The organism is Pseudoalteromonas sp. GABNS16E, from assembly GCF_028598715.1.
GTDB classification, from domain to species: domain Bacteria; phylum Pseudomonadota; class Gammaproteobacteria; order Enterobacterales; family Alteromonadaceae; genus Pseudoalteromonas; species Pseudoalteromonas atlantica.
The window spans coordinates 1-57,671 of record NZ_JAQREZ010000027.1 but is presented as its reverse complement, the minus strand read 5'-3'; the positions used below and the strand labels follow the sequence as shown (position 1 = coordinate 57,671).

The 57,671-nt window shown below is 41.7% G+C and carries 53 protein-coding genes and 2 pseudogenes (1 of these 55 running past the window's edge); 15 read left to right on the top strand and 40 right to left on the bottom strand.

The window, feature by feature from the left end; genetic code table 11:
- From PSI06_RS12220 to PSI06_RS12140, 17 genes are all read right to left on the bottom strand, one after another.
- Positions 1 to 433, bottom strand: the start of a protein-coding gene (locus PSI06_RS12220) for a DNA-directed RNA polymerase subunit alpha (RefSeq protein WP_004589198.1). It extends 554 nt beyond the left edge of the window; the window shows 433 of its 987 coding nt (coding positions 1–433); the start codon lies at positions 431 to 433; its stop codon lies off the left edge, out of view.
- A gap of 24 nt (positions 434 to 457) precedes the next feature.
- Positions 458 to 1,078 (bottom strand): 30S ribosomal protein S4, encoded by a 621-nt coding sequence (gene rpsD / locus PSI06_RS12215; protein WP_004589199.1) that lies wholly within the window; start codon positions 1,076 to 1,078, stop codon positions 458 to 460.
- A gap of 21 nt (positions 1,079 to 1,099) precedes the next feature.
- A complete protein-coding gene (rpsK, locus tag PSI06_RS12210; RefSeq protein WP_002959471.1) occupies positions 1,100 to 1,486 on the bottom strand; it encodes a 30S ribosomal protein S11 in 387 nt (128 codons plus the stop codon).
- 12 nt (positions 1,487 to 1,498) lie between these two features.
- Entirely contained in the window at positions 1,499 to 1,855 is a 357-nt protein-coding gene (gene rpsM / locus PSI06_RS12205) for a 30S ribosomal protein S13 (RefSeq protein ID WP_004589200.1), read from the bottom strand.
- A 125-nt stretch (positions 1,856 to 1,980) separates the two neighbouring features.
- Positions 1,981 to 2,094 carry a 50S ribosomal protein L36 gene (gene rpmJ, locus PSI06_RS12200; protein WP_002959476.1) on the bottom strand — a complete coding sequence of 38 codons (114 nt, stop codon included), beginning with the start codon at positions 2,092 to 2,094 and terminating at the stop codon, positions 1,981 to 1,983.
- Between the two features lie 22 nt (positions 2,095 to 2,116).
- Positions 2,117 to 3,445: a preprotein translocase subunit SecY gene (gene secY, locus PSI06_RS12195; RefSeq protein WP_004589201.1), complete on the bottom strand. Its 1,329-nt coding sequence runs from the start codon at positions 3,443 to 3,445 to the stop codon at positions 2,117 to 2,119.
- Between the two features lie 10 nt (positions 3,446 to 3,455).
- Positions 3,456 to 3,890, bottom strand: a complete 435-nt coding sequence (rplO, locus tag PSI06_RS12190) for a 50S ribosomal protein L15 (RefSeq protein WP_004589202.1) — start codon at positions 3,888 to 3,890, stop codon at positions 3,456 to 3,458.
- Between the two features lie 4 nt (positions 3,891 to 3,894).
- Positions 3,895 to 4,077: a 50S ribosomal protein L30 gene (rpmD, locus tag PSI06_RS12185; protein ID WP_004589203.1), complete on the bottom strand. Its 183-nt coding sequence runs from the start codon at positions 4,075 to 4,077 to the stop codon at positions 3,895 to 3,897.
- A gap of 2 nt (positions 4,078 to 4,079) precedes the next feature.
- On the bottom strand, positions 4,080 to 4,586 hold the full coding sequence (rpsE, locus tag PSI06_RS12180) for a 30S ribosomal protein S5 (RefSeq protein WP_004589204.1): 507 nt from the start codon (positions 4,584 to 4,586) through the stop codon (positions 4,080 to 4,082).
- A 9-nt stretch (positions 4,587 to 4,595) separates the two neighbouring features.
- On the bottom strand, positions 4,596 to 4,946 hold the full coding sequence (gene rplR / locus PSI06_RS12175) for a 50S ribosomal protein L18 (RefSeq protein ID WP_004589205.1): 351 nt from the start codon (positions 4,944 to 4,946) through the stop codon (positions 4,596 to 4,598).
- Positions 4,947 to 4,955: 9 nt separating this feature from the next.
- Positions 4,956 to 5,489, bottom strand: coding sequence for a 50S ribosomal protein L6 (gene rplF / locus PSI06_RS12170; RefSeq protein ID WP_004589206.1), 534 nt, complete (start codon positions 5,487 to 5,489; stop codon positions 4,956 to 4,958).
- Positions 5,490 to 5,502: 13 nt separating this feature from the next.
- Positions 5,503 to 5,895: a 30S ribosomal protein S8 gene (gene rpsH / locus PSI06_RS12165; protein WP_004589207.1), complete on the bottom strand. Its 393-nt coding sequence runs from the start codon at positions 5,893 to 5,895 to the stop codon at positions 5,503 to 5,505.
- A gap of 21 nt (positions 5,896 to 5,916) precedes the next feature.
- Entirely contained in the window at positions 5,917 to 6,222 is a 306-nt protein-coding gene (gene rpsN / locus PSI06_RS12160; protein WP_004589208.1) for a 30S ribosomal protein S14, read from the bottom strand.
- 10 nt (positions 6,223 to 6,232) lie between these two features.
- Positions 6,233 to 6,772, bottom strand: coding sequence for a 50S ribosomal protein L5 (rplE, locus tag PSI06_RS12155; protein WP_004589209.1), 540 nt, complete (start codon positions 6,770 to 6,772; stop codon positions 6,233 to 6,235).
- Positions 6,773 to 6,788: 16 nt separating this feature from the next.
- A complete protein-coding gene (rplX, locus tag PSI06_RS12150; protein WP_004589210.1) occupies positions 6,789 to 7,103 on the bottom strand; it encodes a 50S ribosomal protein L24 in 315 nt (104 codons plus the stop codon).
- A 10-nt stretch (positions 7,104 to 7,113) separates the two neighbouring features.
- Positions 7,114 to 7,482, bottom strand: a complete 369-nt coding sequence (rplN, locus tag PSI06_RS12145; protein WP_004589211.1) for a 50S ribosomal protein L14 — start codon at positions 7,480 to 7,482, stop codon at positions 7,114 to 7,116.
- Positions 7,483 to 7,758: 276 nt separating this feature from the next.
- Positions 7,759 to 9,729 (bottom strand): AsmA family protein, encoded by a 1,971-nt coding sequence (locus PSI06_RS12140; RefSeq protein WP_273603823.1) that lies wholly within the window; start codon positions 9,727 to 9,729, stop codon positions 7,759 to 7,761.
- 311 nt (positions 9,730 to 10,040) lie between these two features.
- On the opposite strand from PSI06_RS12140, the gene PSI06_RS12135 reads away from it, so the two are divergent.
- On the top strand, positions 10,041 to 11,204 hold the full coding sequence (locus tag PSI06_RS12135; protein WP_273603824.1) for a hypothetical protein: 1,164 nt from the start codon (positions 10,041 to 10,043) through the stop codon (positions 11,202 to 11,204).
- 277 nt (positions 11,205 to 11,481) lie between these two features.
- Positions 11,482 to 12,168, top strand: a complete 687-nt coding sequence (locus tag PSI06_RS12130) for a TorF family putative porin (RefSeq protein WP_004589216.1) — start codon at positions 11,482 to 11,484, stop codon at positions 12,166 to 12,168.
- Between the two features lie 278 nt (positions 12,169 to 12,446).
- Here PSI06_RS12130 and PSI06_RS12125 read toward each other — a convergent pair whose 3' ends face one another.
- On the bottom strand, positions 12,447 to 16,025 hold the full coding sequence (locus PSI06_RS12125) for an ABC transporter permease/M1 family aminopeptidase (protein ID WP_273603825.1): 3,579 nt from the start codon (positions 16,023 to 16,025) through the stop codon (positions 12,447 to 12,449).
- A gap of 9 nt (positions 16,026 to 16,034) precedes the next feature.
- Positions 16,035 to 16,916 carry an ABC transporter ATP-binding protein gene (locus tag PSI06_RS12120; protein WP_273603826.1) on the bottom strand — a complete coding sequence of 294 codons (882 nt, stop codon included), beginning with the start codon at positions 16,914 to 16,916 and terminating at the stop codon, positions 16,035 to 16,037.
- A 183-nt stretch (positions 16,917 to 17,099) separates the two neighbouring features.
- Between PSI06_RS12120 and PSI06_RS12115 the strand changes: the two are divergent.
- Positions 17,100 to 17,777 (top strand): annotated as a pseudogene (locus tag PSI06_RS12115) (nitroreductase family protein).
- Between the two features lie 6 nt (positions 17,778 to 17,783).
- On the opposite strand, the gene PSI06_RS12110 reads toward PSI06_RS12115, so the two are convergent.
- Entirely contained in the window at positions 17,784 to 18,092 is a 309-nt protein-coding gene (locus PSI06_RS12110) for an ArsR/SmtB family transcription factor (RefSeq protein WP_273603827.1), read from the bottom strand.
- 99 nt (positions 18,093 to 18,191) lie between these two features.
- On the opposite strand from PSI06_RS12110, the gene PSI06_RS12105 reads away from it, so the two are divergent.
- The 3 genes from PSI06_RS12105 to PSI06_RS12095 all read left to right on the top strand — a co-directional run bounded on the left by PSI06_RS12105 (position 18,192) and on the right by PSI06_RS12095 (position 20,569).
- Positions 18,192 to 18,380: a YgaP family membrane protein gene (locus PSI06_RS12105; RefSeq protein ID WP_004589221.1), complete on the top strand. Its 189-nt coding sequence runs from the start codon at positions 18,192 to 18,194 to the stop codon at positions 18,378 to 18,380.
- Positions 18,380 to 18,724: a rhodanese-like domain-containing protein gene (locus PSI06_RS12100; RefSeq protein ID WP_004589222.1), complete on the top strand. Its 345-nt coding sequence runs from the start codon at positions 18,380 to 18,382 to the stop codon at positions 18,722 to 18,724. The genes PSI06_RS12105 and PSI06_RS12100 overlap by 1 nt, the downstream gene beginning before the upstream one ends.
- 66 nt (positions 18,725 to 18,790) lie before the next feature.
- Positions 18,791 to 20,569 carry an alkaline phosphatase D family protein gene (locus PSI06_RS12095; protein WP_273603828.1) on the top strand — a complete coding sequence of 593 codons (1,779 nt, stop codon included), beginning with the start codon at positions 18,791 to 18,793 and terminating at the stop codon, positions 20,567 to 20,569.
- On the opposite strand, the gene PSI06_RS12090 is transcribed toward PSI06_RS12095, so the two are convergent.
- Positions 20,566 to 21,105 carry a PH domain-containing protein gene (locus tag PSI06_RS12090; RefSeq protein WP_273605027.1) on the bottom strand — a complete coding sequence of 180 codons (540 nt, stop codon included), beginning with the start codon at positions 21,103 to 21,105 and terminating at the stop codon, positions 20,566 to 20,568. The genes PSI06_RS12095 and PSI06_RS12090 overlap by 4 nt on opposite strands.
- Positions 21,106 to 21,421: 316 nt before the next feature.
- Here PSI06_RS12090 and PSI06_RS12085 point away from each other — a divergent pair, with 316 nt between their 5' ends.
- Positions 21,422 to 22,081: a MipA/OmpV family protein gene (locus PSI06_RS12085; RefSeq protein ID WP_337946897.1), complete on the top strand. Its 660-nt coding sequence runs from the start codon at positions 21,422 to 21,424 to the stop codon at positions 22,079 to 22,081.
- Positions 22,082 to 22,168: 87 nt separating this feature from the next.
- Here the strand turns inward: PSI06_RS12085 and PSI06_RS12080 are convergent, their stop codons facing one another.
- From PSI06_RS12080 to PSI06_RS12060, 5 genes are all read right to left on the bottom strand, one after another.
- Positions 22,169 to 26,473: an alpha-1,6-glucosidase domain-containing protein gene (locus PSI06_RS12080; protein WP_273603829.1), complete on the bottom strand. Its 4,305-nt coding sequence runs from the start codon at positions 26,471 to 26,473 to the stop codon at positions 22,169 to 22,171.
- A 22-nt stretch (positions 26,474 to 26,495) separates the two neighbouring features.
- Positions 26,496 to 29,369, bottom strand: a complete 2,874-nt coding sequence (locus PSI06_RS12075) for a TonB-dependent receptor (RefSeq protein ID WP_273605026.1) — start codon at positions 29,367 to 29,369, stop codon at positions 26,496 to 26,498.
- A gap of 166 nt (positions 29,370 to 29,535) precedes the next feature.
- Positions 29,536 to 30,153 carry a LysE family translocator gene (locus PSI06_RS12070; protein WP_273603831.1) on the bottom strand — a complete coding sequence of 206 codons (618 nt, stop codon included), beginning with the start codon at positions 30,151 to 30,153 and terminating at the stop codon, positions 29,536 to 29,538.
- On the bottom strand, positions 30,154 to 30,336 hold the full coding sequence (locus tag PSI06_RS12065; protein ID WP_096740269.1) for a hypothetical protein: 183 nt from the start codon (positions 30,334 to 30,336) through the stop codon (positions 30,154 to 30,156).
- Positions 30,337 to 30,516: 180 nt separating this feature from the next.
- On the bottom strand, positions 30,517 to 30,915 hold the full coding sequence (locus PSI06_RS12060; RefSeq protein WP_004587550.1) for a DUF3224 domain-containing protein: 399 nt from the start codon (positions 30,913 to 30,915) through the stop codon (positions 30,517 to 30,519).
- Positions 30,916 to 31,006: 91 nt separating this feature from the next.
- Here PSI06_RS12060 and PSI06_RS12055 point away from each other — a divergent pair, with 91 nt between their 5' ends.
- Positions 31,007 to 32,785, top strand: a complete 1,779-nt coding sequence (locus tag PSI06_RS12055) for an ABC transporter transmembrane domain-containing protein (protein ID WP_273603832.1) — start codon at positions 31,007 to 31,009, stop codon at positions 32,783 to 32,785.
- On the opposite strand, the gene PSI06_RS12050 is transcribed toward PSI06_RS12055, so the two are convergent.
- Entirely contained in the window at positions 32,782 to 33,414 is a 633-nt protein-coding gene (locus PSI06_RS12050; protein WP_004587548.1) for an OmpA family protein, read from the bottom strand. The genes PSI06_RS12055 and PSI06_RS12050 overlap by 4 nt on opposite strands.
- A gap of 215 nt (positions 33,415 to 33,629) precedes the next feature.
- On the opposite strand from PSI06_RS12050, the gene chrA reads away from it, so the two are divergent.
- Positions 33,630 to 34,784, top strand: a complete 1,155-nt coding sequence (gene chrA / locus PSI06_RS12045) for a chromate efflux transporter (RefSeq protein WP_064384604.1) — start codon at positions 33,630 to 33,632, stop codon at positions 34,782 to 34,784.
- On the opposite strand, the gene PSI06_RS12040 is transcribed toward chrA, so the two are convergent.
- The 4 genes from PSI06_RS12040 to speA form a co-directional block, all read right to left on the bottom strand.
- On the bottom strand, positions 34,744 to 36,000 hold the full coding sequence (locus PSI06_RS12040; RefSeq protein WP_029773670.1) for a mechanosensitive ion channel family protein: 1,257 nt from the start codon (positions 35,998 to 36,000) through the stop codon (positions 34,744 to 34,746). The two genes, chrA and PSI06_RS12040, sit on opposite strands and share 41 nt — an antisense overlap.
- Positions 35,997 to 36,917 carry an acetyltransferase gene (locus tag PSI06_RS12035; protein ID WP_273603833.1) on the bottom strand — a complete coding sequence of 307 codons (921 nt, stop codon included), beginning with the start codon at positions 36,915 to 36,917 and terminating at the stop codon, positions 35,997 to 35,999. The genes PSI06_RS12040 and PSI06_RS12035 overlap by 4 nt, the downstream gene beginning before the upstream one ends.
- Before the next feature lie 28 nt (positions 36,918 to 36,945).
- Entirely contained in the window at positions 36,946 to 37,824 is an 879-nt protein-coding gene (locus PSI06_RS12030; RefSeq protein ID WP_273603834.1) for an acyltransferase, read from the bottom strand.
- Positions 37,825 to 37,888: 64 nt separating this feature from the next.
- Positions 37,889 to 39,769 carry a biosynthetic arginine decarboxylase gene (gene speA, locus PSI06_RS12025; RefSeq protein WP_273603835.1) on the bottom strand — a complete coding sequence of 627 codons (1,881 nt, stop codon included), beginning with the start codon at positions 39,767 to 39,769 and terminating at the stop codon, positions 37,889 to 37,891.
- A gap of 197 nt (positions 39,770 to 39,966) precedes the next feature.
- On the opposite strand from speA, the gene speE reads away from it, so the two are divergent.
- Entirely contained in the window at positions 39,967 to 40,830 is an 864-nt protein-coding gene (gene speE / locus PSI06_RS12020; protein WP_054983340.1) for a polyamine aminopropyltransferase, read from the top strand.
- Positions 40,831 to 40,884: 54 nt separating this feature from the next.
- Here speE and PSI06_RS12015 read toward each other — a convergent pair whose 3' ends face one another.
- Positions 40,885 to 42,111, bottom strand: coding sequence for a hypothetical protein (locus tag PSI06_RS12015; RefSeq protein ID WP_273603836.1), 1,227 nt, complete (start codon positions 42,109 to 42,111; stop codon positions 40,885 to 40,887).
- Positions 42,101 to 42,724, bottom strand: coding sequence for a methylamine utilization protein (locus PSI06_RS12010; protein WP_273603837.1), 624 nt, complete (start codon positions 42,722 to 42,724; stop codon positions 42,101 to 42,103). The genes PSI06_RS12015 and PSI06_RS12010 overlap by 11 nt, the downstream gene beginning before the upstream one ends.
- Before the next feature lie 159 nt (positions 42,725 to 42,883).
- Between PSI06_RS12010 and PSI06_RS12005 the strand changes: the two genes are divergently transcribed.
- A complete protein-coding gene (locus PSI06_RS12005) occupies positions 42,884 to 44,926 on the top strand; it encodes a glycoside hydrolase family 97 protein (RefSeq protein WP_273603838.1) in 2,043 nt (680 codons plus the stop codon).
- A 45-nt stretch (positions 44,927 to 44,971) separates the two neighbouring features.
- On the opposite strand, the gene envZ is transcribed toward PSI06_RS12005, so the two are convergent.
- Positions 44,972 to 46,288 (bottom strand): two-component system sensor histidine kinase EnvZ, encoded by a 1,317-nt coding sequence (envZ, locus tag PSI06_RS12000; protein WP_273603839.1) that lies wholly within the window; start codon positions 46,286 to 46,288, stop codon positions 44,972 to 44,974.
- A gap of 5 nt (positions 46,289 to 46,293) precedes the next feature.
- Positions 46,294 to 47,013, bottom strand: a complete 720-nt coding sequence (gene ompR / locus PSI06_RS11995; protein WP_004587537.1) for an osmolarity response regulator transcription factor OmpR — start codon at positions 47,011 to 47,013, stop codon at positions 46,294 to 46,296.
- 184 nt (positions 47,014 to 47,197) lie between these two features.
- Here ompR and PSI06_RS11990 point away from each other — a divergent pair.
- Positions 47,198 to 47,338, top strand: a pseudogene (locus tag PSI06_RS11990) (transcription elongation factor GreB); the annotation flags it as partial.
- Between the two features lie 95 nt (positions 47,339 to 47,433).
- Here the strand turns inward: PSI06_RS11990 and PSI06_RS11985 are convergent.
- The 5 genes from PSI06_RS11985 to PSI06_RS11965 form a co-directional block, all read right to left on the bottom strand.
- Positions 47,434 to 48,720, bottom strand: a complete 1,287-nt coding sequence (locus tag PSI06_RS11985; protein ID WP_165724145.1) for a hypothetical protein — start codon at positions 48,718 to 48,720, stop codon at positions 47,434 to 47,436.
- 516 nt (positions 48,721 to 49,236) lie between these two features.
- A complete protein-coding gene (hsdR, locus tag PSI06_RS11980; protein WP_165724147.1) occupies positions 49,237 to 51,747 on the bottom strand; it encodes an EcoAI/FtnUII family type I restriction enzme subunit R in 2,511 nt (836 codons plus the stop codon).
- Positions 51,747 to 52,934 (bottom strand): restriction endonuclease subunit S, encoded by a 1,188-nt coding sequence (locus PSI06_RS11975; RefSeq protein ID WP_240915905.1) that lies wholly within the window; start codon positions 52,932 to 52,934, stop codon positions 51,747 to 51,749. The genes hsdR and PSI06_RS11975 overlap by 1 nt, the downstream gene beginning before the upstream one ends.
- The gene (locus PSI06_RS11970) at positions 52,934 to 54,400 is read right to left on the bottom strand and encodes a class I SAM-dependent DNA methyltransferase (RefSeq protein ID WP_165724150.1); all 1,467 of its coding nucleotides are present in this window, start codon (positions 54,398 to 54,400) and stop codon (positions 52,934 to 52,936) included. Before PSI06_RS11970 ends, PSI06_RS11975 begins: the two co-directional genes overlap by 1 nt.
- 151 nt (positions 54,401 to 54,551) lie before the next feature.
- Positions 54,552 to 54,788 carry a helix-turn-helix domain-containing protein gene (locus PSI06_RS11965; RefSeq protein WP_004588153.1) on the bottom strand — a complete coding sequence of 79 codons (237 nt, stop codon included), beginning with the start codon at positions 54,786 to 54,788 and terminating at the stop codon, positions 54,552 to 54,554.
- A gap of 100 nt (positions 54,789 to 54,888) precedes the next feature.
- Between PSI06_RS11965 and PSI06_RS11960 the strand changes: the two genes are divergently transcribed.
- The 3 genes from PSI06_RS11960 (at position 54,889) to PSI06_RS11950 (ending at position 57,381) form a co-directional block, all read left to right on the top strand.
- The gene (locus tag PSI06_RS11960) at positions 54,889 to 55,413 is read left to right on the top strand and encodes a hypothetical protein (protein ID WP_165724152.1); all 525 of its coding nucleotides are present in this window, start codon (positions 54,889 to 54,891) and stop codon (positions 55,411 to 55,413) included.
- Positions 55,410 to 56,843 carry a DEAD/DEAH box helicase gene (locus tag PSI06_RS11955; RefSeq protein WP_165724154.1) on the top strand — a complete coding sequence of 478 codons (1,434 nt, stop codon included), beginning with the start codon at positions 55,410 to 55,412 and terminating at the stop codon, positions 56,841 to 56,843. The genes PSI06_RS11960 and PSI06_RS11955 overlap by 4 nt, the downstream gene beginning before the upstream one ends.
- Positions 56,844 to 56,931: 88 nt before the next feature.
- On the top strand, positions 56,932 to 57,381 hold the full coding sequence (locus tag PSI06_RS11950; protein ID WP_165724156.1) for an antitoxin Xre/MbcA/ParS toxin-binding domain-containing protein: 450 nt from the start codon (positions 56,932 to 56,934) through the stop codon (positions 57,379 to 57,381).
- The last annotated feature ends 290 nt before the right edge of the window (positions 57,382 to 57,671 follow it).

Here is a 57,671-nt window from a genome sequence, read left to right as displayed (position 1 = left end):
GAATACGCATGCTGATCTCGCTGCTATCTGTCGTTAAATGACAAATAACGTGATCTGGATTAGCAATTGTTACATCGCCATCGTGCTGAATATCAGCCGCAGTCACAGGGCCTACACCAGACTTAGTCAGGGTCAGAAAAACTTCATCTTTGCCTTCTAACGTTACTGCTAGACCTTTTAGGTTTAGTAGTATTTCAATGATGTCTTCTTGTACGCCTTCTTTCGCGCTGTACTCATGCAATACACCGTCGATTTCAACTTCAGTTACTGCACATCCAGGCATAGATGATAACAGTATACGGCGTAAGGCATTACCCAGAGTATGGCCAAAGCCACGCTCTAGTGGTTCTAAAACTACTTTAGAACGCGTTGGGTTGATAGCGTCGATATCGACTAACCTTGGTTTTAGAAATTCTGTAACAGAACCCTGCATTTTATCCTCTCTTAACTCTTAACTTTACTTAGAGTAAAGTTCGACGATTAGTTGTTCATTAATGTCCGCAGACAGATCTGAACGCTCAGGTAGGCGCTTAAAGCTACCTTCCAATTTCTTACCGTCAACTTCAACCCAAGTCGGCTTTTCACGTTGCTCAGCCAACTCTAGAGCAGCGATGATACGTGCTTGTGTTTTAGACTTCTCACGGATTACTACAGTATCTTCTGGAGCAATTACGTATGAAGGAATGTTCACAACACGACCATTAACTAAAATCGCTTTGTGGCTTACTAACTGACGTGCTTCAGCGCGTGTGCTAGCAAAACCCATGCGATATACAACATTGTCTAAACGTTGCTCTAAAAGCTGTAACAAGTTTTCACCTGTATTACCTTTAAGGCGAGCAGCTTCTTTGTAGTAATTACGGAATTGCTTTTCTAATACACCGTAGATACGACGTACTTTTTGCTTTTCACGTAATTGTAAACCGTAATCAGATAAGCGACCTTTACGAGCGCCGTGCTGACCAGGTGCAGTCTCAAGTTTACACTTAGAGTCGATAGCTCTTACGCCGCTCTTAAGGAACAGGTCAGTACCTTCACGACGACTCAGCTTGAGCTTAGGGCCCAAATATCTTGCCATGTTATTTCTCCTAACCTATTGTTAAACGCGACGTTTCTTCGGTGGACGACAACCATTGTGTGGTATTGGCGTCACGTCAGTAATGTTGGTGATACGGTAACCAGCAGCATTCAAAGCACGTACAGCAGATTCACGACCTGGACCTGGACCTTTAATGAAAACTTCTAGATTTTTTAAACCGTATTCTTGAGCAGCAGTACCTGCACGCTCTGCAGCAACCTGAGCAGCAAATGGTGTAGATTTACGTGAACCACGGAAACCTGAACCACCGGCAGTAGCCCATGATAGTGCATTACCTTGACGGTCGGTAATTGTTACAATAGTGTTGTTGAAAGACGCATGAACATGAGCCATACCATCAGCAACTTGCTTTTTAACCTTTTTACGACGAATTGGTGTCTTAGCCATAATACTATCCCCTTATCGCTTAATAGGCTTACGAGGACCCTTACGGGTACGCGCGTTAGTCTTTGTTCTTTGACCACGTAGTGGTAAAGAGCGACGGTGACGTAGGCCACGGAAACAACCAAGGTCCATAAGGCGCTTGATATTTAGAGTAACTTCACGACGAAGGTCACCTTCTACAGTGTACTTGCCAACTGCATCACGCAGTACGTCAAGAGTTTCGTCTGAAAGTTCACCGATTTTTGTGGTCTCGGCGATACCAGTCGCTTCTAAGATAGCCTTAGAGCGAGTCTTACCTATGCCATAAATAGCTGTTAAACCAATAACTGCATGTTTATGATCAGGGACGTTAATGCCAGCGATACGGGCCACTAACACATCTCCTATATTTGAATTTGGTAATCAAAAGTTTGAAAAGCCCGTAAGGATACTCAAACGAAGACCAAATCACAACTAAAAACACAGGCCGAGAAATCTCAGCCTGCACGACTGTTTACTTAGCCTTGCCTTTGCTTATGCTTAGGCTCACTGCAAATTACGCGTACTACACCAGCACGTTTAATAACTTTACAGTTACGGCATATTTTCTTAACGGAAGCACGTACTTTCATTGCTCAACTCCGTAAACTGACCTTATCGGCCGTAGCCTTTAAGGTTCGCTTTTTTCAGCACAGAATCATACTGATGTGACATCAGGTGAGTCTGTACTTGTGCCATAAAGTCCATGATTACTACAACGATAATCAAAATTGATGTACCGCCGAAATAGAATGGCGTTTGCCATGCCATAGTCATGAATTCGGGCACCAGACAGATAAAGGTTATATACAAAGCACCTGCCAATGTCAGGCGTGTCATCACTTTATCAATGTATTTAGATGTCTGCTCACCTGGACGAATACCTGGGATAAATGCGCCAGATTTCTTCAGGTTGTCTGCTGTCTCACGCGGGTTAAAAACCAACGCTGTGTAGAAAAAGCAGAAGAAGATGATAGCTGCTGCTAGCACCATCGCATACAAAGGCTGACCTGGAGTCAACGTTGTTGCAATAGCTTGTAGCACATCAGCGACCGGACCTTCACCCTGGCCGAACCAGCTTGCAATTGTACCAGGGAACAGAATTATACTGCTAGCGAAGATTGGTGGAATAACACCCGCCATGTTTACTTTTAGTGGTAAATGCGTGCTTTGAGCAGCAAATACTTGACGACCTTGTTGGCGTTTAGCGTAGTTAACAACGATACGACGTTGTCCACGTTCGAAAAACACTACAAGATAAGTAACAGCGAATACTATAACCGCAACCATCAACAGTACAAAAACATTCAAATCACCTTGGCGCGCCATTTCGGCTGTCGAACCAATAGCAGACGGCAGGTTAGCTACAATACCAACAAATATTAGAACTGAGATACCGTTACCGATACCGCGTTCTGTTATTTGTTCGCCCAACCACATTAGGAACATAGTACCAGTTACTAAACTCACCACTGCGGTGAAATAGAAACCGAGACCCGGGTTAACAACTAACCCTTCCATCATGCCCGGTAAGCTAGTTGCAATACCGATTGATTGGATAGTAGCAAGCACAAGCGTGCCGTAGCGTGTGTACTGGCTAATTTTTTTACGCCCTTGCTCACCTTCTTTCTTAAGCTCTATAAACGGAGGATACATATGCGTTAATAGTTGCGTAATAATCGAAGCCGAGATATACGGCATAATACCCAGTGCTAACACTGAAGCTCGCTCAAGCGCACCACCGCTAAACATGTTGAACATCTCAACAATGGTGCCCTTTTGTTGCTCGAAGAAATCGGCAAGTACAGCGGCGTCAATCCCAGGGATTGGCACAAATGAACCTAGACGGTAAATAATGATAGCACCTAAAACAAATAGTAATCGACGCTTCAATTCCGAAAGTCCACTTTGTGCACTTTGTGTATCTTGACCTGGTTTAGCCATTAGTACTTCCTTAGTCTTCTACCTTGCCTCCGGCAGCTTCAATAGCTTCGCGAGCACCTTTAGAGGCCTTAAGGCCTTTAACGGTAACAGCGCGTGAAACTTCGCCAGATTTAACAACTTTAACGAACAGAACGTTCTTTTTAACTAGACCAGCTGCTTGTAACGCGTTTAGGTCTACCACATCGCCTTCAACTTTAGCGATTTCAAAAAGGTTTACTTCTGCAGATACTAACGATTTGCGTGAAGTGAAACCAAATTTAGGTAGACGACGTTGCATAGGCATTTGACCGCCTTCAAAACCAACGCGTACTTTACCGCCAGAACGTGATTTTTGACCTTTGTGACCACGGCCACCAGTCTTACCAAGACCAGAACCGATACCACGACCAACACGTTTTGGAGCAGTTTTAGAACCTGCAGCAGGTGAAAGTGTATTCAAATGCATGAAATTAACCCTCTACCTTAACCATGTAAGAAACTCGGTTGATCATACCACGTACACATGCTGTGTCTTCTAACTCAACAGTGTGGTTGATACGACGTAAACCAAGACCGCGTAATGTAGCTTTATGCTTCGGTAAACGACCGATAGAGCTCTTTACTTGTGTTACTTTTACAGTTTTATTTGCCATGGTTACCCCAGAATTTCGTCTACGCGCAGACCACGTTTAGCAGCGATTGACTCAGGAGAGTTCATGTTCTCTAGAGCTTGAATCGTTGCACGTACTACGTTGATCGGGTTGGTAGAACCGTAACATTTAGAAAGTACGTTCTGCACACCAGTAACTTCTAGTACTGCACGCATAGCACCACCTGCGATGATACCAGTACCTTCAGATGCTGGTTTCATGAACACTTGTGAGCCAGCATGACGTCCTTTAACAGGATGCTGTAATGTGTTGCCATTTAGGTCTACATTGATCATGTTGCGACGTGCTTTTTCCATTGCTTTTTGAATAGCAGCTGGAACTTCACGAGCTTTACCATAACCAAAACCTACTTTACCTGCGCCATCACCAACTACAGTTAGTGCAGTGAAGCTAAAGATACGACCACCTTTAACTACTTTAGACACACGGTTTACCGCGATTAGCTTTTCAGCTAAATCAGGCTGTTGTTGCTTTGCTTCTACGTTAGCCATTGTCTACTCCTAGAATTGCAAACCGGCTTCACGCGCAGCATCAGCTAGCGCCTTCACACGGCCGTGATATTTAAAGCCACTGCGATCAAAAGCAATCTTTTCGATGCCTTTGTCAGCCGCACGTTCTGCAACCGCTTTACCAACTGCTTGTGCAGCTGAAACGTTGCCTGTGCCTTTAACTGTTTCGCTAATAGCTTTCTCAACAGTAGAAGCAGCAGCCAGTACAGTACCCTCAGCATTAACTACTTGAGCGTAAATGTGACGTGGCGTGCGGTGGATAACAAGACGCGTTGTGCCTTGTTCAATATAATTTCTACGAGTGCGTTTAGCACGACGTAGACGAGCTGTTTTTTTATCCATCGTCTTACCTTACTTCTTCTTAGCCTCTTTACGGCGTACATTCTCATCTGAATAACGAACACCTTTACCTTTATAAGGCTCAGGTTTACGGTATGCACGAATGTTAGCAGCTGTTTGACCAACTAACTGCTTATCTACGCCCTTAACTAGAACTTCTGTTTGGCTTGGAGTTTCAATCGTAATTCCCTCAGGAACTTCGAAATTAACTGGGTGCGAGAAACCAAGTGTTAAGTCTAAAACTTTACCCTTAGCTGCAGCACGGTAACCAACACCTACTAACTGAAGTTTCTTCTCGTAACCTTCATGCGTACCAACAACCATGTTGTTGATTAGAGCGCGAGCAGTACCTGCTTGAGCCCATGCATTAGCTACGCCTTCACGAGGTAAAGTTGTAATAACGTTGTCGTTAACTTGTACTTCAACAGCGTTGTTGATAGTACGAGTAAGTTCACCGTTTTTGCCTTTAACTGTGATGTCCTGGCCTTTTAATGTAACTTCTACACCGGCAGGAACATTGATTGGTGCCTTTGCTATGCGAGACATAGTTCCCCTCCGATTAAGCTACAAAGCCAATGATTTCACCACCAACACCAGCACTACGTGCTGCGCGGTCTGTCATTAGGCCTTTAGAAGTTGATACGATAGCGATACCAAGACCACCCATTACCTTCGGTAATTCGTCACGTTTCTTATAGATACGTAGACCAGGGCGGCTAACACGCTGGATATTTTCAATTACAGCTTTGCCTTCGAAGTATTTCAACTCGATAGAAAGCTCAGGTTTCGCTTCGCTGTTTACAGCGAAATCTGCGATGTAACCTTCGTCTTTTAATACTTTAGCTACTGCTACTTTCAGCTTTGAAGTTGGCATCGTTACAGATACTTTCTTCGCTGATTGACCGTTACGGATACGTGTAAACAAATCCGCGATAGGATCTTGCAAGCTCATAGTCTTACTCCCGTGATACTATTACCAGCTAGCCTTTTTAAGGCCAGGAATTTCACCGCGCATAGCTGCTTCGCGAACTTTAATACGGCTCATGCCGAATTTGCGAAGGAAACCATGTGGGCGGCCCGTAATGTTACAACGATTACGTTGACGTGCAGGGCTAGAATCACGTGGTAAAGCTTGAAGCTTAAGTACCGCGTCCCAACGATCATCTTCAGATGCGTTAACATCGCTGATGATAGCTTTTAGTGCTGCACGCTTTTCAGCGTACTGAGCAACTAGTTTAGTGCGCTTTGCTTCGCGCGCTTTCATAGAATTCTTTGCCATAACCCTACCCTTATTTCTTGAATGGGAAGTTAAACGCTTCTAACAACGCACGGCCTTCCTCATCAGATTTCGCAGAAGTTGTGATTGTGATATCCATACCGCGTACACGGTCTACTTTATCGTAATCAATTTCTGGGAAGATGATTTGTTCACGTACGCCCATGCTGTAGTTACCACGTCCATCAAAAGACTTAGCACTCACACCACGGAAGTCACGGATACGTGGGATAGCGATTGATACCAAACGCTCAAAAAAGTCCCACATACGCTCGCCGCGTAAGGTTACTTTACAGCCTATTGGGTAGCCTTCACGCACTTTGAAGCCAGCAACAGATTTGCGTGCTTTAGTGATTAAAGGTTTCTGACCAGCGATAGCTTCTAGATCCGCAACAGCGTTATCTAAAATCTTCTTGTCAGCTAGGGCTTCGCCCACGCCCATATTTAATGTGATCTTTTCGATCTGAGGGACTTGCATGACAGAGCTGAAACCAAACTTCTCTTGAAGCTCAGCAACTACTTTGTCTTTATATACTTCATGCAGTTTCGCCATCATTCTACTCCAACTATTAGATAGTTTTACCAGTAGATTTAAAGATACGTAATTTCTTACCATCTTCAATCTTGAAACCTACACGATCTGCTTTACTCGTTTCCGAGTTGTAGATCGCAACGTTTGATACGTCGATAGACGCTTCTTTCTCAACAATGCCGCCAGCTTGGTTCAATTGTGGAACCGGCTTTTGGTGTTTCTTGATTAAGTTAATGCCTTCGACAAATACTCGACCAGACTCGGTAACAACTGAAAGCACTTTGCCGCGCTTACCTTTGTCTTTACCTGCTAGTACGATTACTTCGTCATCACGACGGATTTTTGCTGCCATGATAGACTCCTTACAGTACTTCTGGGGCTAGTGAAACAATTTTCATGAACTTATCATTACGAAGTTCACGAGTCACAGGGCCGAAGATACGAGTACCAATTGGCTGCAAGTTATCATTTAAGATAACAGCCGCATTGCTATCGAAACGGATCAGAGAACCGTCCGGACGACGAACGCCTTTTTTGGTACGCACAACTACCGCGTTTTTAACATCACCTTTCTTCACTTTACCGCGAGGAATAGCTTCTTTCACAGAAACTTTAATGATATCGCCAACTGCCGCATAGCGACGGTGTGAACCACCAAGGACTTTTATACACTGCACTTTGCGAGCGCCGCTGTTATCAGCAACTTCCAGCTGAGTTTGCATTTGGATCATGTTAATGACCTCCGGTGTAGTAATTACAACTTGCCTTAAATTTGTTTAAAATCAAGGCACTTCGATTAAATCCCACTCAAAAAACAACAGAGTTGTCTCTTAAGGGCGGGCAATTGTACCAGCATTGGCTAGTGAGTGGTAGGTTATTTTTTAATTAATTTAAGGGAAGGACAGATTAAAACTGAGTAAAAACCGCTATGTAGCTATTTTACAAGTGGTTATAAAACAATCAAGGCGCAAATAGCGCCTTAATTATTTATTTGTGGGGTTTAATAGTTAGCCAAATAAACCTTTTAGTTTATCTTTAACTTTGTCCTTGGCTTTTTCTTTTGCTTTCTCTTTGGCGTCATCGAGCTTTTGCTTTGCTTCATCTTTAAGCGCGTTGCTTACATCTAGCTTAAAGCCAACGTCATGAAATGGGCCTTCTATACGCAGTGGGATTTTAAAGCCTGTACTATCATCTGTAGTGCCTTGCCCTTCAATCGAATCAACAATGCCGGTCACTAAGCGATAATCAACATTGGTTTTAGGCAAATCTACATCGCCCTCACCTGTAATACGAATAAGTGGGCTCATCAGCGATAGGTCGTTATTATGGCCCACGCCATTAGTAAAGTTAAAGCTACCGGTGAGCGCAGAAAAATCTGTTTGCTCTGATTCTTCAAAGCCTGTATCTAGCCCTTCACTCACAGCTCCAAGGTTACCAGTAATAAGCTCTTTGCCTTTGCGAACCATCTCAGCCACGTTTGCGCCTTTAACAGCACCATCGGCAAATTCAAAGCCAACCTTGCCATTTAATGCATTAATAAAGGTTTTTTGACTTTGCCCAGTTGTGGTTAAATTCCAATTTAATGACCCTTTACCCATAAGCTTATCAAAGCCAGCCGCATCAGTGAGTAACGGTTGTGCGTCTATGTCGGCTAAATCAAAATTTGTGCTTATTTTATACGGCGTTTGCTGCGCATTTATGTTGATAACCCCTTTACCAGTGCCCTCATATGCTTTAAAGCTATCTAAGCTTAATTTAGCAACGCTGTTGTTTAAATCGACTGTAAATTGATTAGCACCTAGCTCAATATCGTTAGCTTTTAAACCGCTTGAGCGAATAACTACATTAGCATTAAGTGCATTTAATGCGCTTAAATCAATTTTAGTATCGTCCCAAACAATCGGCTGCGCGGCTTTAGGTTCTTCGCTTTGCGGCGCTTGCTGCTTAGCGACTACCTCCGGTAAGTAGGGATTCAAATCAAGCATACCTAGGTCTATATCAGCATTAACCGCTAGTTTATTGCCTAAGTTTACTTCACTTTTTCCTTTAATCTCTAATTCATCTAGGGTAGCAATCAGCTCTTCTAAGTTAAACGTATCATCTATAAGATTCATTTTACCGTTTACACTAAACGCATTAAATGCATTTTCTTTAGCGTTTAAGTCTACCCCTTGCCAAGTTGCTAGCTCCTTAACAGAGTCGCCACTTAGCGCTAACTCGCCTTTTATATCTTTACCTTGGCGAGCAATACTGCCGATAAAAGTAAGATCGACCAAGCGAGAGTCTACGCTTTGAGTAACCTCAAACGTCGCCCCTTCAATTGCTTTTGCCGGCGTATCAAGTTTTACATCAAGCTCAAAGCGCTCTTGCATATATGTAATGCCGCCTTTGATCTCTAGTGTTTTACGTAGTGAAGGAAGTAAAATAGCCAATTCCAAGTCACTAATTTGTTGTTTAGCGCCTGTTTGCCCATCTAGGTAAGTAAACGTACCACCGTAAATAGCCACTTCACCTAACTCTATATCAAAGTTCTCTGGTAGTTTAACTGACTCGCCTGATTGAGTTTGCTCTTGCGGCTGCTCTGCTACAGCATCAAACAACTGCCAGTTAGCTTTACCGTTTTTATCAGTTTCTAATAAAATATTGGGCTCGTTAATAACAAACTTATCTAGTCTGAATTCGCCGCCAAATAACGATAACCATGGTATATGCACAGCTAATTGCTCCATACTTGCCATGTCGTCGCGCGAGCCTGTCTGCATGTTTGCAAAGTGCACATCGTTAAGCTCTAACTTTAATGCAGGAAATACACTAAGCGTTTTATCACCTTTAATAGTAAGTGTGCGCCCTGTTGTTTTTTCAACCTGCTCAGATACTTTATTAAAAATAGTATCGGTTGGGATTAAAAACGGAGCGGCAATAATTAACGCAATACAAAGTAAGAGTATTACACCAACAATTTTGAGTAAGGTCTTCATGATCATCCTTTCAAACGTGCAAATAATGTTCTTATCATAGCGAGTGTTAGCTTTAAAATCATTGTCGTTGTGACAAAAAAGCACTTTATTGTAATTTATTTAATTTGAAATGAATTTATGCTTAAAAGTAAACGTTGCGAAATTGGTGACTAAAAGTAAAGCTCATCAAGTTTAAATCTAACCAAGTATTAAACCCTACAACATTGCATCCCTTGAATTGTTAGGTATGATGCACGGCCCTGTTGCTATTGGCGTATTTGCGCTAAAATAAAGCAGCTAAAAAATGTATCTACTCGGAGACTCTACAAGGCATGAAAAAACTGCTAATTTCACCGTCAAAAATGGCGCTAGGCGAACAAGAAAGTCAAATTTACCAAAACATCTTGAAGCAAGCTTCAGAACTAAGCCTAAACCTAATGGCCGTGAAAGTAGAAAACCACCCAGAGGATTTCTTAGGCTGGTGTTATGAGCTGCTAAGTGCAAGTAAAGACCGTATAAATTACGATTTACTAGAGCCACAACAACTGCCAGTTTTAAAAAAGCTGCATGACCAGTTAACCTCTGCAATTAGCTTTTTACAGCTTAAAACACTACGTGTAGCACCTTGGCCTGTTATTAGTATGTTTGTAGAACAACATAAAGAACTTATTGCACTCGACGAACAGCTTCGCCTTACTACGTATTTGCACAGCATTCGTGAGCAAGCACTAAAAGATATGATCCCAGAGGATTTACTGGCATTTAGTGGTAAACACACTGCCACGCTCGACCCAAGCACCTATAACTTTGATGTTGAATGGTTCGCATCAACAAAAAGTGCAAAGGGTTTTCATCAAATGCTAGCCGACTTGCCTGGCGCGTTTGACGATGCACTTGCTAACATCCCGCTTGAAGGTGATGTGAGCGAAGCTGATTACCAACAGTTTGTTGTTGCTTATTTACTTGCCTTTAACGGTAGCGATGAAAAGCCAACCCTTGCTCCTGCTACACGTTTATTAGCAATGCGCCGCCCAGATGTGTTTACGCCGATTAGTAATAGCCGTCTTGATGCATTATGCGCAGCTTTAGGTATTACAAAATTAAACAATCGCGACTTTGAGCGCTACTGGCAAGATATAGTACAAAGCATTCATGCTATGTCGTGGTTTAAAATGGCTAATGGCAGCAATGAACTAGAAGAGCAACTAGTTAGTATAAAAGCGTTATTACCGTGCTTTTTTTACTATGCAGATGCCAGCACGGCCGACAACTCAAATTATATTAAGCTATTAAATAAACCTAAACGCAGCACAACAAGTGCAGGAAAACCACAGCGCAGAGGTAAAGAGTCAGCCGAAATACTTGTAGACAGTGCACTTGCAGCCGATGACATTCCCGAGCATATTCGTAGCAAACGCGACTCTATTATTAGCGAAGTACAAAAAGGCCGCGGAGTAAACGAAACAATTAGTCTTATGCGCACTATATTTGGCTAAATCTACCTAACCTAACTGTATTTTTCTGGTGCAGTTAGGTTAATTTATGCACCAGCAATGTGCGTTTTTTAATTAACCTCCTCAATTATCCCCTCTTCTAGAACTTCTCAACATATTGTTTTATAAAAGTAAAAAAACAGTTTTATAGAAATTATTTTAAGCTGGCACATACAGTGCAATTGCATTCCCAGTTAAACAATAAAACACCGCCAGTCAAAGGGTTGCCAATAAGAGAATAAAAACCTAGGCGATAAAAATCATATAACGGGAAATGGACATGCTAAAACTAAAAAAAACCATCGCAATTAGCGCAATAGCTTTATTAGGTGCTACATCTTTAACATCAACAGCCGTACATGCAGAAGTAACAGCAAACGCAGCGGCTACGTCTAACTACTTATGGCGTGGTCAAGAGCAAACTGGGGGCGATGCTGCTATTTCTGGCGGTATTGATTACGCTGACGAGTCAGGCTTTTATGTAGGTACTTGGGCATCAAATGCTTCATGGGCCGATGAAATGACTTACGAGCTTGATGTTTACGCGGGTTTTGGTGGCGATATTAACGACACATTTAGCTACGATGTAGGTTACATTTATTACGCTTACCCAGATGCAGCTTCTGAGGCAGATGCTGATTTCTCTGAAATTTACGGTAGCATCAGCGCAGAAGGTTTCACCTTTGGCGCTGCAATCCTTGCCACTTCAGCGGCAGATGGCGATGGCACCGACTTTGGCGATTCATTATACCTAAATGCCGATTACAGCTTTGCTGTTGGCAGCAATGGTACTGAGGTTGCGCTACACTTAGGTCACTACTCTGGCGACTTTATAGGCGATGATAATATTATTGATTACGGTATCTCTGTATCAAAAGATGGTTTTACTTTTGGCGTATCTGACACCGACATGGATGAGTCAGATGTTAAAGTTTACGTTGGCTACGCTGTAGACTTTACGCTTTAAAACAAAATGTGTTACTTGCTGCAACACTAAGGGCCTTTTGGCCCTTTTCTCGTTTAGGGCACCTAAATACTCACAGCGCCTTTTAATTTTAGCGACTAAAGCACCTTACTATATAACCCACTTCGGTTAATCGCCGAGCTCCTCGCTGCTATTACCTCTTTTTACCAATATGCTAATTCGCTTTATTAAGCTTTATTGCGCATTGGTATTAGCAATTCGCTAAAACAAAAAAGGCCGCATTAAATGCGCCCTTTCCGTTAATCGTTAATCATTAATCATTAAAACTTAGCTAGGTTGTTTTTACTGTCTTTATCTACAAGCTTAATGTACGGGTCTACCCCTGCGTACACTGGCTTTTCTTTTACTTTTAGCTCAATAGCATTAGTACCAGAGACTATTTGATGCTTTTGCGAGTAAATCACAAAGTCTTCAGCGAGAAGGTTTTCAGGATCATCGCTAAATAATGCAATATCAATTAGCTCATCGAGTGGTTGCTCGGTTTCTTCACCTTGTCCATCGGCATGCTGCTTAGTTGCTTCAACGTTCAGTGTTACTGTATAAAAACCTTCGCTATCAACATCATCTGTAACCGACACTGCTTTCATTTCAAGCTCATAAAGCGTTATATATTTAAACTGATCATCAATAAAACGTTGCTCCGCTTGCGTTGCGTCTTGTTTTAAATAGCTAAGTAAATCAAGCGTAGTTGGGTATGGGGCTGATTGGTATTTAAACTCATTCAAAAACGCTTTAAGTGCGGCATTTAAGCGTTCTTCACCTAATCGGTCATACAAAGCCATCATCGCAACTGAGCCTTTATTGTAATGAAGATATTGTTGAGACTGCGTTTTATACAGCGGCATTTCTTCAAAGGCTTCGCCTGTGCGGCCCATTAAGTATCTATCTAACTCGTACTTTAAGAATTTACGAAGCTTCTCGGCGCCAAAGCGTTTTTTTAGCACCATAAGCGCACTGTATTGGGAGAGCGATTCTGAAATAACGGCGCTGCCTTCTACATTAGCCCCAGATACTTGATGCCCCCACCATTGGTGTGCAACTTCATGTGCGGTTACATAGTAAGGTAGGTCAACTTTACTCTCATCTCTTAAGTCTGTAATAAAGCCAATACTTTCTGAGTAAGGTACCGTATTGGCAAAACTTTGCGCAAACGAGCGATACTTAGGAAACTCAATAATACGAAGCTGATTATGCTGATATGGCCCAAAGGCTTGCGTGTAGTAATCTATTGAGTCTTGTACCGATTCAATCATACGGTCAACATTCCATGCATGATCTTTGTGGTAGTACACCTCAATATTTACACCGTTATGTTCAACCTTTTTGCTTTCAAGCTCCGCCGAAAGAACAGAATAAAAGTTTATAATTGGAGCATCCATTTCATAAACAAAAGTACGTCGTACGTCTTTTACACTTTCACTTTTTAAATAACCAGGTGTAATAGCAAATTGTGACTCATCGGTGGTTACTGTTGCCTTGTAGTTTATAAAGCCATTAGCAGGCCCAAACTCATTTTGCGTATAATAGCGGCTGTCTTCTAGTTTATGTGCGCGCTCAAGCTCGGGTAAATCGTGCTTACGGCGCTCATACTTATCCGCAATTTGAAAATACTTTTGATAACCAAAATTTGGGAATAATTCTCTATTATTTACAAATGTACCGTTATGCACGAGTTGAGTATCAGATCCTCTATCAACAAAACCGTCGTGTTCACGAGTAACAGAAAGCTCACCTTCGCGTACTTCATTAGGCATTAGCGGTTGTTCAAACTCAAACCATACCATGCCAAAATCGGTCAGACGCTCAACTATTTTTCCGCCCGCCATTTTTACATCCCAGCTTTTAGATTGGCTAGGCTCGTTAATTAACACACGGGTTATTGGCTCGTTTGCGGTATTGGTAAACTTAATTTTAGCCACGGCATTTAAAGCACGTTTTTTAGGATAAATATCAATGTGTAAATCAACATCAGTTATTATAGGCAGTGGCAAGTCTTTGTATTGTGAAAACTCTTGCTCATACCTTACTTGTAGCGCTTCGTTATCATCACTTGTTACAAACTCATTGATTACACGGGTGTTGTAATAAATGTTATAACCCGCGCCCACAAATACCAATAAACTTATAACGGCTGCAATCTGGCCTTTTAAAGACATGTTGTAACGCACTAAAGATAAACGCGTACGCAATGTTTGCGATGGACCACGGTGCCATAAAGCAAACCCTACAATAGCTAAAAACACACTCAATGCACCCCAATATAGGGTATACCAATGCGCGCCTTGTAAAAAATGCCCGTAACCATTTATGTCTGAATACGGTACGCTGCTGCTTTGCGAAAAATGATACATATGATGCTCAAACCCGTAAGCACCCATTACCATTTGAGCAATGTAATACAGAATAAACAAACCCATACCTATGTATTTATTAGGGCTAATTATTTGTAAAAAGAACGCCAATATAGCCATCATAATTAAAGGCAGTAATGTAAGGTAGCCCAATCTAAATAAGTACTGGCCAAGCTCTAAGTTAAATTGCCCCTTAAATAGTTGCACTGCAATGGTAAACATCATGCCTACTAAATAAAGGCCACAAACCGCAGTGATTAGCGCAATAATTTTAGATACCCAAAACACACTGTTATGCACCGGGTAGCTGTCAACAATATCGCCCATACCACTGTGGCGTTCTCGCCAAACCAGCTCTGCGCTGTAATAAGCAATAATAATAAACATAAATATAGCGGAGGCGTTTTGAATAATGCCCACCATGTTTTGTGTGAGCGGCCAATCTGTTGTGCCATATGCGCCAATAGGCGCAAAAAGTGGTGCGAGTAACGTAATAATGCTGACACCCGCTAAAATCATAAAAGGAGCACTTAATATAACCTGCTTAAGCTCAAATAAGCTGCGCATTACTAATTGCGATTGCGTATTGACCCCTTTTGACTTGTAATTTTTAGCGCTGCTAATAAGTGCTGCTTGTTTATTTTTTACAAACGTAGAAACAGCAAATTGCTTTTTCTGTTTTTTACTTACTACGCGATTAGCTAACTTTCCGAGGCCAAAAAACATCGCTAAACTTATTGCTACCCATAAAATACGGTTAATTAAAAAATCGCCCGAGAGCGTTAACACTTCAGTATTTTTATCACTTACAGTCCAGTAACGGGTTAAGTCAATTAACGACCCTGTGCCAAATGGGTCTGCGTAAACAACAATATTTCTAAACGCTAAATCGTCAAAATAGATACTCGCCAATTGGTAACTTATATAGATCACCACGGCCGTTACATATACCGCCATTATGGTTTTAAAATAAACCGCCACACTATTAAAAATAGCACTGAGGACCAATAAACTTGGCACTGCTAAATATAAGAAAGGCGCAGCGTAATATATAAACTTATTAGGGCCTACTAGCTCACTATCAAGCCAGCCAACCAACAAGCCAAACTGAGTTCCCAAAAACACGCCTAATGGCACAGTTAAAAAAACAACGAGCACAACCAAGTAAGCACCAAAAAAACGTCCTGATTGATAAGCAAGCGGGTTAACCGGCTTACTAAACACCAGCTCATCCATTTTGGTCTCACTATTGCGAATCGCTGAGCTTGCAACAAAGTTAACCACTAAAAACATAGCAAGCGTACAAAAGGTAACCGTTAAAAGCATAATGGTATAAGGCGAGTTCATATGAACATTAGCCCCACCTAGCGGAAACTTACTACTGGAGCTTATAAAAAACGCCATAAAAAAGAAGATTAATGAGGTCACATAAAACGAAGGCTGGCGCACAAAATAGCGCAGCTCAAACGCGAGCATATTAAAAAACATAGCGCCCCCTTATGCTACTTGGCTGTTACGATGATTAAGCAACGTAGAAAAATACACATCTTCTAGGTTTGCACTGCTGAGCTCAAAACCTTCAGGGGCTTCATTGGCTAATACATGTAATATGGTTTGCCCTGCAAATAAGCGTTTTGAAATAACAGGCAGTTGCGGCTCAAGCTCTAGTGCTTCTTCTTGGCTCATGGCTTTACGCCAAATTTGGCCTTGGAGTTTATCGGTAAGGGTAATGGGGTTACCCTCTAATAATATTTTTCCGCCTGCCAGTACGGCCATGTTTGGGCAAAGCTCTGCCACATCTTCAACAATGTGGGTCGATAATATAACGACTTTTTGCTCGCCTAAGCTTACTAGCAAGTTATGAAAACGATTTCGCTCTTCAGGGTCTAGGCCTGCTGTTGGTTCATCAACAATTAGTAAATCAGGGTCACCTAGTAAGGCTTGTGCAATACCAAAACGCTGGCGCATACCGCCCGAAAAGCCACTTACCGCTTTTGAGCGATGTTGATACAAATTAGTATGTGCAAGCAAGCCTTCTACCGACTCTTTACGCTCGCCTTTGTTATGAATGCCCTTTAAAACAGCCATATGGTCTAGCAAGTCGTAAGCACTTACGCGAGGGTAAACACCAAAATCTTGCGGTAGGTAACCTAAACGTTGGCGCAAAGCCTGTGGGTCTTTAAAAACATCAATACCATCAAACGTGATTGAACCCGAATCGGCAGATTGCAACGTAGAAATAGTACGCATTAGTGATGATTTACCCGCGCCATTTGGCCCTAGCAGCCCAAACATTCCTTTTCCTATAGATAAATCAACACCTTGTAGTGCATGTACGCCATTATCGTAGGTTTTAGATAACCCTGTTATTGATAGCATTTTTACTTCCTTGAATTTTAATAGTTTTTTTATTGCGCTTTTTATACCACATTAAAAAAAGGAACATAAGTTACGCAGCGGTTAATTTTGTAACAATAAATAAACACGATAGGTAATAATACTTGCCTCGCATTTATTCAGTCGGTATAAAAACCACACACACTTTATAAGAAGCGTAAAGCCATGCAAAAACATCAAAGCCAACCACTAAACGACTTTATAGAATACCCTCACGATGAAATGCTAAAACGCGCAACCGAATTTTTACAAACCAGCCAGCGCCGCCATAGTATTCGCAGCTTTAGCGACCGACCTGTGCCTAAAAATATAATTGAAGCCTGTATAAAAGCAGCAGGTACCGCGCCAAGTGGAGCGAATCATCAACCGTGGCATTTTGTGGCTATAAACAGTAGCGATGTAAAAAAATAAATAAGAGAGGCCGCCGAAAAACTAGAGCGCTCTTTTTATGAAGGCAGAGCAGGTGAAGAGTGGCTTGATGCGCTAAAACCATTAGGTACCGACGCCAATAAACCCTATTTAGAGCATGCGCCTTGGCTTATTGCAGTGTTTAGTCAAAAAAAAGGCGGTGTGAATACGGATGATAAAAACACCAATTATTATGTGCACGAATCAGTAGGGCTAGCTACTGGGTTTTTAATACAAGCCCTGCATCGCTGTGGCTTAGCTACGCTTACCCATACACCTAAACCAATGAGTTTTTTAACCGACATTTGTAAGCGCGACAAAGACAACGAACGTCCTTACATGTTACTTATTGCGGGCTACCCAAGTGACGATGCAACTGTACCTGCCCATGCACTTGATAAAAAGTCGCTTGATGAGATTGCCACTTTTATTTAAAGCAAATTACTCAGCGGTACTTTGCTTACAAAACCATTCGTATAGTAACGTAATAATCGACTCAACCTTTGGGTCGATTAACGAATAATAAATTGTGTGTCCCTCACGGCGATTTGCCACTAGCTGGGCTTTACGTAAACTCGCCAAATGCTGAGACAAAGCAGACTGCGCCAACGGAACATTTTGATTTAACTCACCCACACTTTGTTCACCTTGCAATAAACTACATAAAATCATTAAACGGTTTTTATTTGCCATTAATTTTAAAAATTGCTCTGCCTGCTGAGCGTTTTCTGCAAGTTGTTCAATATTCATTGTGATACTTAATTATTTTGCGTGTTTTAATTATAGACTTTTACATTAGCAAGTTCTAATATAATTAACATTAGAAAAAACTAATATTAAGGTCAATTCATGAAAATAAGTGACGCCATACTCTTAATTGGCGGAAGTGCCGTTACAATTTCTGTGCTTTTAAGCTACTTTGTTGATAGTAACTTTCAATTTTTAACGTTATTTATTGGTATTAACTTAGTGCAATCCGCCTACACTAAATGGTGCCCATTAATGACTTTTTTGCGCAAAAGAGGATTTACAGACTAATGCTTACTTCAATTCCTGATTTACTAAAAATTATCACACCTAACCAACGTCGTATTGATGCAGCGCAAGCTAAGCAAGAGTTAGAACAAAATAAAGGTTTACTTATTGATGTACGCGAACCCGCTGAGCATGCCAATGTAGCTGCGGTAGGGGCAATAAATATTCCACGCGGATTACTTGAAATGAAGCTAATGGAAATAGAAAAAGACGCTGCACGCCCTATTTACTTACATTGTGCCAGCGGTGCCCGCGCCACTTTAGGTGCAGAAGCGCTAACCCGCGTAGGCTACGAAAACGTTACCGTTATTACGTGTAATGCAACGCAAGTAAGTGAAGTTTTTTAATTGCTTCACAAAAAAGTAACCTAAATTGCCTACACTTTGCTTTTTACACTTTACAGGTACAAAGCAATGGCATTTACACGGAGAAGTTTTTTAAAAGCATCGGCAGCAGGATTTGGCGCTGCCGTATTATCACTTGGTTTAACAGGTTGTCGTTTTGACGATGATGACGACACACCCGTTAGCTTTGACCACGGCGTTGCCAGCGGCGACCCGCTAAGCGATAGCTTAATTATTTGGACCCGTGTAACCCCACTCGATGTAACAACTAAATCGTTAAAAGTACAATGGCAAGCCGCCACCGACCAAAGCTTTACAAATATTGTTCACGATGGTGAAACACATATCAGTGATACCACCGACTTTACTCTTAAAGTTGATTTACAAGGGCTTGATGCCAACACCGTTTATTACTATCGCTTTAATGCACATGGAAAAACCTCCCCTATCGGACAAGGAAAAACGCTTCCTGTCGGTGCGGTTGATCAGGTGAAATTAGCCGTTGTATCTTGCGCAAATTACCCTGCCGGGTATTTTCATGTGTATGGCGAAATTGCTAAGCAAAGCGATTTAGATGCGGTACTGCACTTAGGTGATTACATATACGAATACAGCAATACGGGTTATGCAACCGAAGACGCCGCACAGTTAGACCGACTGCTACCCTTAGATAACAGCAGCGAAATTATCGCACTGACCGATTATAGAAAACGCTATGCAAATTATCGCCTCGATGCCGACTTACAAGCAGCCCATAGCCACTGTGCATTTATAACAGTGTGGGACGACCACGAAATCACCAACGACACATGGCGCGAAGGCGCAGAAAATCATAACGAAGGTGAAGGCGAATTTAGCCAACGTAAGCTTAATGCGCTACAAGCCTACTTTGAGTGGATGCCAATTCGTAATGTAGCCGACAAAGAACGTATTTACCGACGCTTTGAGTTTGGTAATTTAGTCTCTTTATACATGCTAGATACCCGTGTATTAGCCCGTGATGAGCAGCTTAACTATAGTGATTTTGACCTTACCTCCCCTGCCGGGCAAAGCGCATTTGCTGCAGCAATAGGTGCAACTGACCGTGCATTATTAGGCAGCGAACAACTTACATGGCTTAGCGATGCCATCACTACCTCAAGCACACAGTGGCAAGTGTTAGGGCAACAAGTACTAATGACAAAAATGCACTTACCAGTAGAGGTCATGTTACTACTTGCTAGCTTACAAAGTGCACAGGCAAACGGAGGCGATCCAAGTGAATTGCTCGCACAGGCCAATGTATTATTTGCAGAGCTGGCGCAAATTAAAGGCCGTGTATTAGCGGGCGACCCAAGTGTAACCGAGGCAGAGCTTGCCCGTGTTCAAACCACCATACCGTATAACCTTGATGCTTGGGATGGCTACGCCTACGAGCGAGAAGTATTATTAGGCACCGCTATTGCAGCACAAAAAAACTTAGTAGTTTTAGCCGGAGATACTCATAACGGCTGGGCGGGACAGCTTAAAACTGATGCCAGTAACCCTATTGCAGCCTCACAAAATGCTGGGGTGGAATTTGCAACGGCATCGGTTTCATCACCAGGGGTTGAAGAATATTTAGCGCTAAACACACAAGATGCACAAACCGTAGCGCAAATAGAGCAAGTAATTGCCTTATTAGTTGATGACCTTGCTTATAATAATTTAGTGGAGCGCGGCTATTTAACCGTTACATTTACACCTGCAAAAGCCAGTGCTAAGTGGAATTATATAAGTACAATTAAAGCGCGCGAATATCAGGTTGTTGAAAGCCGTACCAAAGAGCTAAGCATGCTTGCAGGTCAGGCTCAATTACAAAACGCTTAACGCTTCGCTTCTAAAGCTGCCAAACGCGTATCTATGCGCTCTACTACCTCAACTAAGCGAGCAAGTAATGCTTGGTTGAGGTGATCTTCAGCAAGCTCCTGTGTTTTAGGGGCTTGCGCAGCTAAGTTATCTTTTTGCTCAAGTATGGCTTCTCTAAACTCACTGGCATTTTCAACACCAAGTAATGACACCAATGCACCATGACCCGACTGCCCTGCAGTTTCAAAGCTTAAGCGGTATAACCCAAAAAAGCGCATAAGCGGCCCTTGGTTCAGCCCCACATCGGTTATTTTTTCAAGCGGTATAGATTTTTCTTCTTTAAATAAAATACCGCGTTTAACAACCAGCTTTTGCGTGAGTAATTGCGCCGACATAGCGGCCAAAATTTTACCTACCACCAGCCATACAACAAATAACACCACAGGTATAAGTGGAATGGTCACTAATGCAACGGCACTAAAAAAGCATGCCATGGTCATCCAGTATTGCTTCACTTTGGGATCAAAGCTGGCACTTTTTAAAATAGAGTTGCTCATTGGTTTATCCTCATTCCCATTTTATTAATCTAATCAAACGTATGCCTTTATTCAACTTATGTGATCAACGTCTTCAATGCAATTTAGCCACTTACATTCAGATAAACTTTCATACACTCTCTTACAAACGCCAATCAAAAATATAGCTACACTAAAGCCTAATAGCGTTGCGGCACACTTTACTTATCGCAAACAATTTTCACTTTTTACTTAACACCAAGGCTCCTATGAACACTTATATACAAAACTCACTACGGTTATTAGTTGGCACACTTGCACTTGGCAGTATTACTGCTCAAGCTGAGTCGCAGTTTTCATTAGGGGCGGTGTCATTTCTACCAGCTCACCTTATGCAGGTACCGACAGTGAAACGCTATTTTTACCTATCATTACTTACGAAGGCGAAAGGCTTAGTTTTAAAGGTTTGTCGCTTGATTATAAATTAGTGGAGCAGCAAGGTTTTAACTGGTCATTAGTTTTAGAGCCAGGTGATAACTTTGATACCTCAGATTCAGACCTTGCAGCCATAAAAGCCTTAGACGATAGAAAGCTATCACTCTACGCAGGCACGCAGGTTAGCTACACTGCAAGCTTTGGTAAGATAAGCGCCAGTGCTACTCATGATGTAATAGGCCACGGCGATGGCGCTAAATTTAAAACCAATTACAGTTACCCTATTAAGTTATCTAAACAACTAATGCTCGTTCCTTCTGTGGGTGTTGAGCTAAATAGCAGTGATGTATCTAACTATTATTATGGTGTAGCACAGGGCGAATCTACCACCTATGCGCCTTACGAACTTAGTTCTACGGTTAACTACAATGCGGGTTTATTTTTAATGTATTACATTAATAAAAACTGGAACGTAAATGCCATGCTTAACTATAAGCAGCTCGATTCTGGTATTGAAGACTCACCCATTATTGATACCGATAACACCACGACTGTGATGATGTCGGTTAACTATCGTTTTTAACCCCCCCTTTTGTTGGGTATTAATTAGGCATTAAAAAAGCCGAGCATACAGGGCTATGCTCGGCTTAGGTTTGGGAAAATATAACTGCTACTGCTTATTAATAAGTATGCTTACATTTTCTCTATCTGGGCCTATTACATTAAACGTGTAGGTACCTTGTTCGGTAATATTCAGTGCTATGTTGGCGCCTACCGCTTCAAGTGGTGTTAGTTCATCAATTACCACTACCGGCGTATCGCCTGCTCCACCGTAATCCACTGTGCTCCAATCTTCAGACGCTACTTTAAATTCGTAGTCGCCTACCTCTAATTCAATAGAAGCAGAGTAAATTGCATCACCCTCGTACATAAGTGGGTTATCAGTACTCCAGTCATTTAAGCTGCCGCGTATAAACACCGGTGTTTGTGCAAACATTTCTCCGTTGAGCACTTTTAGCGATACGTTATTTAAATCACTGGCGTCAAATATAAACTGGTATTCACCTTGCTCGGCAATGTCTATGGTCATATTTGCCCCCGCAACCGACAACTGCTCAGCAGTGCCAACCATTACACTGGCATCACTCTCAGCCGAGCCATAATCAACCGTGCTCCAATCTTCTGATGCGATTTTAAATTCATAGCTTGCAGCGCTCAGTGTTTTAGTAAAGGTGTAAATGCCTTTACCTTTATAACTTAGCTCATCGGTTACTCCCCAGTCATTAAGCGTACCGCGCACATAAATGGCAGTGCCTACAAATGGCTCTTCGTTGTATAAAGTAAGCGTTGGATTTTCAGGGTTTGAAGCATCAAGCGAAAATACATAGGTTGCATCAATAGCAGCGCTGAAGGTCATGTTTGCACCTGAGCGCGTTAATGGCTCACTTTGATTTTCAACTACCTCTTTATCAGCGTCAGTAAGCGCACCAAAATCAACTGTAGACCAATCTTCTGAGGCAATTTTAAATTCGTAGTCGCCAGCGCTTAGCGCAATTGCTATACGGTATTCACCCTCGCCAATATATTCAAATACATCACGTGTGCCCCAGTCGTTTAAAGTTCCGCGTACAAACACAGCGGTGCTGCCATAAGGTACTACATCAGGTGCGCCTACGGTTGCATTTGCACTTAAACCAGTACCTTGGCTCTCACCTTGGTTTTTAGTAAAAACAGCTAGTGTGTAAGGCGGTACAGTAAATGTGCCTTCGTTATCGCCTTGGGCAAAATTGGCGCTGGCCATGCTTGCATCAACACTGTTTTTTAATACGTCATGTAATTCAAAACCCGCTGCAGTGGCAATGGTATGGCTAAGAGTTTGCTCGGTTGCGTTAATCACCACTACAAGCGCGTCAAATGCTGGGTCTAAGTCTGTGAGTTCTTCACCATCATCAATGCTCATTACAATTAAGCCATGTTGCTGCGCTTTACCTACGTTATGAAAACCCACTCGCTCAATAACATCTTGCTCTGTGGTTAATCTAAATAGTGGGCTGCTGCTACGTATTTGTAAAAACTCGTTAAATACATCACCTGCATAGGCTATGTCTTGCGGCATTGCCTGTGCATCTGGATTAGCAGAGATAGGCATAATTTCAGACCATTTTTCTTGGTTCTTCTCTGCGTTTGGTAAACCAATGTTCCAGTTATTATTCTCTTTGGTTAAATCAACAGCATTAAACCAATCACCGGCATTATAGCTATCACGATCCATTGACTTTGAACGCAGTAAATCAGCGCCCAATTGCATAAATGGAATGCCTTGGCTCATAAGTGGTATAGACAATGCCATGTTGTGCGCGCGCACACGTTGCTCAATACTCATGCTTGATGCATGTTTGTATTGCAACTGATCCCACAGTGTTTCGTTATCGTGTTTTGATACGTAATGAATGCTATCCGCTGGGTCAAGTGCATATGCCGTTGGCTGAGTGTTCCAAGTAAAGCTATTACCTTTAGATGAATTACCTTTAAAGTCTTTTAAAATGTAATTTTGTAAGTTGCCCGCCAGCGATAACCGTAACGTGTCTTGTTCAGCTAGGTTGCCATCTGTCGGGTTATTGCTAAACATTGCACCACCACGCACGGCTTCACGAATACGGTCGTTAAATGTACCCACCTCTGAGCCTGCCATATCAGCCTGTTTAGCTTGTGTGAATAAACGATTGTTAGCTACTTCACCAAAATCCCAGCCTTCACCGTAAAAATAGTTATCTGGGTCAACTGCTTGCACGGCTTCACGCGCAGCTAATATTGATGATTTAGGCATATGCCCCATAACATCAAATCTAAAACTGTCGTAGCCAAATTCACGCGCTAAAATAACTAATGAATCAGTAACAAACTTATCCATCATTACATGCTCTGTAGCTGTATTTTCACAACACGTTGAGCGCTCTATTTCACCACTTACTTCGTTATAGCGATGGTAGTAACCCGGTACTAGCTTATCAAATACCGACTTATCCCAAATACCCGATGATGTTGTGTGGTTATAAACCACATCCAGTACAACACGAAGTCCTACTTCTTGCAGTGATTGCACCATGGCGCGGGTTTCTTTAACGCGGGCAATGCCCTCTGGACTTGAGGCGTACGAGCCTTCAGGCGCTATAAAGTAATGCGGGTCGTAACCCCAGTTAAAGCCGTCTAAATCACGCATCGCACTGGCTAATGCTTGTGCATCGTCTGAGCCTGGTAGGTAACTTTGCATAATATCGACAATCGTGCTGTTTTTATCTTCGATTTTACATGCATCAGCTTCATCGTTAATACGTTCACATAATTTACCTAAGGTGTCTGTAATTTCCACACGCTGCGAGGTATCCTCTTCAATGGTGCCAATATCAGTCACTGGCAGTAAATGAAAGTGTGTTAAGCCTTTATCTGCTAATTGCTTAAGGTGCTGCATTGGCACGCTTTCAAGTTCAGTGAATGCAAGGTATTTACCGCGGTTTGCTTCGCTTACTGACTGAGCACGTACACTAAAATCACGTACATGGCCTTCATAAATAACCGCATCTTCTGGGTTAGTAATAGTAGGCACGATACGCTCGTCCCAGCCTTCTGGTTTAGTGTCATCATCGGCTAAATTAATCAGCTGGCTGTATAAACCATTGGTAGATACATTGAGTGAGTAAGGGTCTGTACTCCAAAGCGACTCTATTTGCTGAGTCAGTGGGTGGTAAACATCAAAATTAAAGCGGTAATAGTGGCGGTCGTATTGCATATCTAAACTTGCTTGCCAAATACCTGTCTGTGTATTTAATGTCATTGGTATAGAGTGCACTTGTGTTTTGGCATCATCGAACACGTTTAGCACCATGTTATTAGCGGTGGGTGCCCACACAGTTACATCAATCGCGTTATTGCCATAAGTTATGCCAAGTACAGCTTCGTTAGCATCGTCTTCGCCTTGTGTGTAAAGGGCATCGAGTGCTTTAGCGGTTTGCACATAGCTTGCTTCTAGCAGCTTACCTTCACTATCGTAACCGGCAATAACAAGCTGCGATTTTATAAGCGCTTTAGCCGTGTTTGTATCCCAACTTCCTTCGTATGCGTTCCAAGTGGTTAAATGCGGTACTTTTGCCGCTTGCTCATCAGTTAAACTACTTGATTGCAGCGTAACAGTATCGCCGTTTAAACCAGTATCTATACCCACTTCCAGCTCAGCCGTAGCTGATGAATGCAACTTAATTAGGCTTGTAAGCTCGTTACTTGGTTTATACAAAATAGTATTTAAATCAATCCAATGCGCTGAAGCACCTGTTATAGCAACGGCGCGTTCGCCCAAACTTAAAATAGGATACTCAAACACCGAAGGCTCGCCATGAATGGTAAAGTTCATACGTTGAAAGGTTTCATCGTCTTGCATCAGCGGCATAGTTAAATCCACATCACCAAACGCTTTACCTGACCCTTCTGTACCAATATGAATAATAAAATTGGCACATTCGTTATAACCCTCTTTAAGATTAATTATCCAATACGCACCATAGTTAGGGTCAATACCATCGTATTCATGGCCGTTGGCCCAATCGCTGGTATCAAATGGCGGTGCATAAGCATCGCATATCTCGTTATTCCACGAATGTAATCGGTAGCCTTCGTAGTTATCATCGGCTAAGCGGTTATAAAATAAAACCGCCTCTCCTTCCCCTGCAAATACCACAGGGTCTGGCAGGGTTGGGTCGGCGCCAACCACACAGCTTTCGTTATTTTCATCAGGTATTGTCGGTGCAGGGCACGATATAGGTTCGGGATCGACACATTGTGTCCCCGCTTCATTAGGGACTTGTGGCACATTACAGGTAAGTAATGGTTCACCAGATTCAACATCATCTGTTCCACCACACGCTGCTAATAGCATTAACGCTAACGTTATTAGCAAATATTTAGGCATAGTTATAATTTTCATTTTTAAACGCTCCGTTTGCTAATTAATGACTGTATGTAAAACCAAGGTAGAACTGACGACCAAAGTACTGAGTCGTCCCTGTTCGTTGCTCTGAGCCAAAGTAACTTTGGGTTGGTTCATCGGTTAAGTTATTAACTTGCAAAAGCATTGTTAGCGAGTCGCTAAAGCGATAAGAGGTTTGAAAGTCGACTACGGTTTCGGCATCAAAATTAACTACTTGCTCGTTAATGGCAACCTGCTCCGATACAAACTCATCGCGGTAACGCACATTAAGGCGGGTTTCAAAATCGTCTAAAGCATAAAACACTGTGGCATTAAGCACGTTATTAGACAGCCCAGGTAAAGATTGCGCTAATGTATCGCCCCCTAAACTGGTAATCGATTCAATTTCACTTTCGGTGTATGAGTAACTTGCGTTAGCGCCTAAGCCATTAAATGGCGAAGGTAAAAAGGTAAACACTTGCGTATACGCAAGCTCTAGCCCTCTAATGTAGCCACCTTCACCGTTATTAACTGCCGTGGTGTAAATACCGTTAGTTGTGGCAACTTGCTCGCCACTAACGGGGTCTTCTATAAAGTCAGGTACGTTAAAGCCGTTGCCTTTAAAGTCGAAGTTTTCGATTGATAAGATTTCAACAAACGAGTCTATATTTTTATAAAATAACGCCGCAGCGATAGTGCCATTACCTTCTTCAAAATAATATTCGTAAGATAAGTCGTATTGGTCGGCATAAAAGGGTTTTAAAAATGGGTTATTAGTACTTGAACCATTAATAACACCATCATCACTCACATTTGCACTGGCATCGCCCGCTAAGCGGTTAATTGGCGCACGCGACATTACTTTAGCCGCAGCAAAGCGTACAAGTGAATTATCGTTAAGTTGCAGGTTTAAATTTAATGATGGTAAGTAGTCGGTGTATTTAGTGCCTAATACATTAGGTGCGTATAAATTATTTACAATGCCGTTCTCATCAACAATATTTTGCGCACCTAAGCGTGCATCGCCTGCTACGTTCTCTAGTACCGTTGCTGATTGGTCGGTTTCGATACGGCGTACACCCACATTACCTGATAGGTCAAGGCCGGCAATTTGCGTGTTAATATTTACCATAACGTACGCGGCTAGCACATCTTCAAACACCGAGCCGCTTTGTAACACTGACCACGAATAGTTCGTTGTGTAACCTTGCGCGTCGTCTACACCATCGGCATTGCCCCATGTTTGAACGGGTTCTGGCGTGCCATCTGGAAACCATGCATTAAGTGCTTTATCTAAATCAATGGCTAAATACGATGGGAAATAACTAAAGTCGCCCTGCCAATCAACCACTGATGCCATATCGTCGGTTAAACGCAAAGGGGGCTGCGTTGTTGAAAATGTCCCGTCGTTACCGTACTCAAATACCGAGCGTTTTCGGCTGTATTCTCTATCTGAGTAGCGTGCACCAAACTCTACTGAGCTAAAAATATCGCTTTCTAACTCGTATTTAAAATCGAGTCTAAATGCCGTTACTTCATCTTCTGTTTGATCAGGGTAAATACCATATTTACTGACCATTACTCGGTCTATATCGCTAAAGGCGGCCGCCTGATTAAACCCAACGTCAGGTAAATTTAACCCATTTAACTGATAGTTAATTGCAACGTTGCTATCAAATACCGGCGTTTCTGCATTGGCATCTTCTGCTACTAAGCTCCACAACAAACCGTTTCTAAAATTACTTTTTGCGCGAGAAAGCGCTACATCAGCATTAACATTTAGTCTATCGGTTACTTGCCAATCGGCATTAACGCCAAAGCTGTCTACTTCGTCAAAATCTTGGTTGTCGTCATTCACTATTTCAACACGGGTATAACTTTTCGAAGTACGATTAACCGCAGCACCAATTACAGCATTGCCATCAAGTTGCGCATTTACGTATGCTGCAGATGGGCCGCCTAATTTAACCCTAAAACCGCGGGCAAATGACTCTTTATCAAAGCGCGATAAAAACGCATCACCTTTTAATTTAAAGTTATCTACCGGTGCCCACTCTATGGCAGCTAAGTAGCCATTACGGGTTTCTTCACCGCCTAAATGCTGTAGCTCAAAGCCCTCGCTAATGTATTCACTTTCTGGGCTATCTATGGGGCCATCTGTGTCGTTTGGTGCGCCTTCAACATCTTTTCTATCGTTGTATGCAAGGCCAATGAACTGTGTTGCTACACTTGGCTGAAATAAACGCGCAAATCCCAGTGCTACACCTAATGTATCGTCTAAATATTTACCTTGATACGAAAAACTAATTCGGTCGCCAAATTCTGTGGCATCCGATACCTCAGATGCACGGTCGTTATACATACCGCGCACATTAGCTACAAATTTATGCTTTTGATCATTATTGAGTGGGCTGGCTGTTTCAAGCTCTACCGTACCTGCCACACCACCTTCTATAAGCGATGCCTTTGGCGATTTATATACTGCCGCAGAGCTAATTAATTCTGATGGGTATTGGTCAAACTCAATACTGCGGCTACCACTTGTAGATACTTGCTCGCGGCCATTAAGTGTTGAAAATACAAACCCGCCCGACAGCCCGCGTATATTAATTTGTGCAGCCTGCCCACCAGTGCGCACAGCTGAAATACCCGGTAAACGAGTCAGTGCATCGGCCATTGAAATATCAGGTAATGCGCCTAGGTCATCAGCAGAAATTTGTTCTGACACCGTATCGCTAAATCGCTTTTGGTTAAGCGATTGAATTAAGCTGCGACTAAAGCCGCGCACTTCAATAATTTCTAAATCTTCAGCTTGTGTGCTGGGTGATTGATTTGTTGAGTCTTCGTTTGCAGCCAATGCACTATTAGCGGCAAATAAAGCCAGCATAAGTGCACTTAGTTTAAACTTGTCCATGTGTGTGAACCTTTGAGTTATTGTTGTCAGGTGTTGCTGTGTTGTTTAAAACACAACCAACAAATTGTAACTAAAAGGTAAAATTAATGTGATGAATACGTATGCAGGGCATGAGGGTTAGGCTGCAGGGGCATATAGGCACGCGCCCCTGCATCGGGAACGCGATTTAAAGGCTTAGCACCACTTTTATCGCAAGGGCAATAAATACGACTCCCAGTATTTTATCAAGCCACGGACTTTGCTTGGTAAAGCCAAAGCGATTTTTTGAAACCTCTGTCAGCAACGCCACCAGCAAATACCAGCCGGTATCAATTACAAACACGGTTAAACACATAATTATACCCACGCTTAAAGTAAGTAGCTGAGGGTCAATAAACTGCGAGAACAAGGCTAAAAAGAAAATAGCGAGCTTGGGGTTCAAAAAGGCAATAGCAAAGCCATCTTGTAAAGCTTGGCCAGCACTTACTTCACTTTTTTGTACTTCAAGTTCGTTATTGCTCGGTTTTGCTAGCAATATTTTTATACCTAAATACGCCAAATAGGCTGCGCCTAAATACACCAGTATTTGATAAACAGTCGGAAACTGCATCATTAAAGCGCCTAGCCCTAATAACGATGCACCTGCGTATAACCCCACACCAGTACCATGGCTGAGCGCAGCAAGCATTCCGTTTTTCATACTGCCGTTAAGTGAGTGCTTTAAAACCACCGCTAAACTTGGCCCTGGCGATATTGCCCCCATCATACAAATAGCCGCTAGGCTTAACCATACTGTAAATGTCATTTAAAGCTCGTCAATTTCAATAAGTAATGTATAACCGTGCACTTGGCCATAAAAACCGGTTATTGGCACTGCGTTTATTACTTTCCAGCCATCTTGATTTAATTCCTGTATGCGATCATTCAGTGCGGCTATATCTACGCCACCCAAAAAACGAGTCTTTCTAAATTCGATTACTTTTTGCATTTTAATCCTTGTGTATCTTATACCAATTCGCTTATTTAAGTGATCTTTTTTGAGGACGGAAAAACGTGTTGATAGCTAGGCAAAAAATTCGCTATTTAGTTGTTCTAAATTAGAATTTTTTAACGCAGGTAGCGACACGTTTAGGCCCGCAAAATGATTAAGTAATATTGCGGATTGGTATTATAAGGTGTATTCAAAATCGTAGTAGTGAATCCCTTGCTCAATACGTATTTTCATACTGCCCGTTAACCCTTCTAGCTCATGAGTGCCTGAGTCGGGAATTACATTTAAAATCAGACTGTCTTGGCCTTTATCCATAGTACCAAAATGCTGTAATACAAAGCTGCCTTTTTTACCTTCAAGCTCGCCTATTACTTGCTCTATAGCAACATAACCGGCACTGCCTTGTGTAGGAGTCATGGCGCTTAGCATTTCGCCTTGGCTGGTGGCATTTAAGCTGCCTTTAAATGTTTTATCTATCGACATACGCCCTAAATTAACGCCGTTTTGGCCGCTTGCGTAGCCTTCTATTGGGGCCAGATTTACATTAAATTCTCCACTTACGGTTGCAGTAGTCATAACGTTTCCTTATTGATGCTAATGTTTAAAAGTATTGATTTTTATTATCTTAGTGCCATATCTATACCTTAACCTTTAAAAAGAATCCACTATGTCAAAAACAAGCCCTAAGCCCGAAAAAGCCGCTTTTAGTAGTTTATTACCTATTTTTGCGTTTATTAAACCGTATAAATGGATGGTAGTGGCGGCACTTGGCGCCCTTTTAGTCACCGCTGGTGTTAACTTATCATTGGGCCAAGGGGTTAAGTTTGTCATAGATCATGGCTTTATTGCTGGCTCCCAAGCGCAGCTACAACAAGCTGTATTAGTGCTTATTGGTTTAATTAGTTTATTGGCCGTGGGCACCTTTAGCCGCTTTTATTTAATGTCGAGGATTGGCGAACGAGTTAGTAACGATATTCGCAAAGCGGTGTTTAATCGCATTGTTACCTTGCACCCAAGTTACTTTGAAGAAAACCGCAGTGGCGAGCTTATGTCGCGTTTAACAACCGACACCACCTTGCTGCAATCGATTATTGGCTCTTCCTTTTCTATGGCGCTGCGCAGTGCATTAATGTTAGTGGGTGGCTTGGTAATGCTATTAGTGACTAACTTAAAGCTTACGCTCGTAGTGGTTGCGTGTGTGCCGCTAGTATTGGTGCCGATGATGGTATTTGGCAAAAAGGTTCGCAAACTTGCAAGTTCTAGCCAAGATGCAATAGCCGATATAAGCACCTATGCCGGCGAGATCATTCAAAATATTAAAGTGGTACAAAGCTATAGCCACGAACAGCGTGAGCAACACGCCTTTGCACTTGAAACAGAAAAAGCCTTTAACGTTGCCAAAAGCCGTATTAAACAGCGCTCTTTTTTAATTGCTGCGGTAATATTTTTAACCTTTAGTGCGATTAGCGTAATGCTCTGGGTAGGCGGTAGTGACGTATTAGCAGGCACCATGACAGGCGGTGAGCTAGGTGCATTTGTGTTTTACGCCATTATGGTGGCCATGTCGGTGGCTACCGTAGCCGAGGTTTACGGCGAGCTACAACGAGCTGCTGGGGCGGCAGCGCGCCTACTTGAATTACTGGCCGTCAAAAGTGAAATAGAAAACCCTGTCACTCCACAAGACGAAAAGCTATTAATAAAGACTGACAGCCCCGCCATTGCACTTGAAAATATTAGCTTTAACTACCCATCTCGCCCCGATGTAAGCGCACTTAACAAAATAAGTTTAACAATAGAGCAAGGTAAAACAGTGGCTATTGTAGGCCCCTCTGGCGCAGGTAAAACTACGTTATTTGAATTACTACAGCGCTTTTACGACCCTGCTCACGGCGCGATTAAATTTCATGATGTAAATATTAAAGACATATCGCTTACCACCCTGAGGGACAAAATGGGCATGGTGGCACAAAACCCTATTTTATTTAGCTCAGATGTAATGCATAACATTCGCTACGGCAACCCAAACGCCACTGACGAGCAAGTATATGCGGCCGCAAAACATGCTCATGCCGATGAATTTATTCAGCAATTACCGCAAGGTTATAACAGCTTTTTAGGTGAGCAAGGCGTAAGGCTATCGGGTGGTCAAAAGCAGCGTATTGTATTGGCACGCGCTATTTTAAAAGACCCAGAAATACTGCTTTTAGATGAAGCCACCAGTGCACTCGATGCGCAAAGTGAGCACCAGGTACAAGCCGCGCTTGAGCATTTAATGCAAAATAGAACAACGTTAATTATTGCCCATAGGCTGGCAACGGTTAAACATGCCGATGTGATTGTAGTAATGGAAAATGGGGAAATAAGAGCAACAGGGAGCCACCAGCAATTGCTAGCAAGCTCCCCTTTGTATCAGCGTCTTTGTGAATTGCAGTTCAACAAAAACTAACCTTCTGTGTTTGGCACTATTTGAATTTCTACACGGCGGTTTTGAGCTCGGCCGTTAGCGCTATCGTTAGTGGCTATTGGGCGGGTTTCGCCGTAGCCTGTAGTGCTAATACGTGCAGCCATAATTTGCTGGTTCACTAAGTAATTTTTAACGCTTTGCGCGCGCTCGCGCGACAGGTTCATATTGTAGCTGTCTTTACCTGTGCTATCTGTGTGACCTTCCACGCTTAGGTAGGTTTTTTCGTATTTGTTCATTACTTTAGCAATGGCGTTTAGAGTATCGTTAAAACCTGATGAAATATAAGATTGGTCTGTCGCAAAGGTAATATTAGATGGCATAACTAAACGTAAGTTATCGCCCTCACGTACAACTTCAACCCCTGAGCCTGCTAGTTCATCACGAAACGCTTCTTCTTGCTTATCCATGTAATCACCTACAGCAGCACCAGCTAGTGCGCCAATAGCAGCACCAATAAAGATACGCTTATCTTTATGATTACCCGTTGCTTTACCTAATACGCCACCTGCGGCTGCACCAATTGCGGCGCCCTTGCCTGTGTTGTTCATTTCGCAACCACTTAGCAATACAGCTACTACGGTTACGCTTAAAAGTGATTTAGTTAAAGTCATGTGATGTCCTATTCATTAAGAATTATAAAGCGAGTATGCAAATACATGTATGAACAAACTATGAAGAGCATGTTAAAAGCAGTTCGCTTTATACCAATCCACTTAATTAAGTGGATTGGTATTATTTGTAGATTACGAATTAATGTATGCATTTAATAAAAGTGTCATACTCCTTTGTGACAATTTAATGAACTTTAAAAAAGGATATGAGCTCAATGTTAGTCGCTATTTTTAGACAGTTTTTTTTACTTGGCTGCATGAGTTTTGGTGGCCCTGCTGCCCATTTAGGCTATTTTAAACGCCACTTTGTAGACACACTAAACTGGTTAAGCGATACCCGCTACGCGCAGCTTATTAGTTTAAGCCAAGCGCTGCCCGGGCCTGGTTCAAGCCAAGTGGGCTTTGCAATTGGTGTTGAGCGGGCGGGGGTTATTGGTGGCATTACCGCATTTATCGCTTTTACCTTACCGTCTTTTTTAATCATGTTGTTATTAGCGGTAAGCGCGCATCAGTTTGATGCTGTTTACTTTGCTATTATTGCAGGCTTAAAACTGTTTGCGGTTGTTATTGTGGCCGATGCAACACTCACTATGGCAAAAAGCTTTTGTACCAGCGCTGCGCTCAAGCTTATCGCAGTAATGAGTACCTTGGCTTTATTACTATTTCCTTTACTTGGCACGCAAATAGCTATTTTAGTGAGTGCCGCTGCTATAGGCGCAATTTGGCCTCTGTTACAGCTCAACACCCAGACTGAGCCTAAAGCAGATACCAAAAGCGCGTTTAGGTGGCTCCCTTTAGGCTTATTTGTATTACTACTCGCTATTAGCTTTATACCTTTAGGTGATGACCTTGCTTTGTTTGCTCCTTTTTACCAAGCGGGCGCTATGGTATTTGGAGGCGGGCATGTGGTATTGCCTGTATTGCAAGCTGGCGTACCGGCGCTAAGTAACGATCAATTTTTAAGTGCGTATGCCAGTGCTCAAGCAATTCCTGGCCCCATGTTTACAATAGCCACTTACTTAGGCGCGCAACTCACTTCAGAGCAACCCTTAATAGGGGCCATAGCTGCAACCCTACTTATTTTTACACCGGGTTTTTTATTAATGCTGGCGTTTCAAAAAAGCTGGTTAAACCTGGCAAGTAAACCTCGCTTTGCAAGCTCTATTGCGGCGCTTAACGCTGCCGTAGTTGGCTTTTTAGCGGCGGCTTTGTACTCACCTATTTGGACATCGGCCGTTCACAACCTATGGCAGGTTGCATTGGTTATTGCTGCTTTTGCATGGCTAAGAATGAAAAAGCCACCTATTTGGTGGCTATTAGCTTTATTTATTAGTGTGGGCCTTGTTCAGCACTATTTGCCATTACTTTAAAGGTCGGCTTATCGGTTTGCTGTGCATTAGGCGGGCTTAATTGCCCGCTAACACTTTGATACGCTCTAAGGCCAAATACTGGCAACACTGCCAATAAGTGATCCATAATTTCGGCTTGTAAATGCTCGTAAGATATCCAGCGTTTGTCTTCACTAAAGCAATAAAACTCAATCGGTAAACCGTGGTTCATTGGTTGTAGCTCACGCACCATGAGCGTCAGTGAGGTATTTATTCTGTTATGCTGCTTTAAATAGCCCTCGGCGTAGCGGCGAAACAAGCCTAAGTTAGAAACCGGATCAGGCAACGAGGCAACACGTATATATTCATGCAATGGTATAGCTGCATCTATTTGTTTTCTAAATTCGTCACTTACTAAGCATATGCTGTGCATATCAATATTTAGCGAGCGCTTAATACGTCGGCCGCCAGATTCTTGCATTCCTCGCCAGTTTTTAAACGACCCTGCTACCAGCATATAAGTAGGAATAGTCGTAATGGTGTTATCCCAGTTACGCACTTTTACGGTGTTTAGCCCTAAGTCTATTACTTCACCGTCGGCGCCGTAGTTTTCTACTTGAATCCAATCGCCGTAAGTAACTAATCGGTTTGCCGCAATTTGAATACTGGCTACAAAGCCTAAAATAGTGTCTTTAAAAACCAATAAAGTAACAGCGGCTATCGCACCAAAACCCGACAAAATATAGGTAGGCGATTTTTCAAGCACAATGCTGACTATTAAAATTGCACACACAATAAAGGTGATCAGCTTAACAACTTGTAATAAGCCCTGAATTGGCACTTCGCGGGCAAAATCTAGCTGGTTATAAATAGCGCCGGCAATGCTTACAATGCTGCTAAAAATAAAGCCTACATGAATAATTAATATACCTTGGCCAATGGTTTTTAGTATTTCGGCACTGAGCTCATTAACAGGGTAAACGCTGTCGAAGGTTGCTAAAAAAAGCACGCTACATAACATACCGGCTATGCGCTTATTAAGTTTTGTGAGCAACGGAGAAAGTAACCCTATGCGCTCTGGAGATAACTTAGTCACCACTTTTTGAATGCCTGGCAGCATTAATCGGCGTGTAAATAAATACACCACTAACAACGAAAAAACACCAATAGAGGCTGCAGTAATTGCACTTAAAAAATCTGCGTCGGGTACTTTTTCAAACCAAGGAGCGATTAGCTCCTGCAGGTGGGTATTGGTCATAGTGTTTCTATTTCCTTACAAATGGGTGGCTCAGGTAAATCGTGTTGGGCATAAATGCTGGCAAGTTGCGCGTCTTTAGCAACCCATAGCTCATTAACGTACTTTTGAAAGTGGCTTCTAAATGCTTTGTCGTGTTGGTAACTACCTAACATTTTCTGGTTTATAGCAACCACGTCAATAGAAACATAAATTGAATCAAGCTCGCCCTTTAAAATATTACGACAAACATGGCTCGTGCTGCCGCTGTACACCACACTAGTATTTAGCATGGCGTCAAATTGCTCGCCAAGTACCTCAAGTGCAAAGGCAATGCCGCCCGCTTTGGGCTTGAGTAAATGTTTAAACGGGCTTTGCTGGCTTGCATGCTTTGCGTGCGTGTAGCGGGTGCCTTCAACAAAATTAATTATGGTGGTGGGATTATTCCTAAAATTACGACAGCTTTGCTTGGTACGCTCAACATCTAGCCCTTTAAGCTTGGGGTTTTTAGCAAGCTGCGCTTTAGTTACGCGCTTCATAAAAGGCATGCCCATAGCCCATGCGCCAGAGCCAATAAATGGCACATACTTTAATTCGTCTTTTAAAAAAAACTTTGGCGCAGGTAAAACATTAATTGAGCTAAGTACCACAATATCTAACCAGCTCATGTGGTTACAAATTAGTAAGTACCAACTTTTTGAATTTACATCGCCGTTTATGTTTACTTTTATGTTGGCGCAGCCCAGCCACAAGCCAAACCGATTGCCGTTACACCAGCCTCGGTACACGCTATGCAGTATGGTGTTAATTATAGAAAAAGGCAGGACAAGCTTTATTAACCCTAGCATTAATACTAAGGTGCCAAAAATGATTACATTTGAAAAAATCACGCAGCCTACAATTAAGCCGTTGAGCCAATTTGGTAACCACTTTTTTAGCATAATTGTAAGCCCATTTTTTATTACCTTATTATTTATGGTTTTGTTCGAGCTGCAAAAGCGTGTGCTCTTTTTCTTCCCATAAACGGTTTAATTCACTTTGAAAGCCGACTCTAAACTCAGAGTCGCCAGTGTAATCACCGATCAACTCCTCGCTTACTGGGCGAATGTCTACATGCACATTAATTTGCTTCACTTTGCCGCCGGCAAAGTCCATAAACGTAGGGATGCCATCGGGGTAATGAATGGTCACATTAACCATTTTAGAGATTTGCTCACCCATGGCTTGCATTACGAATGCGATCCCGCCTGCTTTTGGCTTTAATAAATGCGGAAAAGGGCTATTTTGGCGAGCATGTTTTTGTGTTGTAAAACGTGTACCTTCTACAAAATTAACAATGCTTACTGGCATTTCTTTAAATTTTTCACAGGCTTTGCGGGTGGTTTCTATGTCTTTACCACGTAGCTTTGGGTTCTTTTTTAGCTGCGCTTTGCTGGTGCGGGTCATAAACGGAAAGTCGAGCGCCCACCAGCACAGACCTAAAATTGGCACGTAAATTAGCTCTTTTTTCAAAAAGAAATTTAAAAAAGGTATTTTACGATTAAATACACGTTGCAGTACTAATATATCTACCCAGCTTTGGTGGTTAGCAATCACTAAGTACCAGTCTTTTAATTTGGTTTCTTCAAGGCCGGTAACGTTAATTTTTGTTGGCGTGAATAAGCGTTGGTTAATGCTATTAACCGACACCCAAATAGTGGCACACTGTTTAGCAACCCAGCTTAAAAGCTTTTGCATAGGCTTGATAGGGATTAATTTTAATAGCCCACAAACAAAAATAGGCACAAACCAAATAAGTGTGTTTATTGTATAAAGCATAATACTTAATACACTGCGGATTACTGACATTTATTTACTTTCCTTTAAACAATGCGCGCCAAACAGCGACGCTTTTAATTCTGAGAGTGTACGGTTAATCTTCGAAGTAAGTATAACCTTCAAGCCCGGCATTAAGCTCGGTTAAATACCCTGCTTTACACTGCTCAGACACAGCTAGCTTGTTGACCAATAATTCAAAGTTTTGTGCCAAAATGGCGCTATCATAGTCAACAAACTTTAATACATCCTTAACGCTATCACCTTTAATAGCATTGGTTAATACATAACCGTCATCAGTAAGCTCTACATGCACTGAGTCGGTGTCGCCAAATAAGTTATGTAAATCACCTAAAATTTCTTGGTAAGCCCCCACCATAAACATGGCTATATGGTATTGCTCGCCATGTTGGTACTCAGGTATAGGTAAACTGGTTTCTATGCCCGCGCCTTCTACGTACTCACGAATTTGCCCATCTGAGTCACAGGTAATATCTTGAATAATAGCGCGCTGGGTAAGCGGTTTATCTAAATTTTCGATAGGCATAACTGGAAACAACTGCTCAATGCCCCATACATCAGGTAACGACTGAAACAGTGAAAAGTTAACAAATAGCTTATCGGCTAGCTTTTCGTGTAAATCGTCAAGTACCTCACGGTGCGCACGCGCGTTATTGCTAAGTGATGCGCGTACTCGGTGCAAAATAGTAAAATATAATTGCTCTATTTTCGCCCACTCTAGCATGCTTACTAACCCATGCACGTATTGGTCGTGCGCTTCGCTAAATAAGTGCATCGCATCGTGGTAAATCTCTAGCGCCATACGCGGGTTTAAACGCTGTAAACACTGCCACATTTCATCAAGCACTAGCGCACTGTTTTTAAGTGGCGGTTCTGGATTTGGATGATTTGGCGCTTTTTCTACGTCTATTACATCGGTAATTAACACCGCGTGGTGCGCTGTTAAAGCACGCCCTGATTCGGTGATAATGGCTGGGTGCGTAAGTTGATGTTGGTCGCACACCTCAGCAAAAGCATTAACCACATTACGTGCGTATTCTTCAACGGTGTAGTTCATCGAGCACGCACTGCGTGAGCCTGAGCCTTCGTAGTCAACCCCTAAGCCACCGCCTACATCAACTGTATTAAGCGGCACTCCTAGCTGGGTAAGTTCAGCAAAGTGGCGCGCGCATTCACGCAGGGCGCGGTGTATGTCGCGTATGTTGGCAATTTGAGAGCCAATATGAAAATGCACCATTTGCATTAAATGTAATTTATTATGCTTTTTAAGCACCTCAACAGCACTAAGCACTTGGCCTGCGGTTAAGCCAAATTTGCCTTTTTCGCCCCCGGTATTTTGCCACTTACCTTTGCCTACTGAGTTTAAGCGAATACGTATACCAATGGCAGGCTCTATGCCTAGGTTATCTATTTCTTCAAGTAAGGTTGTCAGCTCTGAGAGTTTTTCGACGACTATTTTAACGCTGTGTCCCATCGCTTGACCAATACAGGCTAAACGTAAAAATTCACTGTCTTTATAGCCATTGCACACAATAGTAATGGGTTTATCGGCTACCCCTAAAATTGCCATAAGCTCAGGCTTTGAACCGGCCTCTAGGCCAACTAAACCACTTGGGTGCGCCAATAGTTTACTGACCACCGAGCGTTGCTGATTTACTTTTATAGGGTATACACACGTGTACTTGCCTTGGTACTCGCGGCTGCTGCGCGCTAAGGTAAATGCATGAGTGAGTGTATCTACTCTATTTTTTAAAATATCGGTAAAGCGCACCAACACCGGCAATGTTAAACCTTGCTGCTTAAATTGCTCTGTGAGCTGCGTTAAAGAAATCGCATTTTTAGATTGGTCACCATCTGGGTAGGCAACCAGCTCGCCTTGTGCGTTAATATCAAAATAGCCATCGCTCCAATGAGCAACATTATATGTAGCGCGTGCTGTTTCTAAACCCCAAGTCATGGCAACTCTTCTTTAATCAATTAGCTATAAAGGCGCATTTTAATACGTCACTACCCCCTACGCTAACAAAAATTGAACTTTAACTCGATACTGGCTAACTTTATTGGCAAAGCAGTTAAAATTTCATTGAGCAAAACGCGAAGCACTGGCAGAATTGCCCCTTTTTCATACTCAACTTAAAAAGTGTAAAAGCAACTATGGCAAATTTAGATCAAAGTAAGTGGTTTACAGAAATTAGCGACCGCGATGGCAGCGCATTTTCATTACGTATCAACAAAAAGTTGGATGAAAAACAGTCTCCTTTTCAAAAGGTAGAAATGTTCGAAACCACAGACTTTGGTAATTTAATGATCATCGATGGCTGTACTATGGTAACTACCCGCGAAAACTTTTTTTACCATGAGATGATTAGCCACCCTGCACTTTTAGCGCACCCAAACCCTAAAAACGTGGTAATTATTGGCGGCGGCGATTGCGGTACATTACGTGAAGTTTTAAAACACCCAGGTGTAGAAACCGTAACGCAAATAGATATAGACGAAGTAGTCACGCAAATGTCGTTAAAATACTTCCCAGAGCTTTGTGAGTCTAACAACGATGCACGCGCAACTGTTATGTTTGATGATGGTATTAAATACATGCGTGACGCTGCGGGCGAGTCTATTGATGTTGTTATTGTTGATGGTACAGACCCAGTAGGCCCAGGCGAGGGTTTATTTAACCACGCGTTTTACACTAGCTGCTTAAATGCATTACGCCCTGGTGGTATTTTAGTGCAGCAAAGCGAATCGCCATTAATGCATATGCCACTGCTAGTAGAAATGCGCGAGGCCATGCTAAGTGTGGGCTTTAACGACTTGCAAACACTGCCATTTCCACAGCCAATTTACCCAAGCGGTTTATGGTCAGTAACGCTTGCTCGTAAATCACAAGCATTTAATGGCTTTAGAGAAGCCGATGCCGAGCAAGTTGCACAACAAAGCGAATACTACAACAGCGGTATTCATCACGGCGCACTTGCTACACCAAACTTTATGAAACGCGCATTTGATAAAAAATAATTCACACTTTTTTTGAAACTAAAAGGGAGCTTTAAAAGCTCCCTTTTTCGTACTTTAAAAGCGCCATTGAGCGTTAGCCATAAGTTGCTGCTGCGATAGTCGCTGAGCAAACCCACTACCCGGCCTATTTTGTACAAAGCTATGCAGCGCCGAGCCTTCAACACCTATTTGTAGCGTATCTGTTAATTGGTAACGCCACGTAGCTGTTAAGCCTTCGCCATGGCTGGCGTTAGGGTCAAATGCGGTGGTGTCATCGTCATCTACTTTAAAATAATCATACCTAAGCGATAACCTATGCTTACCCGTTTTATGGCTGAGCATTAAATAATGGCTATAAAAACGGTTATAAATAAGCTTATTAGCCCCCATTTCAGTTTTACCATCGAGTAGCTGGGCAATCAAACGGGTTTTACCTGTAAATTTATATAACCACGCTAAGCTGCTAAAGCGAGTATGCCAAGCATACTGCCCTGTTGTGCGATTAAAAATGCTGGGATCGGCGTTATTATCGTAATAATAAAACCTAAACTGCGAGCGTTTTAAATAATCCCAATGCACGCCGGCATAGTAGCCAAAGCGGCCATCTACTTCTTCAAAAGGCAGCACTTGGTTAGCTTGCCAACGTAATTCGTCACTACTTAATGCCGCAATAGGTGCAAATTGTACACTTTCGTTAAATGTTGTTTGCCTGTCGTGCAGCGCAAAGCCGCGCCACGAAAGCAACGTCCCTGTTGGGTCGTTCCCTTTATAAATAGCAGCGCTCACACTAAAACTATGCTTAGAATTAAAACGTTTACCTGGGCGCTTAATGCTAAGCTCACCACCTATGGTGCGAAGCTCTTCGCCAAGCCAACTGTTTATGGCCGAATTAGTATAATTGTAAGGCGAGGTCCAGCCTATATCGGGGTTTTCTAGCGACATACTAGGGTAAAACCCACCGAGCTTTACATGCCATTTATAACGGCTGTTTACTAACGGCTGATACTGGAAATATGCTTGGCTTAAACCTAATGTGGTGTTCGGCTCTTGATTAGCATTAACAACGGCATGTGCGCTCCAGGCGCTACTTAAATCGGCCTTAAAATCTATAATTCCTTGCGATAACAAAATGCTATCACTGCTATCTCCATGGCGATATAAACCAATACCGCCATCTTGAAAGCTTTGTGTATCATCGCTTGCAACCGCACGTACCTGAATAAGCCCTTTAACTTGCGAAAAAGCCGGTAGGCTCATAAAAAGTAGGCCAAGTAATACTGTATTTTTGCGCTTAATAGTCATCAAATTCATCCGTAGCAAAGTCTATTTGCTCGGCTATGGCCTGCTTTACGGTGTAGTGTATAGGTGAATCGCTTACATTAACGCTGTGGATTTCTACGTTGCTTATATCGCTAAAGCCAGAATGCCATACACTCATGCTGTATTGCCCATTAGGGGCAGTTAAATTAACCCTACCGTTGTCGTCGGTAATTGCAAAAACGGTGCTATCAACCACCACAATATAGCCCAGCATCCAGTCATGAATATTACAGCCAAGCTCAACCACCCCAGTTTTATCAAACGTTATGGGCGCTTTAGGTTGCTCTTTGTAAAGTTTCAACTCAAAGGTTTTAGCTTTAGAAAACGAATAAACGTGGTGCATGATAGAGTCGGCATTAGGAAACTCTACCTTTGCATTTTGCGGAACAACTAACGTACGCGGCGTAAACTCGCGGTTTTGTTGGCTCATTGCGTAGGTTTTACTTTCTTGATTGCCGGCCTGAATTGATGCCCCGCTTAGCCACACAACCGCATTTGCTAAAGGCTGATTATTGGCATTTTTTATAGTTATTGTTGTTGCTGCTGCGCAAGTACTCATACATAGCAGTAACACACTTAGTAAGGGTTTTATCATGGGGCTAATCGCTATTATCAATTTGTTTACATTATAGGCCGATTAAACCGTTAAATTCTTTCTATTTTTTAAAACATTGAATACGTATGTAGACAGTCGTATTAACAACTCACTGCCATTATCCTTAAAGGTCACCACCGACTCATCAAAGGACACACAATGAGAACATCCGCACTTTTACTACTGGCGTTTGCTGGCAATAGCTTTGCACAAACCGCTGTAGTTGAATCACCAAACTCACAAATAAAAGTGACTATTTCAGATGAAAATAGCACACCCAGCTACGCTATTAGCTTTAAAAACAAACCAGCTATAAACGCATCGCGCCTGGGTTTTGAATTTAAAACCCAAGCTGCATTTAGCGATGGTTTTAAAATTACTCATGTTAAGCAGCAAAGCGTAAATACCCAGTGGCAACAACCTTGGGGCGAGCGACAAACGGTTACTGATAAACACAACGAAGTTGCGGTTACGTTTACAAAAAACGAGCCTAACGCTGCAACCTACACAGTGCGCTTTAGAGCTTTTGATAGTGGCGTTGGGTTTAGATACGAAGTACCAAAACAAGCAGACTTTAAGCAAACACACATTACCAAAGAGCTCACCGAATTTGCCATTAACAATAACAACAATGCCACCGCATGGTGGATCCCCGCTCGCGGCTGGAACCGATACGAATACGTTTACAACACCACCGCATTAAATGACGTCCCCCTTGCACACACGCCGTTTACCTTAAAAACCAATGACGGTACCCATATAAGCATTCATGAAGCAGCCTTAGTTGATTACGCAGGCATGGTGCTTAATCAACGCCGCCCAGGCACTTTTAATGCCGATTTAACACCGTGGTCAGACGGCATTGCCGTTAAAAAACAAGGTGCGTTTAATACTCCTTGGCGCACCATTCAAATTGCCGACAGTGCGGTAGGCTTAGTCAATTCAGACATAATATTAAATTTAAACGAGCCTAATAAACTAGGCGATGTGTCGTGGGTAAAACCTGGCAAATACGTGGGTATTTGGTGGGGCATGCATATAAACACGCAAACCTGGGGCAGCGGCAAAAAGCACGGTGCCACTACACAAACCACTAAGTACTACATGGATTTTGCCGCAGAATATGGCTTTGATGGCGTACTAGTAGAAGGCTGGAACATAGGCTGGGACGGTGACTGGTTTTTTAATGGCGATGTATTTAGTTTTACACAACCCTACGACGACTTTGATATAGCGGCCCTTACTCAATACGGCAAACAAAAAGGCGTGCAGTTAATTGGCCACCACGAAACATCGGGTAATGTAAGTAACTACCGTGACCAAATGGAGGATGCCTTTGCCCTTTACGAAAAATCAAACGTAAGCCAAGTTAAAACGGGCTATGTAGCGGATGGCGGTAACATAAAACGCATAGACGAAAACGGCATTGCCCGTCATGAGTGGCACGACGGCCAATTTATGGTTAACGAGTACCTTTACAACGTAAAGCTGGCTGCTAAACATAAAATTAGTATTAACACCCACGAGCCGATAAAAGACACCGGCCTGCGCCGTACCTACCCAAACTGGATTGCGCGCGAAGGGGCACGCGGCCAAGAGTTTAATGCATGGGGCACGCCGCCTAACCCACCAGAGCACATTCCTATGCTGGCGTTTACCCGAATGCTGGCAGGGCCTATGGACTTTACCCCTGGTATTTTTGATATGGGCTTTAATGGCTTAGGCGATGATACAAACCGCCCACAAACAACGCTTGCCAAGCAGCTTGCACTTTATGTTGTGCTGTATAGCCCGATTCAAATGGCCGCCGACTTACCTAAAAACTATTTAGCCAAGCCTGATGCATTTCAATTTATTCAAGACGTACCAACCGATTGGCAGCAAAGTATTGCGCTTGATGGCGAAGTGGGCGACTTTATTGTTTTTGCCCGTAAAGAGCGCAAACGCGATAAATACTCAGGAAACGATTGGTACTTAGGCGCCGTAACCGACGAGAAAGCCCGAACTATTGAGGTAAAACTCGACTTTTTAGAAAAGGGTAAAAAGTTTGAAGCGCACATATACCAAGACGGTAAAAACGCTGAATGGAAAAACAATCCGTACGATTTAGATATCGAAAAGCGCGTAGTTAGCGCAAATGACAAGCTAACTTTAAAACTAGCAACAAGTGGTGGTACAGCAATCCGCTTTAAAGCACTTTAAGTTTTAACACTACTAACGTTATGGAAATAGCCAACTCTGCACAGCTTATTGTGCAGAGTTTTGTATTTTTATAGGTAAATAAATTTGTGCACTTAGGCCGCCTTCTGGGCGGTTTTCTAGCTTAACTTTACCATCGTGCATATCAATAATACGCTTAATAATGGCAAGGCCTAAACCACTACCCTCACTACCACGCGCGGTATCACCTTGTTTAAAAGGCTCAAATACCGATTCTAGTTCGCTTTCTGGTATACCGGGGCCGTTATCGTTTACCGCTATCACAACGTATTTTTTGTTTGAATTAAAGTAGCTTAATACTTCTATATCGCCGTCGGAATAACGCAGCGCGTTTTCAATCATGTTAGTAATTACACGCTTAATAGCCACACTACTTAACGGAACAAGCCCCACGCTGGGGTTGCCTTTAAAGGTAATAACGCGTTGCTGTTTAAGCTCACAATTAACCACTTCAGTCACTAGCGCATTTATATCTTCGCAAGCAAGCTTATCTGTTTTGTGGTGGCGTAAATACTCAATAAATTGATCGATAATGCCGTTCATATCTTCAATATCGTAAATAATGCCTTCGCGAAGGTAGTCATCTTCATCGTTCATCATTTCGGTGGCAAGGCGGATACGAGTAAGCGGAGTGCGTAAATCATGAGAAACACCGGCCATGAGTAAACGGCGGTCGTTTTCAAGAGCAGCTATACCGCGCGACATTTGGTTAAATGCACGGGTAACTTCTATAACTTCACTGGAGCCTTCTTCTTCAAGCTTGCTACTAAAATCGCCCTTACCCACTTTCACGGCTGCTTGCTGCAACGCCTTTAATGGGCGGTTTAAGTGTCGAGCAAATAGCCAGCCGCCTAACACACTTAAAAAACCAATACTTGATAAGTAAAACGTTAAAAATTCAAGGTTATTTTCTTGATATCCGCTAAGCGGTACTTTTACCCAGTAACCGGGTGCTTGCGGCGCTTCTACCCAATAAATCAGCGGGTCGGTTTGACTAATACGCACCCGAGCAGAACCATTTAATTGCTCAGACATACTACGCGACAGCATCGAGTATTCTCGGGTTTGACCCAGCCCTTGGCGCATTGCCTCGCGCTGCGTCATCACTTCTATACCTGTAATTTCAAAAAACTTTTCAGATACTTCGTCGTTTATCTCTACGCCGTCTTCCCAGTCTATAAATACCGTTTTAATTTGCTTAGCGAGCATTAAATTTACTTGCTCTATGGTTGGTTTTACAACGTAAAAGCTCACCGTTACATACGACACTATTTGGTTAATTAGCAGTAAAGCGGCCACTAAAAATACAGTTTGGCCAAACGCACTACGCGGAAAAAATCCCATATAAACTACTTATCACCGTCAGGAACAAACACATAACCCAAACCCCATACAGTTTGAATATAGCGCGGGTTGGCGGCATCCACTTCTATCATGCGGCGCAGTCGCGATACTTGCACATCAATACTGCGCTCAAGCGCACTGTAATCTCGCCCACGGGCAAGGTTCATTAGTTTATCGCGGCTAAGTGGCTCGCGCGGGTGCGATACAAGGGCTTTAAGTACGGCAAATTCACCACTGGTGAGCGAAATGGTTTTATCGCCCTCGCTCATTTCGCGCGTGGCTAAATTAAGCGTAAATTGCCCAAAGGCTATTAAGTTTTCTTCCGCTGCGGGTGCGCCCGGCACTTCTTTGGCGCGGCGGCGTAAAATAGCTTTTATGCGAGCCAGTAATTCGCGCGGGTTAAACGGTTTCGGGATGTAGTCGTCTGCGCCTAGTTCAAGGCCTATAATACGGTCGACCTCATCGCCTTTTGCTGTCAGCATCACAATAGGGATTTCGTTTTCTTTTTGGCGTAGCCGGCGGCAAATAGATAAACCATCTTCGCCTGGTAGCATTAGATCAAGCACCATTAAGTGAAAGTTCTCTCGCTCAATGAGTCTATCCATTTGCTCTGAGTTTGCGGCGGTTCTAACAATAAAGCCTTGCTCTACTAAATAACGCTCTAGTAAGCTGCGCAGGCGCATATCGTCATCTACAACTAATACTTTTGTGGTTTCGTGTCCCATTGCGTGTTTCTTATTTTTATTTCCAATTAATAGTTAATATAAATGAAAAACTTAATAATCAAAATCTAATTGCGCGCTTAGATTGTTACTGAACATTTCAAAGTTATAATATTAAAGTTTACACTCGACAAATTTTAGCAATTTTAATAACGTGCACAGCATTAGAGTTAATGAATAAAAGCCCATGAAAACAAATTTAATAACCCGCGAAGGTTACTTACAATTACAGCAAGAGCACGACCATTTATGGAACGTTAAACGCCCTGAAGTCACTAAAATAGTGAGTTGGGCGGCAAGCCTTGGCGATCGCTCAGAAAATGCAGACTTAAGATTATAACCCCAGAAAACATACTATGCATACAAAGTTCACATTAAAAACAACAACTTATAAATAGTACACGTACTATTTTAATGTACTCTTCAACTTAGTAAAGATGGAACATTAAACTCAATTGTTGCACCTGATATCCAGGAGTCCAAAACCTCCTCATTTGTTAAATGAAACCAGTTAAAGCAATCTTCATTAAATTCCCTACAAAAAAAAGCCTCCATTTCTGATACTCTAATATTTTCAGGCAATCTACGAGTGTAAACAGCAGAGTAATTCTTTCTTTTTATTAAGTCTAAATACTCTTCTATTCTCTTTGTTAAAAGTTTATCAGATATGTAACTGGGGATATTTCTGTTATATAAATATGCACTTAAATTTCTTGCTTCTTTGTATACAACATAGCTAATAATCGGTAATGAATAATTTTTGGCAAGGTACTGTAAAAGATTCCCAAAACGGAGTGATTTTTGCACTGTAACTTTAAAGTCACAACAAGCGTCTTCTATAATCAACAGGATGTTGTATATCCTATTTTTTTCCAATAGTTCTTGAATCTCCTCTACATCATTCTTACTAACTTTGCGAGCGCAAATATCATCATATAACCTCTTAGTTAATTCGCTAACTGAGCTATATTCCTCAGAGTAGCGTAAGTACAATCCAAAGGAGTTGATGAATGAAGTCGAATAAGTTGGCAATTCAGATAAAATATTATCTTCGCGAATAAATAGATGCAAACAAGCGCCTAGAAAAGATCTTATAGATTCACGACCTTGAGCTTGAGCCTCCCTAAAGTCATGCTCAGTGATGCGGACTAAAAAACCTTTGGAAATTAAGCTTTTCATCATTCTTTTTTCTGCTTCTTCGCAACCGAGAGTTTCTGAATGAGCATCGTAATGATGCTTAATCGGCGCCTTATTGCCATCATTAAACCGTGTAAGTAGAAGAAATAAATATAGTTTTTCGATATATGTTAAACAAGAAATTGTACTTTCAGACTTTAGCCTCTGCTCAATATACTCACCTAACTTTTCTATTGTTAATTTTCCATCTTTTAAATAGCACTCAACAAGGCAACTTTTACACACATATCGCTCAGACTCAAACTGCTCAATGCACTCTTTACGAGTAGAAAATAGTTTTTTTTTATTGCAGCTATCGCAGTTAAATGCTGAATGAACATTGGTACAGCTACTTTTACTTTTTATTATTGACAAAGGCTTATCTAGTTTGCTTTTAAATTCTTTAAATACATTTTGAGCATTATTTGCAAATTTAATATTCTCACCTTTCTCTAATTCCCAAAATTGATTTATTAGTTCAACTTCAGCTTCACTAACCGCTTGTTCATAACAAATATAAGCGTAATTTTTCATTTTTTTCCAGACAAAGAAAGCCTAAAGAATTGGCTTCAATTAGTTTATTAGTAATTTATTACTATTCTAAATGTAAAACACCTAAATTCAAACAAAGTTAACAATATACATTTTTACTTTCATTTTTATAAACTAAGACTGAACTATTACATCTATAACTTGCTTTTATGCTATGGCTGGGTGCAACAGTATTCCCTATTACAGCAAATTAAGTAGAGAATGATATGGGTATCATGATGTGTCTGGATTTAAACGAAAATGTTTAATTAGTCATTAGAAATTCGATAAACAAAATAACGTAAGTGCATAGCTAAATGAATTTAAAAAATTCCTGAGGAAAATTTGAAACTTATGCTCAAACGCGTTGGCTACAGTATAATATTCTGAGTATCAATGTATGAGTAAACGCTATTAAAGCAGTATTTATTTGAACCTGTTATATGTAGTAGCTCAGAGACATCAACTTGAGAAAGTTAATTCGTTGTTCCTCCGCTTACAGATAGTTATATAATTTAACTACCTTGCATACAAATACTTCTGAAAACCAATAAACGTATCGCGTATCGCTGTCGGTGATCCAAACTCAATGGCGGCGTCGTTAATGGTGTTGTATTTAAGCTCTACTAAACTGCGCATTTTTTTAGGTGCGAGTTCTTGCACGCCATCTTCAATGTATTTACTTAATATAAAGTTTATAAACTCTTGTTGTTTATAATCGCTAAAAGCAGAGTTTATTTTAGGTTTTGCTTGTTGAGCTCGTTCAGTGCGTGTTTGTGCCTCTGAGGCATACGCTACGTAGGATAAAACATCGTATACATCGCTGTCTTGTGCATCAATTACGGCTTTCATACTATCGAGTTTTTCGCTATCGTAGCCCGCTTCGGTTAAATCTTCTAATAGCTTTTCGCGAGTGGTTGGATCGCTCCAGATTTCGCGTAGTTGGTCTTCATTTTCAAAAAAGCGCGGTAAGTCGTCAAACATACGTTCAACAAATTCTTTTGCTGTAATGGGCTTGCCTTCAGCATTCCAGTACATTGCTGAGGAAATATGCTTAATTTGTCGTGTACGGCCGTCTGAGAGCTTTATTTCAAGCTTTTCACATACACATGGTCTTTCGCCACATTTATCACAGCCTTCAGGCTCTGGTTTTTCACAAATACATAGTTTTTGTTCACACACCTTGCACGGTTTCTTTTCACCGGCTCCATCCCCGCCAGTGTCTTCACATTGGCATGGAGTTGTGCCGCACTCTGAGCATACTTCGCTGGGTATTGGCTCGCCATCCCAAGCAGGGTCGGCAAAGTTATGGTGCGCTTTTACAAAGTCGTAAATTGTAAAGTAGTCTTTGCCATCGTATGTGCGAGTGCCTCGCCCTATTATCTGCTTAAACTCAATCATATTCTTACAAGGGCGCATAAGCACAATATTGCGTACATTACGTGCATCTACACCGGTAGAGAGTTTGCGTGAGGTGGTTAAAATTGTCGGAATGGTTTTTTCGTTATCACAGAAGGTTTTTAAATCATTTTCACCCGCGACACCATCGTTAGCGGTGACACGAACACAATAGTTAGTGTTGGTAGTCCAGCCTTTTTTAACTGCGTACTGATTAATAAAATCGCGTACCATACCGGCATGAACTTGTGTTGCACAAAACACGATGGTTTTTTCTTTAGGATTAAAGTGATCCATCCAATAGTGCACACGGCGCTCTTCGCGCTGAGGTATGGTAATAATACGGTTAAAGTCACCTTCTTTATATAGTTTACCAGGCTCAGGATCGCCTTTTACAACAACACCATCTCCCTCTATGTACTTGTACTCATCCATAGTGCCAACAATGGGTAACACTTTAAATGGCGTTAAAAAACCATCGTTAATGCCTTCTTTTAATGTGTAGCTGTAAACGGGTTCGCCAAAGTAACCATAGGTATCAGCGTTATCGGTACGCTTTGGTGTGGCAGTTAAGCCTAGCTGAACTGCGGGTTCAAAGTGTTTAAGAATATCGCGCCAAGCACTTTCATCATTCGCGCCACCACGGTGACATTCATCAATAATAATTAAATCAAAAAAATCAGCTGGGTATTGTTCGTAATACGGGTTTTCTGCCTTTTTGAGTGGCGCATTTTCATCTTCTTCTGTTGTGGCTTCTTTTAATTCAGTTTTAGGCCCACACATAAGAGTATGAAAAATTGTAAAAAATACGCTAGCATTTTTCGGCACACCGCCTCGTTTACGTATATCTTCAGGGGTGATACGCACAATGGCATCATCACCAAACGAATAAAAATCGTTAAACGCCTGATTAGCTAATATATTACGGTCGGCCAAAAATAAAATACGGGGGCGCTTTTTAGCAAGGCTAACGTCTTTTTGTGCAGTTAAGCTCCAACGAGTTTTAAATAACTTCCATGCGGTTTGAAAGCCAATACAGGTTTTACCTGTACCTGTGGCCAATGTTAGCAGGATGCGATTTTTACCTTGGGCAATGGCTTCAAGAGCATTATGAATGGCGTTTTCTTGATAATAACGCGGTGCCCAATCGCCTTTGGCCTCAAAGGGAATAGTAGAGAACGCATCACGCCAAGCTGTCGTATAATCCGCTTCTGGTGCATCGCCTTTTTGCTCAAAGGTTAACTCCCAAAGCGCTTGGGGAGACATATATTCATCTACCAGCGTCTCAATACCTGTGAGCATATCAATCTGGTAAATCTCATGGCCGTTGGTGGCATATGCAATACGGCATTGCAGGCGTTGTGCATAGTCTTTCGCTTGGCGCACACCTTCGCTATAAGTAAGGCTTTCTTTTTTTGCCTCTACTGCGGCAAGCTTACGGCCTTTATATACCAACACATAATCGCAAGGCACTTTGTTAGCGCGTTTGCCACCCGCCATAATTTGGCCTGGGCAAATAAGCTCACGACGAATAAAGCTGCTATCAACTTCACCCCAACCTGAAGCAACCAATTTAGGATCAATTAAATCCGCGCGTGTATCTGCTTCGTTACGCATCCTTGCTTGTGACATTAGGCCACTGCTCCTTTGTTTGTATCAACCTCAAGCGTTTTCGTTAACTTACCTGAAAAGGCTTTTTGTAGGATAGATTTTTTGAGTTCTTCGATATTTGTAAGTTTTTTCATGTAAAGACTTTCTAGTGATTCGATCTCTTTCTCTAGAATTTTTAGGTTCTTAATAACCTCATGTTGTCCATCTAAAGAAGGCATTGGAATTTGAAGGCTTCTCACGTTGTCTTTAGTAATTGTTTGTGTTGCTGCACCTTTTAGTCTTGGCGCTATTTGGGCTTTCCCACTACTAGAGTTTAAATAGCGGTAAATATATTCATTATTCGCTTTGGATGGATCCAAGCGAATTAAAAATAAATTCATTGCTAAAGAACAAGGCCGGTCAGTTTCAGGCATAAAATACACCTTTCCAGCATTTCCTATTTTACTCATAATAATTTCGCCACCGAACAATTTACTCTTTGTTAAATAGTTATAAGCATGCTCGGTAATATATCGCTTTTCATTTTTGAATTTCTTTTCAAAGTCAGTACTTCTAACCATCCAAGCAAAATCTTCCTGCTCTTTTAGTTCTACATGTTGCTTTAAAACTTTATAACTACCATTAGCATGATAGTCAGTCAGCACATCTACCACATCTCCCAACTCAACACTCTGAACCTTTTTACCACGCTGGCTAAACACTTGCTGCAAGTAGCTTTCAAACAGCTCGCGGGCGTTTTTGAGGTTTTGCTCAGTCTTGGCGCGGGCTTGTTCTATGTCGGCAAAGGCCTGTTCGAGTATGGCGACGATGCATTTTTGTTCTTTTATTTCGGGAATTTGAACACTAATCGAATAAACATTATTTCTATTTATTCCTGGCTTTACACCAGTTGCTAAACTAGGTAAATCTAAACGAGATAATAAGTGATAAATAAACATTAAATCGTATTTCGTAGCATCAAAATTCACAAAATAAGTGACGTCTAAGGGCCAAAACTTCTCTTCTGTTAGGGTAATTTCTCCAGCCGATCCTTTACGCCCAACAATAATAGTTTTTTTATCAAAATAGAACTCATCACTTCGGCACTTAACTCCATTAGCTCCATATGCTGGGTATAACCCATCAACCTTTCTTTTGACCTTATCCAAAGGCTTTCCATACTCAAGAGTAAGAAAGTCACCTATTTTCTTTTTCCTCCAACCTTCCATCACAACAACTCCTGAATTTTACCCAGAATTGCTTCGCTTTCTTTATCCAGGGCGATGATTTCTTCAATGATTGCTTGCGGTTCACGCAGTGGGGCTTCTTCTGCTTGATTGGGGTTTTTAACCGATAAATCCCATGTTGCCTCATCCAGTTCAGTTGTTGTTAATGACCAAGACTTAGCACTATCTGCAAAGTCTTTTTGTAGCTCGATAAATTCTTTTAAGTCTTTGTCGTTTAGTGGATTGGTTTTACCCAAGCTGCGGCCAGGATCTAACTGATAGAACCAGGTTTTTTGTGTCGGCTCGCCTTTGGTGAAAAACAACACCACAGTTTTTACTCCTGCGCCTAAAAAGGTTTTGGCTGGGCAATCGAGCACGGTGTGTAAGTTGCAGTTTTCTAATAGCTCTTTGCGTAAGGCAATGGCGGCGTTATCGGTATTCGATAAAAAGGTGTTTTTAATAACAATAGCTGCACGGCCACCAGGCTTTAGCATTTTGATAAAGTGCTGCAAAAACAAGAAGGCAGTCTCACCGGTTTTAATCGGGAAATTTTGCTGAACTTCTTTACGCTCTTTACCACCAAACGGTGGGTTAGCTAATACAATGTCGTGCTGGTTGCTTGGGGTAATGTCTTGTAGGTTTTCGCCCAGGGTATTGGTATGAATAACGTTAGGTGCTTCGATGCCATGTAGAATCATGTTCATAATGGCAATAACGTACGCTAACGACTTTTTCTCTTTGGCGTAGAAAGTGTTTTCTTGCAGGGTTTTTAAGTCACTGGTTGAAAGCTGTTTATTGCTAGCACCACCTTGGCGAAGGTAGTCGTAGGCTTCACATAAGAAACCCGCCGAGCCTGCGGCACCGTCGTATATGGTTTCGCCAATTTGCGGCTGTAATACATCGATCATGGCGCGAATCAATGGGCGTGGTGTGTAGTATTCGCCCCCGTTACGGCCAGCGTTACCCATGTTTTTGATTTTAACTTCGTACAGGTGTGAAAGCTCGTGCTTTTCTTCTTGTGAGCGAAAACGTAATTCGTCTACTTTTTCGAGTGCGTCGCGAAGTGAGTAGCCACTTTGAATTTTGTTTTTGATCTCGCTAAAGATTTCACCAATTTTGTATTCAATAGTGTCAGGGCTTTTAGCACGTAACTTAAAACCTTTGAGGTAAGGGAATAACTCGCCATCGACAAAATCCATTAAGTCGCTACCTGTTAAGGCGTTATCGTGATCAAACTCACCATTAGCGGTTTTAGGTGCAGCCCATGAACTCCAGCGGTACTCTTCATCAATAATATATTGGTAGTCTTCTGCCATTAACTCGGCTTCTTGAGACTTGGTAAACTCTAAGTCATCAAGGTATTTTAAAAATAGCATCCACGACGATTGCTCGGTGTAATCTAGCTCACTAGAGCAGCCTGCATCTTTATGAAAAATGTCGTCGATATTTTTAAAGGTTTGTTCAAACATGTAAGTTAAGTCCTTGCTAGCCAGAGAGTTAAAGATGATTTATTTTACTTAAAGCAACTCACTCGCTTATTTATATTCCTGAGGTAATAGTGATTAATATACCCTAATTAATTAAAAAATTAATAATATATTGGTACCAAGTAGTTTTTGGTTAATCTAGGTCAATTTTATACTTTTGCCTTGCCGGTAGTATCTCTTCAAACTCGCAATTTAATGCGTTTACTAATTTATATAAGGTTTCGAGCTTAATATTAACATTACCTCTTTCCATTTTTCCGTAATTACCGCGCTCTATACCGACATAGGCAGCAAACCCTTCTTGCGAATAGCCTGCTTCTTTGCGTTTTTCTCGTAGCTTTTCACCAAAATGTTTAACTAAATCACTCACCTGATTTTCCTCAAGGCAAAATGATTAGATTTTCATGTTGAGGGCTTAACTACCACGCCCTATAATACCCATTATTATATGAAGTTTATTAGGATTTACTTTGAAATTTGACCCTCTCGTAGCTCAAATTATTGTTGCACCAAATTTTGATAACTTCACAACAAGTGATGTGCGTTCGGCGTACTTAGCATTAAAAAGTGATTCTTCTTTAGTACCTACAGCAGTTAGGCGAAGTATATACGCAGAACTGATCAAGCTTGTTAAAAAAGGCTGGCTGAAAAAGGTGGTATCAAATAAAAAAGGATTTACGCGATTCAATAAAACTGAGAGCTTTAACGTTGAGGCAATTACTCATTTAGCTAGTGCCATACCTATTGCAACAACAGAAAAGGCAGATGATAAACACGCACTGTTACTTAGTAAGTTAAATCACTACAAAGCCGAGCTATTATTGAATATGGGTGAATCTGAGGCATATAAAGAGCTTTATTTGGAGTCACCCGAATTAGTAGATGAGCTTCAGCCACAATACAACAAAGCGAGAGACAACAATACAAGAATACTTGGCAAGATTAGAGCGATTGAAGGCTTACTGAAGCAAAACGAAGCATTAGAGAAAATATGAAACTAAGACTATGGCAAGCCGAGTGTATTAATTTAGCGCTTACACAATACCAGAACGGCAATAGCCACTTTTTAGCCTTGGCAACTCCAGGGTCAGGTAAAACTTTGATGGCCTCAGAATTAGCCAATCAATTATTAAAAAATAATATGGTCGATTTAATCATTTGTTTTTCACCGTCGTCTATTGTTTCTCAGGACTTTAAGGAAAGCTTACAGCTAAAAACGAATGAACGATTTGATGGGCTTATTGGCGCTAAAGGTAGAGCTTTAACCTATCAAAGCTTACAGTATTTAGATGTGCACTTTTGGCAGCTATTTGAACGGTATCGTGTTTTTGTAATATTTGATGAAATTCATCATTGCGCTGGCTCTAATATTGACAATGCCAATGCATGGGGTGAGCAGATAATTCTTAACATTCAAAATAAAGCACAATACACATTAGCCTTAACAGGCACCCCTTGGCGTTCTGACGCTGCTCCTATTGTTCTTTCATCATATCAGCAGCCTAACAATAAAATAGCGTGTGATTACGTTTACGGGCTTTCTGAGGCTATTGGAGATAATGTTTGTCGGGTTCCACAAATAGTAGCTGTTGATAATAGCCGCATTACAGTTGTAGATGACGCTGAAACCAAAACATTTAACTGCTTTAAAGCGTTATTAAACGACTCTGGCGTTTCTTATCAAGAAATTATTGAAAATGAAGCGGTAATAAAATACATGATTTCTTCAGCTCAAAAAAAGCTTACTTCAATCAGGTTGAAAAACCCCGACGCAGCGGGGTTGATTGTTGCATCATCTGTTGAGCATGCCCATCAAATCTCTATGTTAATGCGAACTCACTTTGACGAGGATAGCATTGTTGTAACCTACCGAGAAAATGAACCTACAAGTATTATTCAGCAGTTTAGGTATGCACAAACTAAGTGGATTATTTCTGTTGGTATGATTAGCGAAGGTACAAACATCCCTCGTTTGCAGGTTTGCTGTCACCTTACAAACATAAAAACAGAAATGCATTTTAGGCAAATATTGGGCCGCATACTGAGGGTAACAAACTCTAAAAACCAAGAAGCGATTATGTACATGCCCGCCGAACCTAAGCTTTTAGAGTATGCGTATAGGGTTAATCAAGATGTTCCATTTGAAGCTGATGTAGTTAAGTTTGAAAAGATTGAGACTGCTGCTGGAAATAATACCGTAGATGAAAATTCAAGCGATATTACTTTTAATAAACAAAGTAAAAAAACTTCCAAAACCCAGTTCGATTTTGATAACTTTGCTGACTTTTTTGAGCAGCCAGCTATGAGCAATAGATCTGAAGCGACAGAGGAGCATTTTTTAACCGACGCCTATGAGCGAATTATTAATATATCAGGCCGCTTTCAGCAAGAGGCTATTGCTTTGGGGTTAAGTGAATTGCGGTAAATACACTAGAATTTACCTCAAGTAGACCTCTACAGGTAACATCGATTTCAGTTACACGAGGAAACATAATTTAATTTAAGGTGTTGCTATGTATAACTTCTCTGAAATTCATAAACAAATAGACCTTACAGAGATTTTAAGCAATAGAAATATCAGTGAAAAATCTAGTCATCTAGAACAAATTAACTTTATACATCAAGGTGTAGATATCAAAAATGCTGAGCGTTTAAGGATAGAGCTAGGCTGGGATATACGAGCATTTTCTTCAGCTATTAGAACTAGCAAGAGCTCATATGTACGCTATAAAAAAGAATTAAAGCCCTTAAATACCACTTTAAGTGAAAATGCATTTGAAATTGCAAAAGTCTGCTCTTTTTGTCTTAATTACTTTGAAAATATAGAACGTTTTAATATTTGGTTAAATACCTCGTCACTCCAATTCGACTCTAAAAAACCTTTAACATTTATAGATACAATAGCTGGCCGTGAATTAATTAAAAATACCGTAAACAGGCTCAAATATGGCTATAACGCCTAAGAGTAAAGTGTCTTAGGACGTAAAGCGCACGATCAACAGACTGCCAACATGAAACCAAGTTCTATCCTTTTCTTAACTTAACAAGAAGCTATCACTTTAGAGATTAAAACGTTGATTTGAGCTTATTAATGACTCAATTTTCTCTGATAGTCGCATTTGTGCACAGACTGTGTGAAAACTCTGATCACCTTTTGGTCTAAGTATGTTCTGCTTATGATCTATTAATCTATACATTTAGTTCACTTAATATACTGATATTTATATAATTAGACTATTGATTCAGTTGAGGG

What these genes read in the sequence shown, in the direction of transcription:
- rpsD (WP_004589199.1), bottom strand. Translation starts at nt 1,078, where the DNA reads ATGGCAAGATATTTGGGCCCTAAGCTCAAGCTGAGTCGTCGTGAAGGT.
- rpsK (WP_002959471.1), bottom strand. Translation starts at nt 1,486, where the DNA reads ATGGCTAAGACACCAATTCGTCGTAAAAAGGTTAAAAAGCAAGTTGCT.
- rpmJ (WP_002959476.1), bottom strand. Translation starts at nt 2,094, where the DNA reads ATGAAAGTACGTGCTTCCGTTAAGAAAATATGCCGTAACTGTAAAGTT.
- secY (WP_004589201.1), bottom strand. Translation starts at nt 3,445, where the DNA reads ATGGCTAAACCAGGTCAAGATACACAAAGTGCACAAAGTGGACTTTCG.
- rplO (WP_004589202.1), bottom strand. Translation starts at nt 3,890, where the DNA reads ATGCATTTGAATACACTTTCACCTGCTGCAGGTTCTAAAACTGCTCCA.
- rpmD (WP_004589203.1), bottom strand. Translation starts at nt 4,077, where the DNA reads ATGGCAAATAAAACTGTAAAAGTAACACAAGTAAAGAGCTCTATCGGT.
- rpsE (WP_004589204.1), bottom strand. Translation starts at nt 4,586, where the DNA reads ATGGCTAACGTAGAAGCAAAGCAACAACAGCCTGATTTAGCTGAAAAG.
- rplR (WP_004589205.1), bottom strand. Translation starts at nt 4,946, where the DNA reads ATGGATAAAAAAACAGCTCGTCTACGTCGTGCTAAACGCACTCGTAGA.
- rplF (WP_004589206.1), bottom strand. Translation starts at nt 5,489, where the DNA reads ATGTCTCGCATAGCAAAGGCACCAATCAATGTTCCTGCCGGTGTAGAA.
- rpsH (WP_004589207.1), bottom strand. Translation starts at nt 5,895, where the DNA reads ATGAGCTTGCAAGATCCTATCGCGGATTTGTTTACACGTATCCGTAAC.
- rpsN (WP_004589208.1), bottom strand. Translation starts at nt 6,222, where the DNA reads ATGGCAAAGAATTCTATGAAAGCGCGCGAAGCAAAGCGCACTAAACTA.
- rplE (WP_004589209.1), bottom strand. Translation starts at nt 6,772, where the DNA reads ATGGCGAAACTGCATGAAGTATATAAAGACAAAGTAGTTGCTGAGCTT.
- rplX (WP_004589210.1), bottom strand. Translation starts at nt 7,103, where the DNA reads ATGGCAGCAAAAATCCGTCGTGATGACGAAGTAATCGTACTAGCAGGT.
- rplN (WP_004589211.1), bottom strand. Translation starts at nt 7,482, where the DNA reads ATGATCCAAATGCAAACTCAGCTGGAAGTTGCTGATAACAGCGGCGCT.
- PSI06_RS12140 (WP_273603823.1), bottom strand. Translation starts at nt 9,729, where the DNA reads ATGAAGACCTTACTCAAAATTGTTGGTGTAATACTCTTACTTTGTATT.
- PSI06_RS12135 (WP_273603824.1), top strand. Translation starts at nt 10,041, where the DNA reads ATGAAAAAACTGCTAATTTCACCGTCAAAAATGGCGCTAGGCGAACAA.
- PSI06_RS12130 (WP_004589216.1), top strand. Translation starts at nt 11,482, where the DNA reads ATGCTAAAACTAAAAAAAACCATCGCAATTAGCGCAATAGCTTTATTA.
- PSI06_RS12125 (WP_273603825.1), bottom strand. Translation starts at nt 16,025, where the DNA reads ATGTTTTTTAATATGCTCGCGTTTGAGCTGCGCTATTTTGTGCGCCAG.
- PSI06_RS12120 (WP_273603826.1), bottom strand. Translation starts at nt 16,916, where the DNA reads ATGCTATCAATAACAGGGTTATCTAAAACCTACGATAATGGCGTACAT.
- PSI06_RS12110 (WP_273603827.1), bottom strand. Translation starts at nt 18,092, where the DNA reads ATGAATATTGAACAACTTGCAGAAAACGCTCAGCAGGCAGAGCAATTT.
- PSI06_RS12105 (WP_004589221.1), top strand. Translation starts at nt 18,192, where the DNA reads ATGAAAATAAGTGACGCCATACTCTTAATTGGCGGAAGTGCCGTTACA.
- PSI06_RS12100 (WP_004589222.1), top strand. Translation starts at nt 18,380, where the DNA reads ATGCTTACTTCAATTCCTGATTTACTAAAAATTATCACACCTAACCAA.
- PSI06_RS12095 (WP_273603828.1), top strand. Translation starts at nt 18,791, where the DNA reads ATGGCATTTACACGGAGAAGTTTTTTAAAAGCATCGGCAGCAGGATTT.
- PSI06_RS12090 (WP_273605027.1), bottom strand. Translation starts at nt 21,105, where the DNA reads ATGAGCAACTCTATTTTAAAAAGTGCCAGCTTTGATCCCAAAGTGAAG.
- PSI06_RS12080 (WP_273603829.1), bottom strand. Translation starts at nt 26,473, where the DNA reads ATGAAAATTATAACTATGCCTAAATATTTGCTAATAACGTTAGCGTTA.
- PSI06_RS12075 (WP_273605026.1), bottom strand. Translation starts at nt 29,369, where the DNA reads ATGGACAAGTTTAAACTAAGTGCACTTATGCTGGCTTTATTTGCCGCT.
- PSI06_RS12070 (WP_273603831.1), bottom strand. Translation starts at nt 30,153, where the DNA reads ATGACATTTACAGTATGGTTAAGCCTAGCGGCTATTTGTATGATGGGG.
- PSI06_RS12065 (WP_096740269.1), bottom strand. Translation starts at nt 30,336, where the DNA reads ATGCAAAAAGTAATCGAATTTAGAAAGACTCGTTTTTTGGGTGGCGTA.
- PSI06_RS12060 (WP_004587550.1), bottom strand. Translation starts at nt 30,915, where the DNA reads ATGACTACTGCAACCGTAAGTGGAGAATTTAATGTAAATCTGGCCCCA.
- PSI06_RS12055 (WP_273603832.1), top strand. Translation starts at nt 31,007, where the DNA reads ATGTCAAAAACAAGCCCTAAGCCCGAAAAAGCCGCTTTTAGTAGTTTA.
- PSI06_RS12050 (WP_004587548.1), bottom strand. Translation starts at nt 33,414, where the DNA reads ATGACTTTAACTAAATCACTTTTAAGCGTAACCGTAGTAGCTGTATTG.
- chrA (WP_064384604.1), top strand. Translation starts at nt 33,630, where the DNA reads ATGTTAGTCGCTATTTTTAGACAGTTTTTTTTACTTGGCTGCATGAGT.
- PSI06_RS12040 (WP_029773670.1), bottom strand. Translation starts at nt 36,000, where the DNA reads ATGACCAATACCCACCTGCAGGAGCTAATCGCTCCTTGGTTTGAAAAA.
- PSI06_RS12035 (WP_273603833.1), bottom strand. Translation starts at nt 36,917, where the DNA reads ATGCTAAAAAAGTGGTTACCAAATTGGCTCAACGGCTTAATTGTAGGC.
- PSI06_RS12030 (WP_273603834.1), bottom strand. Translation starts at nt 37,824, where the DNA reads ATGTCAGTAATCCGCAGTGTATTAAGTATTATGCTTTATACAATAAAC.
- speA (WP_273603835.1), bottom strand. Translation starts at nt 39,769, where the DNA reads ATGACTTGGGGTTTAGAAACAGCACGCGCTACATATAATGTTGCTCAT.
- speE (WP_054983340.1), top strand. Translation starts at nt 39,967, where the DNA reads ATGGCAAATTTAGATCAAAGTAAGTGGTTTACAGAAATTAGCGACCGC.
- PSI06_RS12015 (WP_273603836.1), bottom strand. Translation starts at nt 42,111, where the DNA reads ATGACTATTAAGCGCAAAAATACAGTATTACTTGGCCTACTTTTTATG.
- PSI06_RS12010 (WP_273603837.1), bottom strand. Translation starts at nt 42,724, where the DNA reads ATGATAAAACCCTTACTAAGTGTGTTACTGCTATGTATGAGTACTTGC.
- PSI06_RS12005 (WP_273603838.1), top strand. Translation starts at nt 42,884, where the DNA reads ATGAGAACATCCGCACTTTTACTACTGGCGTTTGCTGGCAATAGCTTT.
- envZ (WP_273603839.1), bottom strand. Translation starts at nt 46,288, where the DNA reads ATGGGATTTTTTCCGCGTAGTGCGTTTGGCCAAACTGTATTTTTAGTG.
- ompR (WP_004587537.1), bottom strand. Translation starts at nt 47,013, where the DNA reads ATGGGACACGAAACCACAAAAGTATTAGTTGTAGATGACGATATGCGC.
- PSI06_RS11985 (WP_165724145.1), bottom strand. Translation starts at nt 48,720, where the DNA reads ATGAAAAATTACGCTTATATTTGTTATGAACAAGCGGTTAGTGAAGCT.
- hsdR (WP_165724147.1), bottom strand. Translation starts at nt 51,747, where the DNA reads ATGTCACAAGCAAGGATGCGTAACGAAGCAGATACACGCGCGGATTTA.
- PSI06_RS11975 (WP_240915905.1), bottom strand. Translation starts at nt 52,934, where the DNA reads ATGGAAGGTTGGAGGAAAAAGAAAATAGGTGACTTTCTTACTCTTGAG.
- PSI06_RS11970 (WP_165724150.1), bottom strand. Translation starts at nt 54,400, where the DNA reads ATGTTTGAACAAACCTTTAAAAATATCGACGACATTTTTCATAAAGAT.
- PSI06_RS11955 (WP_165724154.1), top strand. Translation starts at nt 55,410, where the DNA reads ATGAAACTAAGACTATGGCAAGCCGAGTGTATTAATTTAGCGCTTACA.
- PSI06_RS11950 (WP_165724156.1), top strand. Translation starts at nt 56,932, where the DNA reads ATGTATAACTTCTCTGAAATTCATAAACAAATAGACCTTACAGAGATT.